The organism is Shimia abyssi, from assembly GCF_003014475.1.
In the GTDB taxonomy this organism is placed as follows: Bacteria; Pseudomonadota; Alphaproteobacteria; order Rhodobacterales; family Rhodobacteraceae; genus Shimia; species Shimia abyssi.
The window spans coordinates 113118-170788 of the sequence record NZ_PYGJ01000004.1; the positions used below are offsets into that span (position 1 = coordinate 113118).

At 57.4% G+C, this 57671-nt stretch carries 52 protein-coding genes, 1 tRNA gene and 1 pseudogene (2 of these 54 cut by a window edge); 28 read left to right on the top strand and 26 right to left on the bottom strand.

Features of this window, described 5'->3' with window-relative positions; translation table 11 throughout:
* On the bottom strand, positions 1–611 hold the 5' portion of the coding sequence (locus tag CLV88_RS09085) for an inositol monophosphatase family protein (protein ID WP_106608077.1). Its footprint begins 181 nt before the window's first position; the window shows 611 of its 792 coding nt (coding positions 1–611); its start codon is at positions 609–611; its stop codon lies beyond the left edge, outside the window.
* Between the two features lie 195 nt (positions 612–806).
* Between CLV88_RS09085 and CLV88_RS23765 the strand changes: the two are divergent.
* The 6 genes and pseudogenes from CLV88_RS23765 (at position 807) to CLV88_RS23150 (ending at position 7909) form a co-directional block, all read left to right on the top strand.
* Positions 807–1854 (top strand): annotated as a pseudogene (locus CLV88_RS23765) (NADP-dependent oxidoreductase).
* Positions 1855–2063: 209 nt separating this feature from the next.
* Positions 2064–2453, top strand: a complete 390-nt coding sequence (gloA2, locus tag CLV88_RS09095; protein WP_106608078.1) for an SMU1112c/YaeR family gloxylase I-like metalloprotein — start codon at positions 2064–2066, stop codon at positions 2451–2453.
* A 499-nt stretch (positions 2454–2952) separates the two neighbouring features.
* Positions 2953–3978: a helix-turn-helix transcriptional regulator gene (locus CLV88_RS09100; protein ID WP_106608079.1), complete on the top strand. Its 1026-nt coding sequence runs from the start codon at positions 2953–2955 to the stop codon at positions 3976–3978.
* Positions 3979–4579: 601 nt separating this feature from the next.
* A complete protein-coding gene (locus CLV88_RS09105; RefSeq protein ID WP_106608080.1) occupies positions 4580–6046 on the top strand; it encodes an arylsulfatase in 1467 nt (488 codons plus the stop codon).
* Between the two features lie 337 nt (positions 6047–6383).
* Positions 6384–7538: a DUF1254 domain-containing protein gene (locus CLV88_RS09110; protein WP_207797038.1), complete on the top strand. Its 1155-nt coding sequence runs from the start codon at positions 6384–6386 to the stop codon at positions 7536–7538.
* Positions 7499–7909 carry a DUF1214 domain-containing protein gene (locus tag CLV88_RS23150; protein ID WP_279338345.1) on the top strand — a complete coding sequence of 137 codons (411 nt, stop codon included), beginning with the start codon at positions 7499–7501 and terminating at the stop codon, positions 7907–7909. The genes CLV88_RS09110 and CLV88_RS23150 overlap by 40 nt, the downstream gene beginning before the upstream one ends.
* 55 nt (positions 7910–7964) lie before the next feature.
* On the opposite strand, the gene CLV88_RS23325 is transcribed toward CLV88_RS23150, so the two are convergent.
* From CLV88_RS23325 to CLV88_RS09130, 4 genes are read right to left on the bottom strand one after another with little or no spacing between them, the layout of a single operon-like run.
* Complete coding sequence (locus tag CLV88_RS23325) at positions 7965–8612, bottom strand: potassium channel family protein (protein ID WP_106608081.1); 648 nt, start codon at positions 8610–8612, stop codon at positions 7965–7967.
* A 41-nt stretch (positions 8613–8653) separates the two neighbouring features.
* Entirely contained in the window at positions 8654–9859 is a 1206-nt protein-coding gene (locus tag CLV88_RS09120; RefSeq protein WP_165798846.1) for a cation:proton antiporter, read from the bottom strand.
* Between the two features lie 46 nt (positions 9860–9905).
* Complete coding sequence (locus CLV88_RS09125) at positions 9906–10991, bottom strand: hypothetical protein (RefSeq protein WP_106608083.1); 1086 nt, start codon at positions 10989–10991, stop codon at positions 9906–9908.
* The gene (locus CLV88_RS09130; protein ID WP_106608084.1) at positions 10981–12045 is read right to left on the bottom strand and encodes an HlyD family secretion protein; all 1065 of its coding nucleotides are present in this window, start codon (positions 12043–12045) and stop codon (positions 10981–10983) included. Before CLV88_RS09130 ends, CLV88_RS09125 begins: the two co-directional genes overlap by 11 nt.
* Positions 12046–12609: 564 nt before the next feature.
* On the opposite strand from CLV88_RS09130, the gene CLV88_RS09135 reads away from it, so the two are divergent.
* Positions 12610–14010 carry a selenium-binding protein SBP56-related protein gene (locus CLV88_RS09135; RefSeq protein ID WP_106608085.1) on the top strand — a complete coding sequence of 467 codons (1401 nt, stop codon included), beginning with the start codon at positions 12610–12612 and terminating at the stop codon, positions 14008–14010.
* Positions 14011–14091: 81 nt separating this feature from the next.
* Positions 14092–14673 carry a hypothetical protein gene (locus CLV88_RS09140; RefSeq protein WP_423827730.1) on the top strand — a complete coding sequence of 194 codons (582 nt, stop codon included), beginning with the start codon at positions 14092–14094 and terminating at the stop codon, positions 14671–14673.
* Between the two features lie 2 nt (positions 14674–14675).
* Here CLV88_RS09140 and CLV88_RS09145 read toward each other — a convergent pair whose 3' ends face one another.
* Together CLV88_RS09145 and CLV88_RS09150 are read right to left on the bottom strand one after the other, a co-directional pair.
* A complete protein-coding gene (locus CLV88_RS09145) occupies positions 14676–15893 on the bottom strand; it encodes an MFS transporter (protein WP_106608087.1) in 1218 nt (405 codons plus the stop codon).
* 64 nt (positions 15894–15957) lie between these two features.
* Positions 15958–16863 carry a LysR family transcriptional regulator gene (locus CLV88_RS09150; protein ID WP_106608243.1) on the bottom strand — a complete coding sequence of 302 codons (906 nt, stop codon included), beginning with the start codon at positions 16861–16863 and terminating at the stop codon, positions 15958–15960.
* A gap of 97 nt (positions 16864–16960) precedes the next feature.
* On the opposite strand from CLV88_RS09150, the gene metF reads away from it, so the two are divergent.
* The 4 genes from metF (at position 16961) to CLV88_RS09170 (ending at position 20144) form a co-directional block, all read left to right on the top strand.
* On the top strand, positions 16961–17827 hold the full coding sequence (gene metF / locus CLV88_RS09155) for a methylenetetrahydrofolate reductase [NAD(P)H] (protein ID WP_106608244.1): 867 nt from the start codon (positions 16961–16963) through the stop codon (positions 17825–17827).
* An 81-nt stretch (positions 17828–17908) separates the two neighbouring features.
* A complete protein-coding gene (locus tag CLV88_RS09160) occupies positions 17909–18382 on the top strand; it encodes a PaaI family thioesterase (RefSeq protein WP_106608088.1) in 474 nt (157 codons plus the stop codon).
* A 140-nt stretch (positions 18383–18522) separates the two neighbouring features.
* A complete protein-coding gene (locus CLV88_RS09165) occupies positions 18523–19233 on the top strand; it encodes a DUF484 family protein (RefSeq protein WP_106608089.1) in 711 nt (236 codons plus the stop codon).
* Positions 19230–20144: a tyrosine recombinase XerC gene (locus tag CLV88_RS09170; RefSeq protein ID WP_106608090.1), complete on the top strand. Its 915-nt coding sequence runs from the start codon at positions 19230–19232 to the stop codon at positions 20142–20144. The genes CLV88_RS09165 and CLV88_RS09170 overlap by 4 nt, the downstream gene beginning before the upstream one ends.
* A gap of 207 nt (positions 20145–20351) precedes the next feature.
* Here CLV88_RS09170 and CLV88_RS09175 read toward each other — a convergent pair whose 3' ends face one another.
* The 4 genes from CLV88_RS09175 to CLV88_RS09190 all read right to left on the bottom strand — a co-directional run bounded on the left by CLV88_RS09175 (position 20352) and on the right by CLV88_RS09190 (position 24382).
* On the bottom strand, positions 20352–21314 hold the full coding sequence (locus CLV88_RS09175; RefSeq protein ID WP_106608091.1) for an NAD(P)-dependent oxidoreductase: 963 nt from the start codon (positions 21312–21314) through the stop codon (positions 20352–20354).
* Positions 21315–21410: 96 nt separating this feature from the next.
* On the bottom strand, positions 21411–22157 hold the full coding sequence (locus CLV88_RS09180; RefSeq protein ID WP_106608092.1) for a maleate cis-trans isomerase family protein: 747 nt from the start codon (positions 22155–22157) through the stop codon (positions 21411–21413).
* Between the two features lie 4 nt (positions 22158–22161).
* Positions 22162–23325 (bottom strand): M24 family metallopeptidase, encoded by a 1164-nt coding sequence (locus tag CLV88_RS09185; protein WP_106608093.1) that lies wholly within the window; start codon positions 23323–23325, stop codon positions 22162–22164.
* On the bottom strand, positions 23318–24382 hold the full coding sequence (locus tag CLV88_RS09190) for a pyridoxal-phosphate dependent enzyme (protein ID WP_106608245.1): 1065 nt from the start codon (positions 24380–24382) through the stop codon (positions 23318–23320). Before CLV88_RS09190 ends, CLV88_RS09185 begins: the two co-directional genes overlap by 8 nt.
* Before the next feature lie 124 nt (positions 24383–24506).
* Here CLV88_RS09190 and CLV88_RS09195 point away from each other — a divergent pair, with 124 nt between their 5' ends.
* The 3 genes from CLV88_RS09195 (at position 24507) to CLV88_RS09205 (ending at position 26426) form a co-directional block, all read left to right on the top strand.
* Entirely contained in the window at positions 24507–24971 is a 465-nt protein-coding gene (locus tag CLV88_RS09195; RefSeq protein ID WP_106608094.1) for an Lrp/AsnC family transcriptional regulator, read from the top strand.
* A gap of 59 nt (positions 24972–25030) precedes the next feature.
* A complete protein-coding gene (locus CLV88_RS09200; protein WP_106608095.1) occupies positions 25031–25420 on the top strand; it encodes a VOC family protein in 390 nt (129 codons plus the stop codon).
* Positions 25421–25637: 217 nt separating this feature from the next.
* Entirely contained in the window at positions 25638–26426 is a 789-nt protein-coding gene (locus tag CLV88_RS09205; RefSeq protein ID WP_106608096.1) for a class I SAM-dependent methyltransferase, read from the top strand.
* 164 nt (positions 26427–26590) lie between these two features.
* On the opposite strand, the gene CLV88_RS09210 is transcribed toward CLV88_RS09205, so the two are convergent.
* Positions 26591–28807: an NADP-dependent isocitrate dehydrogenase gene (locus CLV88_RS09210; RefSeq protein ID WP_106608097.1), complete on the bottom strand. Its 2217-nt coding sequence runs from the start codon at positions 28805–28807 to the stop codon at positions 26591–26593.
* Positions 28808–29127: 320 nt separating this feature from the next.
* On the opposite strand from CLV88_RS09210, the gene CLV88_RS23330 reads away from it, so the two are divergent.
* Together CLV88_RS23330 and CLV88_RS23335 are read left to right on the top strand one after the other, a co-directional pair.
* Positions 29128–29481, top strand: coding sequence for an EamA family transporter (locus CLV88_RS23330; RefSeq protein ID WP_243403617.1), 354 nt, complete (start codon positions 29128–29130; stop codon positions 29479–29481).
* Complete coding sequence (locus CLV88_RS23335; RefSeq protein ID WP_243403618.1) at positions 29439–29939, top strand: DMT family transporter; 501 nt, start codon at positions 29439–29441, stop codon at positions 29937–29939. Before CLV88_RS23330 ends, CLV88_RS23335 begins: the two co-directional genes overlap by 43 nt.
* Before the next feature lie 5 nt (positions 29940–29944).
* Here CLV88_RS23335 and CLV88_RS09220 read toward each other — a convergent pair whose 3' ends face one another.
* Genes CLV88_RS09220 through CLV88_RS09230 form a run of 3 tightly spaced genes read right to left on the bottom strand, consistent with a single transcriptional unit; the run spans position 29945 to position 34316 of the window.
* On the bottom strand, positions 29945–30808 hold the full coding sequence (locus CLV88_RS09220) for a DMT family transporter (RefSeq protein WP_243403619.1): 864 nt from the start codon (positions 30806–30808) through the stop codon (positions 29945–29947).
* Positions 30792–33131 (bottom strand): PIG-L family deacetylase, encoded by a 2340-nt coding sequence (locus tag CLV88_RS09225; RefSeq protein ID WP_106608098.1) that lies wholly within the window; start codon positions 33129–33131, stop codon positions 30792–30794. The genes CLV88_RS09220 and CLV88_RS09225 overlap by 17 nt, the downstream gene beginning before the upstream one ends.
* Positions 33132–33149: 18 nt before the next feature.
* The gene (locus CLV88_RS09230; protein ID WP_106608099.1) at positions 33150–34316 is read right to left on the bottom strand and encodes an ROK family transcriptional regulator; all 1167 of its coding nucleotides are present in this window, start codon (positions 34314–34316) and stop codon (positions 33150–33152) included.
* A gap of 102 nt (positions 34317–34418) precedes the next feature.
* Here CLV88_RS09230 and CLV88_RS09235 point away from each other — a divergent pair, with 102 nt between their 5' ends.
* The 9 genes from CLV88_RS09235 (at position 34419) to CLV88_RS23565 (ending at position 42658) form a co-directional block, all read left to right on the top strand.
* Positions 34419–35675 (top strand): extracellular solute-binding protein, encoded by a 1257-nt coding sequence (locus CLV88_RS09235; RefSeq protein ID WP_106608100.1) that lies wholly within the window; start codon positions 34419–34421, stop codon positions 35673–35675.
* Entirely contained in the window at positions 35656–36630 is a 975-nt protein-coding gene (locus CLV88_RS09240) for a carbohydrate ABC transporter permease (RefSeq protein WP_243403620.1), read from the top strand. Before CLV88_RS09235 ends, CLV88_RS09240 begins: the two co-directional genes overlap by 20 nt.
* Entirely contained in the window at positions 36631–37512 is an 882-nt protein-coding gene (locus CLV88_RS09245) for a carbohydrate ABC transporter permease (protein ID WP_106608102.1), read from the top strand. It begins immediately after the preceding gene.
* Positions 37513–37551: 39 nt separating this feature from the next.
* A complete protein-coding gene (argH, locus tag CLV88_RS09250; protein ID WP_106608103.1) occupies positions 37552–39030 on the top strand; it encodes an argininosuccinate lyase in 1479 nt (492 codons plus the stop codon).
* A gap of 2 nt (positions 39031–39032) precedes the next feature.
* On the top strand, positions 39033–40091 hold the full coding sequence (locus tag CLV88_RS09255) for an ABC transporter ATP-binding protein (protein WP_106608104.1): 1059 nt from the start codon (positions 39033–39035) through the stop codon (positions 40089–40091).
* Positions 40088–40951, top strand: coding sequence for a carbohydrate kinase family protein (locus CLV88_RS09260; protein ID WP_106608105.1), 864 nt, complete (start codon positions 40088–40090; stop codon positions 40949–40951). The genes CLV88_RS09255 and CLV88_RS09260 overlap by 4 nt, the downstream gene beginning before the upstream one ends.
* Before the next feature lie 294 nt (positions 40952–41245).
* Positions 41246–41323: transfer RNA gene (locus tag CLV88_RS09265), tRNA-Arg, on the top strand.
* A 425-nt stretch (positions 41324–41748) separates the two neighbouring features.
* Entirely contained in the window at positions 41749–42237 is a 489-nt protein-coding gene (locus CLV88_RS23560) for a LysR family transcriptional regulator (RefSeq protein WP_106608106.1), read from the top strand.
* Between the two features lie 19 nt (positions 42238–42256).
* Complete coding sequence (locus CLV88_RS23565) at positions 42257–42658, top strand: LysR substrate-binding domain-containing protein (protein ID WP_165798847.1); 402 nt, start codon at positions 42257–42259, stop codon at positions 42656–42658.
* A gap of 736 nt (positions 42659–43394) precedes the next feature.
* Here the strand turns inward: CLV88_RS23565 and tmpB are convergent.
* Both tmpB and tmpA read right to left on the bottom strand, forming a co-directional pair.
* Entirely contained in the window at positions 43395–43988 is a 594-nt protein-coding gene (gene tmpB / locus CLV88_RS09280) for a (R)-1-hydroxy-2-trimethylaminoethylphosphonate oxygenase (protein WP_106608107.1), read from the bottom strand.
* Positions 43985–45133 (bottom strand): 2-trimethylaminoethylphosphonate dioxygenase, encoded by a 1149-nt coding sequence (gene tmpA / locus CLV88_RS09285; protein ID WP_106608108.1) that lies wholly within the window; start codon positions 45131–45133, stop codon positions 43985–43987. Before tmpA ends, tmpB begins: the two co-directional genes overlap by 4 nt.
* A 95-nt stretch (positions 45134–45228) precedes the next feature.
* On the opposite strand from tmpA, the gene CLV88_RS09290 reads away from it, so the two are divergent.
* Complete coding sequence (locus tag CLV88_RS09290) at positions 45229–46107, top strand: LysR family transcriptional regulator (protein WP_106608109.1); 879 nt, start codon at positions 45229–45231, stop codon at positions 46105–46107.
* On the opposite strand, the gene CLV88_RS09295 is transcribed toward CLV88_RS09290, so the two are convergent.
* The 8 genes from CLV88_RS09295 to CLV88_RS09330 form a co-directional block, all read right to left on the bottom strand.
* Positions 46097–46771 (bottom strand): ABC-type transport auxiliary lipoprotein family protein, encoded by a 675-nt coding sequence (locus CLV88_RS09295; RefSeq protein ID WP_106608110.1) that lies wholly within the window; start codon positions 46769–46771, stop codon positions 46097–46099. The genes CLV88_RS09290 and CLV88_RS09295 overlap by 11 nt on opposite strands.
* Positions 46768–48861, bottom strand: coding sequence for an MlaD family protein (locus tag CLV88_RS09300; RefSeq protein ID WP_106608111.1), 2094 nt, complete (start codon positions 48859–48861; stop codon positions 46768–46770). Before CLV88_RS09300 ends, CLV88_RS09295 begins: the two co-directional genes overlap by 4 nt.
* A gap of 4 nt (positions 48862–48865) precedes the next feature.
* Positions 48866–49699 (bottom strand): ABC transporter ATP-binding protein, encoded by an 834-nt coding sequence (locus tag CLV88_RS09305; RefSeq protein WP_106608112.1) that lies wholly within the window; start codon positions 49697–49699, stop codon positions 48866–48868.
* On the bottom strand, positions 49699–50802 hold the full coding sequence (locus tag CLV88_RS09310) for an ABC transporter permease (RefSeq protein WP_243403621.1): 1104 nt from the start codon (positions 50800–50802) through the stop codon (positions 49699–49701). The genes CLV88_RS09305 and CLV88_RS09310 overlap by 1 nt, the downstream gene beginning before the upstream one ends.
* 111 nt (positions 50803–50913) lie before the next feature.
* Entirely contained in the window at positions 50914–52254 is a 1341-nt protein-coding gene (locus CLV88_RS09315; protein ID WP_106608114.1) for an NAD(P)/FAD-dependent oxidoreductase, read from the bottom strand.
* A complete protein-coding gene (locus CLV88_RS09320) occupies positions 52251–53747 on the bottom strand; it encodes an aldehyde dehydrogenase (protein ID WP_106608115.1) in 1497 nt (498 codons plus the stop codon). Before CLV88_RS09320 ends, CLV88_RS09315 begins: the two co-directional genes overlap by 4 nt.
* Before the next feature lie 4 nt (positions 53748–53751).
* The gene (locus tag CLV88_RS09325) at positions 53752–54669 is read right to left on the bottom strand and encodes a dihydrodipicolinate synthase family protein (RefSeq protein ID WP_106608116.1); all 918 of its coding nucleotides are present in this window, start codon (positions 54667–54669) and stop codon (positions 53752–53754) included.
* Between the two features lie 286 nt (positions 54670–54955).
* On the bottom strand, positions 54956–56737 hold the full coding sequence (locus CLV88_RS09330; protein WP_106608117.1) for an IlvD/Edd family dehydratase: 1782 nt from the start codon (positions 56735–56737) through the stop codon (positions 54956–54958).
* A 359-nt stretch (positions 56738–57096) separates the two neighbouring features.
* Between CLV88_RS09330 and CLV88_RS09335 the strand changes: the two genes are divergently transcribed.
* Positions 57097–57312 (top strand): hypothetical protein, encoded by a 216-nt coding sequence (locus CLV88_RS09335; protein WP_106608118.1) that lies wholly within the window; start codon positions 57097–57099, stop codon positions 57310–57312.
* A gap of 13 nt (positions 57313–57325) precedes the next feature.
* Here CLV88_RS09335 and CLV88_RS09340 read toward each other — a convergent pair whose 3' ends face one another.
* A protein-coding gene (locus CLV88_RS09340; RefSeq protein WP_106608119.1) for a BrnA antitoxin family protein crosses the window boundary here: on the bottom strand, positions 57326–57671 show its 3' portion. 80 nt of this gene lie beyond the right edge of the window; 346 of the gene's 426 nt are visible here — the last part of the coding sequence; the start codon falls outside the window, past its right edge; it ends in the stop codon at positions 57326–57328.

A 57671-nucleotide genomic window follows, 5' to 3' on the forward strand; every position in this document is an offset into this window, starting at 1 on the left:
TCGTAGCGGCCAGCGGCGACATAAGCCATGTCGAGTGCAGCAGCGCCCCAACGACGCACACCTGCGGTCGCAGGTGACAGGCGCGCGAGGTCTTGAAGGATGGCTGGCAGGTCTGGGCGAGTGCCAAATGGCAGGCCGGTTGCAAAGATCGACTCGATCATGCGCGAACGTCCCGAAACCCGAAGGCGCTGACTGTCATTGAGCCACGCGCCTTCGCCTTTTTCGGCATAGAACATCTCGTCCTTGGCGGCGTCAAAGATCACACCAGCCACAATCTGGCCCTTGTGTTCCAGCGCGATGGAAATCGCCCAATGTGGCAGGCCATGCAGGAAGTTGGTGGTGCCATCCAGCGGATCGACAATCCAGCGGCGGGTGGGGTCTTTGCCGTCCTGACCTCCGCCCTCTTCTCCCAGCCAACCATAGGTTGGGCGTGCGCCAAGTAGTTCTGCTTTAAGGATTTCTTCAGCGGCGATGTCAGCACGACTGACGAAATCTCCTGCCCCCTTCATCGATACCTGAAGGTTTTCCACTTCGCGGAAATCCTTGACCAGCGACCGCCCTGCCTTGCGGGCAGCTTTCATCATGATGTTCAGGTTCGCGCTGGTCGGCATGGGAGGGCTCCTTTTAGCTCAAGGCGCGCGTATACGCCGAGTGGCCCTGTTTGCCAAGGGGTATCGTGGGCACCCGGTGCAGGTGTCGAGCGTAGCGTCACAGAGCGTGGCGCTCCGTGCCTGACCCTTGTCAGGCCCTTGCCAAAACGGCGCGCACGGCGCAGGCTGAATCCAACGCCAACGAGGAGTGATTTTATGAGCGAAAAGATGCAGCGGATCGTGTTGGCAAGCCGCCCGGACGGCGCACCGAACGATGAGAACTTTCGACTGGAAACCGTAGACGTGCCCACGCCAAAGGACGGTGAGGTGCTTGTAAAGACACATTATTTCTCGCTCGATCCATAAATGCGGGGCCGGATGGATGATGCAAAATCCTATGCCGCCGCCATCGAAATCGGTGGGTTGATGACAGGTGGTGCCGTGGGTGAAGTGATCGCCTCAAACGCCGATGGTTTTGCTGTCGGAGACTTCGTTTTGAGCATGACAGGTTGGGCGACACACGGGATCGCCACAGCTGGCGAACTGCGCAAGCTGAACCCGTCGCTGGCGCCGATCTCGACTGCGCTAGGCGTATTGGGCATGCCGGGGTTTACTGGGTGGTATGGCTTGGCTGAGTTGGGACGCCCTCAGGAGGGGGAGACGCTGGTGGTTGGGGCGGCCACTGGGGCGGTTGGTTCGATGGTTGGACAGGTCACCAAAATGCGCGGATTGCGGGTTGTCGGCATTGCCGGAGGAGAGGCAAAATGTGAAATGGCAACAGATACTTACGGTTTTGACGCCTGCGTTGATCACAAGGCCTTTAAAGATGCGCGCGACCTGCGCAAAGCGCTGAGCGCTGAGCGCACAATGTCCGGACGGGGTGGATATCTACTTTGAGAACGTTGGTGGCAAAGTGCTGGAAGCGGTGCTGCCTTTGATGAACACAAACGGGCGGATTCCACTGTGCGGCATGATCGCGTGGTACAACGCGGGCGGCCTTGGATCGGGGGCGGAAATGCAAAGCCTGACCACACCGCGTCTGTGGCAGTCAATTCTAGTTAAGCACCTGTCAGTGAACGGTTTTATCATCTCAAACCATTTTGACCGTTACCCCGATTCCCTACGCGAAGTTGGCCCCGCTTTGGCCACCGGCCAGGTGCGTCATACCGAAGATATTGTCGAAGGGCTGGAGAATGCCCCAGCGGCGTTCAAGGGGCTGTTGCAGGGCGGAAATACGGGCAAATTGCTGGTGAAAATCACCTGATTTGGCGCGTGGGCCGTTAGGCGGGTCGAATCGCCGTAATTTGGGGTAGGTTAACGTCCAGAACCCACGTCGGCATAACGTCGGTATTGTGTCGGTATGGCGTCGGTGTGAATTGCCAAAAACCCGAGTGTTTCACCACCGCGCGGCCCCTGCCCCGAACTCGCAACAGAGCATTTGAACATCAACGCATTTTTCGTAAGAGAGTCATAATGTTACAGGCCATACATCATGCAGCGGTGATTTGCTCGGATTACGAGCAATCCAAAAATTTTTATACAGAGATCCTGGGCCTTAAGGTGGTTGCCGAAAACTACCGCGCAGAGCGGCGTTCATGGAAGCTCGACCTTGCCCTGCCCGACGGCGGCCAGATTGAGCTATTCTCTTTTCCGTACGCACTCGCTCGGGTGTCGCGCCCCGAAGCGCAGGGGCTGAGGCATCTGGCGTTTGTGGTGGCAGATGTTGACGCAAGCAAGATGGCGCTGGAGGCCAAGGGGGTCGCTGTCGAACCAGTGCGGGTGGATGAGTACACCGGACGCAAGTTCACATTCTTTGCCGACCCGGATGGATTGCCGCTTGAGCTCTATCAAGGCGGGAAATGATCTTTGAGGTCGGCGGGCGTTTCTCCGCTCGATTGGTGGGGCTAGCTTCACTAGGGCGGCTATTCGAGAGGTGGTTGGATCAGCTTTGCGGACAAAGCGCCATTTCGCTGCAAACGCACATTCCTTGCTGCATTTGCGAGGGGTCCAAAAGTCGAGAGAAATGCAGCAACCCGCAGCATTGCAAACGGTTGGCGGAAATGGGGGGCAAAGCGATTGTTCCCGAAACTTGTATACCTACGCTGCTTGGGTAGTTCCGGTCGTAAGAGGACAATGGCGCGCCTTTGCTTCGTCTTGCGACTATTCGGGTTCGCGCAGGTGCAAAAACTCGGCAGCCTGCCACAAAATTCAGAGCTGTGTAGATTCGAGATCGGCGTTGTCAAAGGGATATCGATTGGCGCTCTGCTGGAACGATTGATTTGTATCATAGTGAACGCATCTTGGTTGTGGGAGAAATTGCTCAGGATCCGGCAGCAAATTTATTCGACCACGGAATTGGGCTTTGACGAGAGAAAACATTCCTACGACAAGAGCGGCGCATCTTCTGCTTTATTGCGATATCCTTAGTGATATTGGAACGCCGGTTGAACGCGAAATCGAGCGGGCGGGCCTCCCGCCAAACCTGTCGGAAATGCCAGACGCCTTGGTCAACAACATCCTCGCAACCCAGTTTGTTGGTTTCTGTGAAAGGCTTGAAGGTGTAGAGGATCTGGGGTGGCTCGGCGCAAGCCATTTTGCGCTGCCCAGTTTTTCCAACGAAGTGACTGATGGTTTGAGGTCGCGTTCAAGCCTTTCTGGCAAAATGGAGTTGTTCAGGGCCTTGTCGGCGCTGGAAGACTCGCACCTTGATGTCAGGGTCGTTGAATATGGTAAACGCGCCGATTTGGTATGTGATATGCTGCTGCCAACCGAACTCGTTGGAATGAGTTGTAGCGAATGGGTGCAACTGGCAGTCCTGATTGAAATCGTGCGCTCGGTTATTGGTCCGACTTGGACACCACATGCTCTGAATTTCAGAACGGCGTTCAAACCAGCTCGGGAGGCGCAGGCTGCTTTCCCCGACTCTCGATTTCGATTTGGACAGGCCAGAACGTCGATTACCATAGATTCGGACCTATTGGAGTGTTGCAGCTTTGAGATCGCAGGCGACAAAAACGGGCTGAGTGCACCCGAGAATTTTTGCCAGATAGAAACCCTAAAGCAGCTTATCCGCCCTTACCTTTTGACGGCACCCCCTCCAATCGACTTATTGGCCGATATGGTCGACTCCAGTGCCCGGTCGTTTCAACGGTGGTTGTTAGCCAATGGCACGTCTTACCGGAAGCTGGTCAATGAAACGCGGGGAGAAATGGCGAAAGAGATGCTCGCTGATGAAGACATGAGTCTCATCCAGGTGGCGATGTATCTGGGCTATGAGAACCAATCGAATTTTGGGCGCAGTTTTAAAAAAACGACAGGCGTATCGCCAGCGATGTACCGAAAAGGAATAAATAAAACAAAAACTTATCAGGGCTTAATGCCAGCCTGACATATGGTGTTCCTGTGCTTTGCTATGCGCATATCTTCGTGATCCGCTATTGGTGCGGTGACATTCCGGCCCACTGTGTGAAAGCCCGGCAAAATTGCTGGGATCGTGATACCCAAGTTCCTTGGCAACGTCTGAGATCGACTGACCGAATACCCTCGAAAAACACTTCGCCCGCGTGCCCTTCAAAACCTCGATGAACTCTGAATAGCTGCCCCCCTATCGGGCAAGTTTGCATTGCAGGGAGCTTGGGCTTGTGCAGAGACGGTTTGCCACCATTTCCAAGTCTGCGCATGCCGCGGGGCCTATCTGGCGCGATGTGACCAAAACCCTTGGGTCGAAATTGCAAAATCGGATGCGGAAAGGGCAATTGTTTCCGACGCTCTAGCCACAACCCAAATGGGCAGTGGCAGTGGCGTTCGATGGCCGGTTTCTCATGCCTGTCCGGCGGTTGACCGAGAAGGCAACAGGACCGGTGCGGGCGAAGTCTGGAGCGAATTCAGAGGCATCAAAAGCCCGCGGAGCCGTTGTTTCGGAGGGCGTGGCGTCCGGATGAATTCAAATTGGTCGCGTTTTCGGAGGAACCCAAGGTGAGAAACCCAAAATGAAACAGAAACAATGTATCGTTACAGCCGCCGTCTTTGGATCGGCCCTTCTGGTTGGAGGAGCCGGTTTTGCAAACGACAAACCGAATGTCGTGATCATGCTGGCCGACAATGTTGGCTGGGGGGACATCAGCGCCTATAGCGGCGGGCCGAAGGTTCGCGGTATGCCAACAACCAACATTGATGCGTTGGCCGCAGAGGGCATGCAACTGACCCAGTTTTTTGTTGAACCCGGATGCACACCATCCCGTGCGGCCTTGATGACCGGGCGCTATTCGAACCGGTCTGGCCTGGGGACCATCATCATTGGCGGCACCCCGAACACCCTCAAAGACGAAGAGATCACGCTGGCCGAGGTCATGCAGGATGCGGGCTACAAGACCGCTATGTATGGCAAATGGCACCTTGGTTCAGAGGAGCAAAGCTGGCCGACGCGTCAGGGCTTTGATTACTACGGTGTTGGTGTGATCGAGACCTCTGACGGGACGCTGTATCGCCAGTCGATGGAGCGGCATGGGATTTCCGAAGACGTCATCGCCGCCCGCGCGCCTAAGATCATGGAGTCAGACTCGGACGGGACATTACACGTCGTCCGGGAATATGATCTGGCCTATCGAGCGCAGGTCGAAGGCGATATCGCCAAAGGTGCGGTTGAGTACATTCAGGAAAACGCAGACTCAGAAGACCCGTTCTTCCTCTATATCGGGTGGACAAATACTCACTATCCTAACTCGGTGGCGCCTGAGTTTTCAGGAATAACAGGATATCCCTATGGTGATGCGATCACCGAATTGGATGCGCGCACTGGCGAGGTTCTGGATGCCATTGATGACGCTGGTATCGCTGACAACACCATCGTGATGTGGCTGTCTGACAACGGCGCAACGCCTTCGGCGGCTCCGTATCAGCACAAGGGCGGCAGCAACGGCCCGTTCCGTGGCGAGCTGGGCGACGCGCTCGAGGGTAGTTTGCGGGTGCCAGCCATGGTGCGCTGGCCGGGGCATATCGCGCCATCTGTCAGCAACGAGATGGTCTCAGTCCACGATATCATGCCAACGATTGCCGCACTCACGGGTGCAGCGATGCCGACGGATCGGTATTACGATGGTTTTGATCAAAGCGCACTTCTGAAAGGGGATCAGCAAAACTCTAATCGGGAAGCGCTGATTACTTGGGTGAACAACGAAATCGGGTCCATTCGCTGGCGCAACTACCGCGTCTATCCCAAGGCCTTTGCGACATCGTTCTACAACAATCCCTCGCAAGGTGGTGGCAACGGAATCCAACTCAAGAAAAACGAGCTTCCGGATATCTACGACATCGAAATGGACCCGCGCGAAGAGATCAACATCACGGCGGATCATGCCTGGGTGCTGGGATACACCTCGCAAGTTCTGGCCGAGTATTACGCGACGCTGAAAGACGACCCCAATCCGCCGGGCGTTTCGCTGACGATACTGGACTAAGAGTGTCCCGGCTTTGACCTTATTCCCTGGCGTTAAGGCTAGCATACTCCACTTGCAGAACGGTTCCGCGGCGCTCTTTGATGTGTGCTGCGGGCGTCTTTCAAGCTGGCCGCCGTCGCGGTCCTGTTTGCCGCAATCGCTTGCGCTGATGTTGGCGTGATCTAACCAAAAATACCGCGCCAAATTTCCTAATATTCATTCGCCCAAGGCGCTGAATGCAATGAGCACAGATTTGCAAAAACGGGGCCTCCGAACTTGCATCTCAAAAGGCGCAGATCGCCCGAAAAGCGGATGCTGCTCAGTAGCAGTCCGGTCCTAAACAAAAGGAACAATTCCAATGAAAAACCGTCTCTTTGCGACAACTTTTTCGACATTGATTTTGTCAGCCATCTCGGCGACGGCTGGAGGGCTTTCTACCTCGTTGTTCAACAATCCAAACGGCGCACAGACAAGTTCGGATTTTGCTTCCGCCCCTGAGCAACTGGATACGCGGTTTGGTAGGCTTGAGTTTTCTGGAGGAGGCTTTCCAACACCAGAAACAACCGAGAAGCTCTATTACGAGATGGATCTGCAACGCGCCACGCAGGCTTTCATGGATTTCTTCCCGCATCTGTCGCTCTACACTATCGTGCGTTCTCAGGCGCGAGACCTTGGGTTCTCTTCTGCGTCTGATATTGGTGTCACTGCCGATTTCATGAATGCCAACCAGCCATATCTGACCGGAAACAATTCAACCATTTATGCCTTCGCCTCAATTGATCTTAAGGAAGACGGTCCTACCGTGGTGGACATTCCACCCGGAATGTATGGCACAGCCAATGACGCCGCCTTCAGATACCTGACTGATTTTGGGACCACGGGTCCGGACAAGGGTGAAGGCGGCAAGTTCCTGTTCACGCCGCCTGGATATGAAGGAGAGATACCCGAGGGGTACTATGTGCAGCCTTCAAACGGGTATTGGATCTGGGCAATGATGCGCGGTTTTGGCGAGGTTGGCACAGTCGATCAGGCACTGGATTGGTTTAAGGAACGGCTCAAAGTTTATCCGTTGAACAATCCGGACAGGATTGGAAAATTCGTGAATGCTAGCGCGATGGGGATGAACCCGCTGCCACCTGAAGACGCGTCCGCCTTTGCGATGATAGATCAGATTGTCCAACACGAGCCAGCGTCGCTGTTTGATGCCGAGCAACTCGGAAAACTGGCGACACTTGGAATCGAAAAAGGTAAGCCGTTTTCCCCTGACGCGCATGCAGGCAGGAAATCTTTGAAAAAGCGGCCGCGCAAGGCACTGCTATGTCGCGAGCTATCTTATATGCCTCGCGCGAGGACGATATCGCCTATTGGCGCGACCGCCAATGGGAAAAGATGTTCATCCGCAACACCGAATTCATCCGTAACAGTGGGGCAAATGACGTCGACGCACGTACACTTTGGCACTATCAGGCCATCGTGGTCTCACCCAAACCTCTCAGCACGACGCCGGGTGTAAGAACATCTTATTTAACCGCGTTCCGCGATGCAGATGGGAACGTGCTAAATGGTACAAACTCCTACAGACTGAACGTTCCGGCCAACCCTCCTGTAAAACGCTTCTGGGCTGTCACAGCTTATGATCCGGCGACGCGTGGCTTGCTCGCATCGAAGGGCGCTATCACCGTGGGTAGTGACACAGACCCGGTCAAAAACGCCGATGGCTCAGTTGATTTGTATTTTGGGGCCAGCGCGCCGGATGGCTTTGAGGCCAACCACATCACTACCGACCGGGACAAAGGGTTTTTTGTGGTGTTCCGCTTCTATGGGCCGACTGAGGGCTATATTGAAAAGACCTGGGTTCTGAACGACTTCGAAATGCTCGATTGATCCGACCTTACGCGGTTCCGGTGAGTGCTTTGGCCGGAACCGGCTGTCTTAAGTTTTACTCGATTTTTTTCGTAGGTTTCTGGCGATAGGTGCCGACGATGCTTCCGATCATGATTGCCATATAGAGCACACCACCCACTGCTTCTAACCCAGCCGTAATGCGTGCAAGAGGTGACAGCGGAAGAATATCTCCATAGCCTAGGGACGTCAGTGTCACGAGGCTGAAATAGATGGATGAGGTCCACAGATCCGCACTATCACCAAACCCAATCGATCCGGGATGCCACCGTTCGATCTGGACATAGAACATGGCCCATACAGTGGCCAACAGCACATACCCGAAAATAGCCCCGACCAGCGCATCGTAATCGCCAGCTTCGCGCTCTAGCAGATTGCGAAAGGTCACAAATAGCGCCCCGATCAGCATCACACCGGATACGGCAGCAACCACCCCATGCGCATCGTCGGTCAACAGGGCCAGAATGGTGGTGCCAAACCATGCCACCACAACAAACAGGCCCACCCCCCTGTCCCGCGTCTTGTTCAGGCTCTTGATAATCGCGGCAACAACCACAATTTCGACCAGCGCCAAACCAAGCAGGTTCACCCATGTCGCATTGCCAAATATCGGCTCGATGATGAACGCAGCCAGCAACAGGATCAACAGAGTTTCCCACCGAAGCGGCCAAGATTTTTCGGTCATCTTCCAAATCCTTTCTTGTCAAGAAGCGGCCGTTTCTTGTGCTAATCGTCAGATGCACCTTTGTTGAAACGGAAGATTTCCGGCGCGTACTTGGCAGTGAGCCCGTGTACAAAGGCCGAAATCAGAACCGCCGTAATGGCGATTACCAAAATGCCGTCGATATTCTCGACCCCCTCGAACTCCATCACCACCAACACTGCAAACAGAGCGGTCGCCAACCCACGCGGTCCAAACCAGCCGTAGAACAGTCGTTCATTAGTCGATGTGTCGGTTCCGATCAGCGACAAGCAGATGGCAATCGGGCGCACGACAACCAGCGAAATTGCAACCACCAAGAGCACGGTTGGCGTCACATAAAACAAGGCCTCTGGCACGAACAGCGCGCCGATGAAGAAGAAGCTGAGCATCGCCAGAAACTGACCATCGCCCTCAAGGAAATGCCGCGCGTGGTGCACAGAACCTTTGGAAGCGTTGGCAAAGGCGATGCCAGCCACGAATACCGCGACAAAAGAATTGCCCCCTGCATGTTCGGCAGCGAAGAAGATGAACCCAACCAGGATCAGGGTCGCAACTTGTCCCAGACCTTTGTCCATCAGTTCATTCTCAAGGACAAAATTGCGCAATTTTCCGATCGCGAAACCGCCGACTATGCCAACAATCGCACCAATGCCGATCTGTGACGCAATGAGCGACATCAGGCCGTCGCCGCCATGTTCACCCCCTAATCCGCCAATGGCGAGGCCCGCAAAAAAGATCACGAATGGCAGCGCCAGCCCGTCATTCAGGCCGCTCTCTGCATTCATGGCATCCCTGAAAGTCTGGGGAATTCGGTCATTGGACTGGATTGATTGACCAAGTGCGGCGTCGGTTGGCGCCAACAGCGCGGCCAGCAGGCACACTTCCCACAATGGCCAGTCAGGCAGCAATACCATATTAACCACTGCCCCAAGCGCAATTGCGAGCGGCAGGCCAAGCGCTAGCATTCGGAATGTACGCTGCCCAATTTTCTCAAGCGCCTGTTTGCGCAGGGTGGTCGCATCCGCGAATAACAGCAACGCTAACGTGACTTCGGCAAGGTCATGAAACACCCCTGCCGTTTCCAACGTCAGCGCCGGTCCGCCAAATCCAATAACCACCCCGAGCGCCAGAAAGACCATGGGCATCGTAACACCCCAAGACCCGATCTTTGCCGAGAACAAGCAGTACAGCAGCATCAGCAAGGCAATGTAGACGAGATAATGTTCCATCGGGTATCTCCGGTTCTTTCCAGTTTGTGGCGCAGTATCACACCTATCAGGCGGCCTGCCGTGTTTCATCATCAGGTGACGGAGTCGATTCCGGCGGGCGTTTTCTTTCAGGCAGCAAGTGGTCAACGGTTACAAAAGACAACAGCACCCATGCCAAGGCGCCACCCAATTGGAGCAAGCGATCCAGCATCTTAATGTCTACATCGTCTCCAAACGGCGCCATCGTCCCGCCAAGCAGGATGAGGCTCGCACTGAGGACCGTCGCGGCAAGCGGTGCGGATGGCTTGCCTGAAATGAACCAGTTGGACAGAATAAAACACAGCAAAAGAACGATGGTTGCCATGAACACAAACTGCGTGTTGATCACAATCAACTGATACGCCACCCAAGCAACCAACCCGCCAATCAGATTGGCCAATAAAAGGGCCTTGGCCACTTTGGGTCCCTCGGAAGTGCTCGCGGCAAGTTGAAACGACAAGATGCCGACAAACACCAAGGTAATTACAGCGCCGCCATCCAACATGAAGAACAAAATTACAAATGGCGCTGTCACAAACGTCATCCGCAGCAGGCGACGCGTCGGATCAAAATTTGCGGCTGGCTTGGTCAGGACTGCGCTCTGCGGCGCGGCACCACGCGGCGGAAACAGCCCAAAGGCGGCCCATGTGGCCAACAGCGCTGTTGCCATGTTGAACGGCAGCGCAAAGGCAAAAATCAGTCCTATATCAAGCGAGAGATGCACAAGGAATGGCATCATTACCGCTTCCATCAGGGCCAGAATGACCAATAACGGCGATTTCCCGGAAACCGACAGCGAAAAGGCCCACATCACCATCAAAACTTGCGCAATCATGAATGTGGGCCGATACGGCAGCAGCACTGAAAACAGCCCATATCCAAACAACAGCATAAAAAACGCAGTAAGTACCAGCTTCAGACCTGCACCGAGGCTCGGCGCAGTGGGGCCTTGCAAAAACATCGAGGCGAACACAGCCCCGAGAAAGGCAAATGGCCACTGAAACAGCATGCCCAGAATGAACACTCCCGCCACTCCAATGGCCAGACGCGCGCCTTTGCGTTCGTCTCTTACAAAGGCGGACGTGTCTTTGTCTTTGGCCGCGTCAGTAGGCATATGACAGAAACGCCATCAGGCGAATATACCAAGACCCCAACGCGTTCAGAACGCTGTTTTCCCCGGTATAGACGATCACATCAGCCTGACCGTTGAACTGGAAATAGACATCATCAGCAGCATTCCGCCCGCTCTCATAACCTGGCAAAATGATGCGCACCGGAAACCGCTGTGGATCGCGCATCCAACCTACGGTTCTGGGTGGTATCGCCAGCCCATCCGGTGATCCGCGTCCAAGCGACGCGGCCGCCGAAAAGCTGTCGACTCTGCCCTCCAAAATGCGTCCTGGGTGAATGTCCAGAACCACTTCTACCGGGGCGCCGATGGCGACCTTGCTCAGATTGTTTTCGGTCATATAGGCTTCGATCCACACATTCTCTGCATCAAGAAAGGTCATCAATGGCCTGCCTGCCGCTGCAAACGCCCCGGGGGCAATATCAAGATTGCTGACCCCGCCACTGGCGGGCGCTGTGATCTCGGTCCACGAAAGCTTCAGCTCTGCATCTGCCAGCGCCGCAAGGGCCTTTTTTACCGCCGGGTTATCCTCGCCTTGTGGTCCAAGCTGTTGCTTGGCCCTTTCAAGACCTGCCTTGGCGCTGGCCAATGCACTCTCAGCGGCGGCCAGTTGCGCGCGCGCATCGTCACCGCGCGCTGCGGCTACGAGCCCCTTTTTTTCCATTTCAAACACACGGGCCGTTTGAAGTTGAATATTCTTCAAAGTCGAGGTTGCCCGCGCCAATGAAGCCTGCGCGGCTTCTACCTGCGCCGAACCGGCTCCAACATTCAACAAGGCCGCCTGCAAGTTCGCCTGCGCCGTATCCCGTGCGATTTCGTAAGACCTGGAATCGATCCGCGCAAGAACGGTTCCGGCGTCAACACGCTCGCCGTTAGACACGTTCAGCTCGACAACGTCCCCTGCAACTTTTGGCACTATCGGGGTCAATACGGCCTTGACCCGGGCATTGCTTGTAAAGGGTGTGTTGCGATCCGCAGCAAGGTACCAAGCCATCAGCGCCAATGCGATAAGTGCCAGAATTCGAATTGTCGTTTTCATTCATTCCTCTAATGGCAGATAGCTTTATCTGCACATTCTACGGGCGGGGAAACTCCATTTTGGTCATTTCACGCCAAACCGAGGGTGTGGATTTTTGCCATTGTCAAAGTTGGTATCAGCTTTGAATTGTTCACTGCTCTAACAGAGCAAGCACACTGGAGCGCCGGGCGAGAGCCCATGCAGCTTAGTTCTTTTGTCTGGCAAGAGCATAGGAACAGTCCGCAATGCCCAGTTGACAGAGCGCCGCGATTTTATCGTGTGCCTTCGAACTTCGGTCTTGGGCCACTTTACTTGCGTGATTTCGCTTTGACCGCAAACTGCTGTGGCCGCTCGCTCTGCAATTTGGGCACCTAGCGGACATTATCTGTTTTGCGAACAATTAGACCCGAACGTACAACGAGTCAGATCAAACACGGCAGCTTGGCCGATTTTCGCGCGTTGGCGAGCACCATTAGCCCGGTTACGTCCACGTCATTTGCGCGAAATGCGGCAATATGGCACGGTATTTTGGACGCAAGCAGAACAATATTTTAATGCGTCAGTATTTTTTGGGAGGAAATACCGATGAACCTCAGACCTGATCCGACTTTTCATGCGACACCGAAACTGGCGATGGAAGCGCCGGCGGAAACGCTTGCCTTTACTTTGATGCTTAGTCCGGACGGGTCACAACCTGATGGCTTGGCCGTGGTGGATGTGGATCCCAAATCAGACAGTTACGGCGAGATTGTTCATCAGCTGATCATGCCCAACAAGGGCGACGAGTTTCATCATTTTGGCTGGAACGCCTGTTCCTCTTCCTTGTCGCCCCTGTCGGGACACGCGTTTCTGGAACGGCGCTATCTGATCATTCCGGGCATCCGGTCGTCGCGGATTTACGTGATCGACGTCAAGGAGCCGCTGAAGGCGAAAATTCACAAGATTATTGAGCCCGAAGAAGTGTTTGCCAAGACCGGCTATTCGCGCCCTCACACCATTCATTGCGGCCCTGAGGGGATATATGTGTCGACCCTGGGTGGCGGTGGCGAGGATGGCACAGATGGGCCTCCGGGTATTTTCATCATGGATTGCGAGACGTTCGAGATTTTGGGCCGCTACGAGATGGACCGGGGCGAGCAGGACAAGCATTACGATTTCTGGTGGAACCTGCCCCGCGACTACATGGTGAGTTCGGAATGGGGTCTGCCGCCGCAGTTTGAAAATGGCATCGTGGCAGAGGATCTGCTGAGCAACAAATACGGCCACAAGATCCATTTTTGGAATCTGCGCGAACGCAAGAATGTGCAGACCATCGATCTGGGCGCAAACCATCAGATGGCGCTGGAAATCCGCCCGGCGCATGATCCGTCCAAGGATTATGGATTCTGCGGTGTGGTGGTGGATACGACCAACCTTCAGGGGGCGATATTTACGTGGTGGCAAAAGGAAGACGGCACGTTTGAGGCCAAGAAAACCATCACCATCGATCCACGCCCGGAAAAGGCCGAGAACCTACCGCCATTGCTGCAAGGGTTTGAGGCGGTGCCGCCGCTGGTGACGGATATCGATCTGTCACTGGACGACAAGTATCTTTACGTGGCCTGCTGGGGTCAGGGGGAGATGCATCAGTATGATGTGTCCGATCCGATGAACCCCAAGCTGGTCGGCAAGGTCGAGGTGGGCGGCATTGCGCGCGCGGCCAAGCACCCCAACGGCAAGGAATTTGTCTATGGGCCGCAGATGGTCGAGATCAGCCGGGATGGGAAACGGGTCTATTGGACAAATTCGCTGTATTCCACGTGGGATGACCAGTTCTATCCGGATGACGAAGGCGGACAGATGGTGATGGCCAATGTGGGTGAAAACGGTGGGCTGGAGCTCGACAAGGATTTCTATGTCGATTTTCCAAAGGGCTATCGCAGCCACCAGATCCGCCTTGAGGGTGGCGATTGTTCCACGGACAGTTTCTGTTACCCATCCGTTTGACGCGTGGGCGACGTAGCTTCGGCAACGGCCCTTTGGTGGGCCGTTGTTGTGTCGGGCATTTATCATGGTGTGAACCCCGGAATGGGGTGGCCGCTAGCCGTGTCGGCTGCGCTTATGGAACGGCGGCGGGGCAGCTTTTTCCGCGCGCTGGCGGCGCTGGCGGGGGGGCATTTGCTGTCGGTGATGTCGGTGCTGCTGCCGTTTACGGTGCTGTTGGTGCTGGTCGAATGGCAGCGGGAGATACAGATCGGAGCGGCCTGTCTGGTGATTGCCCTGGGTCTGTATCTGTTGGTGAACCGACGCCATCCGAGATTTCTGGCGCGCATACCCCCGTCACGGCTGGCGCTGTGGTCGTTTCTGGCGGCGATTGCGCATGGGGCCGGCTTGATGCTGGTGCCGATTTACCTTGGGATTTGCCAGACGATTGCAACGGATGCGGGCCATGCGGCGGCGGATAGCCTGATCGGTGGCAACATTACTATCGCGGTGACGGTGGCGGTGGTGCACACGGCATCGATGACCGTTTCAGGAGGTGCCTTGGGGCTGGCGGTCTATCACTGGATGGGGCTTAAGTTTCTCTCCAAGGGTTGGTTCAATCTGGATCTGGTCTGGGCGCTGAGCCTTGTGTTGGTGGGGGGCGTGGCGCTGTTGACTGTGCACTAAGATCAGTCGAGTCGCAGGCGGAAGATTGCATAGATCAGCAGGAGCACACAGGCCACAGAGGCCAGCAGGAACGGGGCGCGCAGGGCGAGGTCGCGGGCGATGCCGGGTTCCAGCAGGGACACAACCGCCCCCCCCGCCAAGGCGCCCAGCGGCATGGAGCCCCAACCGAAGAAGCGATAGATGCTGTTGACGCGGCCCAGCAGCTCGGACGGGATGCGGCGCTGACGCCATGAAACGGTGATCACATTCCAAAGCATGGCCGCAAAGAGCACCATGAATAGCGCACCGCCCATAACCCAGCCGGAATTAGAGAGCCCGACGACGCCATAGCCCACCGCCCAGCCGCCAACCGAGAGGTAAAGGCAGGGATGCACGCCAAGGCGGCGCACAAGCACGGGTGCAAAAAGGCTGCCTGCGATCGCGCCAAGGGCCTGGATCGAGAGGACAAGCCCGTATTGAGCAGAGGTCAGGCCAAGAACCTCTTGAGCCAAAAGCACTTGCATGGTGATGGTCGCCATGGCGATGAAATTGGCGATCCCAAGCACGATGGCGAGGCGGAGCAAAAGGCGGTCTGAACGCATGAAGGCGATGCCTTCGCGCAGGGCTTTGACAAAGTTCTGATCCTTGGGGGGCACCGGGCGCAGGGTGATCAGCCAGACCATTCCGGCGGCGAGCGATAGCGACACGATATTGAGACCAAAAGGCAGCGCGATGCCAAGTGCGATCAGGATACCGGCCAGCGGCGGGCCAAGGAACTGGCCGGTGAGTTGCTCGGCGCTCCAGAGCTGGCCATTGGCGGCCTCAAGATCGTCCTTGTCGACAATCAGCGGCAGGATGGTTTGCGCGGCGTTGTCGCGCAGCACCTCGGCTGAGCCAAGCAGAAAGGCCAGCCCGGCCAGCAGCCAGACCGCGCCTGGCGGGTGCGGAGAGAGTGCGAGCAACAGGATTGCGGCGGTCATGGCGGCGCGCATGAGATCCGCCCGCGCCATCAGCTTGCGCCGGTCCGCACGGTCGACAACAACCCCGGCCGGCACCGAGAACAGGAGCCAAGGCAGTCGCGTAGCAGCAGCCACGGCAGCAATGGCCACCGGATCGCGGGTCATCAGCGAGGCGAGCCAAGGCAAGGCCAGCACAATCATGCCATCGCCCAGATTGGTTAACGCCCCGGCGGAAAAAAGCAGCCGGTAGTTGCGGTTACGGATCAGCAGAGCGTTTGACATAAGCGCGGTCCTCAACGGTGTGACCCATTGAGAGTGTCAGGTTTTGGGCGACTTGCAAGGGCGATCAGAGATCCTGTAGGCGGCGCGCTTCTTCTCCGGCGAGGCGGATCAGATCAGTCATATAAGGTTTGGCAAGGTCATCATTGCGTGTTGCGGCGCATAGCTGACGGGTCATGCCCTGTTCAGTCAGCGGACGGGTGACATAGTCGGAGCTGTATTTCACCTCGCGCACCACCCAGTCGGGCAGCACCGATACGCCGCGATTGGAAGCGACCAACAGCAGGATCACGGCGGTGAGTTCAGCCTGACGAATTGAGGCAGGTTCGACCTTGGCCGGGGTCAGCAGCTGAGAAAACACATCCAAACGCGAGCGCTCAACCGGATAGGTGATCAGGGTCTCGCCGCGAAAATCCTCGGCGTCGATCCACTTTTTCTGGGCTAGCGGGTGCTGGGCGGAGGCGACAAAAACCGGTGCGTAATCAAAGAGATGCGAGAAGGAAACGCCGGGCAGGTTTTCCGGGTCAGAGGAGACAACGAGGTCGACCTCTTCTTTTTGTAAAGCCGGGAGCGCATCAAACGCAAGACCGGGACGAATATCGACATCAACATCGGGCCAGCTTTTGCGGAACTTTTCCAGCACGGGAAACAGCCATTCGAAGCAAGCGTGGCATTCGATGGCGACATGCAGGCGGCCCGAGCTGCCATCACGTAAGCCGTTGAACTCTTCTTCGAGGGCTTCGACCTCGGGTAGGATCTGATTGGCAAGGCGCAACAGGCGCAGGCCGGCCGCCGAAAGCTTCATCGGCTTGGAACGGCGCACAAAGAGCTCGACGCCAGTCTGTTCTTCTAACCCTTTGATCTGGTGAGACAAAGCAGACTGCGTGATGTTGAGTTGATCCGCAGCACGGGCCAGACCACCACATTCGTGGATCGCGCGGACAGTTCGCAAGTGGCGGAATTCGATGTGCATCTTCATATGAGACTCATGACGTTCTTGAATATTATGAATTTGCGTAATGATGACAGCTATGGGACATGAGGGCAACCGCAAGTTAGGAACCAAAACAATGACCGCGCCTCATATTTCGTTTGAATTCTTCCCACCCCAGAATTTGGAGGCGTCGTTCCGGCTGTGGGACACTGTACAGGCGCTGGCCCCATTGGAGCCGCGATTTGTGTCAGTCACATATGGCGCGGGCGGCACGACAAGGGATCTGACCCGCGATGTGGTGGCAACATTGCACAAGTCCAGCGGGCTGAACGTGGCGGCGCATTTGACATGTGTGAACGCAAGCCGCGCTGAAACGCTGGGTATTGCGCGCGAGTTTGCCAAGGCGAGTGTCTCGGAGATTGTGGCGCTGCGGGGCGATCCGCCCAAGGGCAGCACCGGGTTTGAGGCGCATCCCGAAGGGTTTGCCAACTCCATCGAGCTGATCGAGGCGCTGGCTGAAACAGGCGATTTCACCATCCGTGTCGGCGCCTATCCCGAGAAACACCCGGAAGCGGCGGACATGGCGGCCAATGTCGACTGGTTGAAGCGCAAGATTGATGCCGGTGCGACAGAGGCGATCACACAGTTCTTTTTTGAGGGCGAAACGTTTCTGCGGTTCCGCGATGCCTGTGTGAAAGCCGGGATTGATGCGCCGATCATTCCGGGCATTCTGCCGATCGAGAACTGGAAAGGTGTGCGAAATTTTGCCAAACGCTGTGGCACAGAGGTTCCGGCATGGCTGGAAGATGCGTTTGCCAAGGCGATCCGCGATGGGCGCGAGGATTTGCTGGCCACCGCGATTTGCACCGAGATGTGTTCGGAGCTGTTGGACGAGGGTGTCGACAGCCTGCATTTCTATACAATGAACCGGCCCGAACTGACCCGCGATGTGTGTCACGCGCTGGGTGTTGTGCCACAGGTTCGACTGGAAAACGTGGCGTAATTCCGGCACTTTGACAAACCGGCCTTGCCTGTCGGTTCAGATTGCGGCCTCTTGAACGGGACGTTTTCCGGAGGCTGCGCCATGAGAGATCAAACATCCCTGCCCACGCAAAGTATGACTGCTGGCGGATCTGGGTTGGCCTATTTGCAGGGGATCATTTCCGGCGTATATCCAATTCCGCCAATGGGTCAGACGCTGGGATTTCGCATTGTATCAGCCGAAGACGGACGGGTGGAGTTTCAGGGTGCGCCCAGTTCCAGCGTTATGAACCCGGCAGGCACAGTTCATGGTGGTTGGTATGGTGCGATTTTGGACAGTTGTATGGGCTGTGCCGTGCATTCCAAATTGCGCGAGGGCCAGATTTACACAACCCTGGAATACAAGATCAACCTGATCCGCGCTGTCCCGCTGGGCACCACAGTGCGGGCCGTGGGCACGGTGCATCATGCAGGGCGTTCCACCGGGATCGCGGATGGTGAAGTGCGTGGGATCGAGGATGACCGGCTTTATGCGATTGGGTCGACCACCTGTATTATCATGGACGCGCCGGGCTAGTGGATGAAACTCAGGCCAGCTCCTCCGCCCGTGCGGGCGTCCTCGCGATGTCGATCCCACAAAAATCTGGTGCAAAAAAGTTGCGGCATTCATTTGCAGGCTCTGCTATGGTTGCGACAACGACCTAAAATGGCACCAAGATGAGCAGTAATCCCAATATTGAAGACACTGTGCGCGACAAGATCATTTCGCAGCCGGATGTGATTCTCGAAGACCGCGATTTGATGCGCGCTCTGATCGCCGCCAATGAAAAAACGATGGGCGGCAATATTGTTGATTTGCGCGGCATCGCCATGGAACGGCTGGAGGCACGGCTGGATCGGCTGGAAGATACGCATCGCTCGGTGATTGCGGCGGCTTATGAAAACCTTGCCGGTACCAATCAGGTACACCGCGCCATTCTGCGGATGCTGGACCCTGTTGAGTTCGAATCGTTCCTGCATGATCTGGGGGGCGAGGTGGCTACAATCCTGCGGGTGGACGCGATCCGGCTGGTACTGGAAACGCAGGAAGACGCAACGGATGACAGCGCGATCCAGAGTTTGGGTGACGTGTTGTGTGTGGCAGACCCCGGTTTTGTTGACGATTATCTGACCGGCGGGCGCAATGTGCCACTGCGTCAGGTCACGCTGCGCCAATTGCAGACCGGGAATGAGAGTATTTACGGCGAAGAGGCGGATTGGATCCGCTCAGAGGCCTGTCTGAAGTTGGATTTTGGCAAGGGCCGCCTGCCCGGTCTGCTGGTGATGGGGGCGGAGGACCCGCACCATTTCACACCTCAGCAGGGAACGGATTTGCTGGCTTTCTTTGCCGGCGTGTTTGAACGCGCCATGCGGCGCTGGCTATCGTGATCAGCCCGGCTGCGCGGGATGCTTTGGAACAGTATCTGGCGCATCGCGCGGCCCTGTCGGCGGTGTCCGAAAACACGGTGAAGGCCTATCATGGCGATTTGGTCGACTATCTGAATTTCATGTCTTTGTATAAGGGCGGGCCGCAGGGATTGGCGCCGCTGACCGAGATTTCCGTGTCCGACATGCGCGCCTGGATGGCAGCGACGCGCAACCAAGGCGTGAGCGCACGGTCATTGGCGCGCAAGCTTTCTTCGGTAAAAAGTTTTTATCGCTGGCTGGCCGAGCGACATGGCTTCGAGCCAACAGCCGTCTTATCGGTACGGGCGCCGAAATTTCAGAACAAATTGCCCCGCCCCTTGCCCGAGGGTGCCGCGCGCGATGTTCTGGGCACGGTCGAAATGCAGTCTGACACGCCATGGATCGGCGCGCGGGATACGGCGGTGGTGACGTTGCTTTATGGCTGTGGATTGCGCATTTCCGAAGCGTTGGGACTGCAAGGCAAGGACGCGCCGTTGCCTGCGACGCTTAGAATATTGGGCAAAGGAGGCAAAGAGCGCATTGTCCCGGTGATCCCAGCCGCGCGCGATGCGGTTGAGACCTATCGCGCACAATGCCCCTACCCTTGCGAAACAGATGAGCCGCTTTTTCGGGGCGCGCGCGGGGGCGCGCTGAATGCTCGGCAGGTGCAAAAAGTGATGCAGCGCACCCGTATGCAACTGGGTCTGCCAGCAAGCGCGACGCCACATGCGATGCGCCATAGCTTTGCCACCCATCTATTGAGCGCCGGTGGCGACCTGCGTGCCATTCAGGAGCTATTGGGTCATGCGTCGCTGTCGACGACACAAGCCTATACGGCCGTGGATACGAACCGATTGATGGAAGTATACAACCGCACCCATCCCAAAGCCTGAATGCTCCCACCACCTTATAGACGCAGCAAGCTGCGCCGAAAGGTGGTGGGGGTGGCTCAGCACGCTGAGCCTGTGAGGGGCTTTGCCCCTCTGTCTGCAAGCAGACATTCACCCTAAAGTATTTCGGGCGAGATGAAAAAGGCGGGCCTTACATCTTCTCAATGTTTCTAAATACCCAAATTCTGACAGCCCAGCAGGTGCTATGGGTCAGGCTCTATCTCTTACACTGCCTTGTGGGATCACTTCATAGCCCGGTTCTTCGGGTTCATCGTCGCTCATTTCTGGTGGGAAGCCGGGGGCTGTGATGTCGAGGCCTGTCGCTTCTTCCAGTCGTTTGATGATATTGGGGCTGAGTTCGCGTTCGCCAAAACGAGCGATGGCGTCGTCGAAGATTTTTATCATCAGCGGGTTCATTTCAAGCGGTACACCGGCGCGGTCGGCCACTTCTTGGAAGAGGCCGATATCCTTTTTCACCAGATCCATGGTGAAGGAAATATCGCGCGAACCATTGAGAATGACCTGACTTTCAGTTTCATGCACGAAGGAGGTGCCTGAGCTGATCTTGATCGCCTCGTACGCTGTGTTGAGGTCCATGCCCGCGGCCTTGGCAGTGACCAGTGCCTCGGAGCATGTGATCAGATTGGCGGTCGCGAGGTAATTGGTGATCACTTTGAGCACCGAGGCAGAGCCGATGTCACCAGTATGCAGGATACGTCGGCCCATGGTGGTCAGCAGCGGCAGGATGCGATCAAACGTGGCGCGGTCGCAGCCTGCAAAGATCGAGATATTGCCCGTATCTGCGCGGTGGCATCCACCCGAGACCGGGCAGTCAACCGCTGCGCCACCTCGCGCGATAACCATGGCACCCAGCCGTTTGACCTCGGCTTCGTCGGTGGTGGACATTTCCATCCAGATTTTGCCGGGGGTGATCTCGGGCAGCATCTCATGCAGCACTGCGTCCGAGGCGGCGGGGGATGGCAGGCAAGTGATCACAGCATCGCAATCGCGCATCAGCTGGGCGGGGTTCTCGGCGGCGTCCGCACCCTCGGCCACTTTGCCAGCAATCAGCGTTTCATTGAGGTCGTAAACCATCAGGTCCACGCCATTGCGCAGCAGGCTACCGCTGAGTTTGCCACCGACATTTCCGAGGCCAATAAATCCGATTTTCATGTAAAAACTCCCCTGTTTCTGTTTCAGGGGAGCGGAGCGGTGTGGGCTTGTCATGTCTGTCTGCGACATGTGGCCGGGCAAAGAACCGTGGTGACGTTAGGTCGCGAAAAGCCGTCCGGGCGCAGAGGCTGCAAGGGGCGCTCCGGAGAGGCGGGCCATGTGCCACGCAAGGCATTGGTTGGAGCTGAGCGCGGGTTTGTTGAGGGCGGCCTCGATCTTTGGGATAACGTCAAGGGTGCGCAGGTTGGTGCAGGAGAGGAAGACCCCTTCGATTGCGTCGTCTTGGCCCACCTGAAGGGCTGCGTTTGTGATTGAGGCACAATCGATGCGGGCGACGCGTTCTTCTCCGGCTTCGCCGAAAGAGACCATGGCGGGCACGGAAACACCCACAGCTTCAAAGGCTTGCACCACAGGGGTGGAAACCTTTTCAATGTAAGGCGTGACCATGCCGATACGCGTGAGGCCGAGTGCCCTGCACGCCGCGAGAGCGGCGGTGAGCGGGTCGGAGACGGCTGTATCACCGGCACCTGAGCGGACCAATTCAGCCACACGTGGCGCGCCGATCAGGGTGGTGGCCGAGGTGCAGCCATAGCCGACGGCGCCAAAGGGGGCGGCGGGGGGAAAGAGGCTGGCGGCGGCGGGGATGGCTGCCTCCATCGCGGTCAGGCTGTCGGGTGTGACCTCGGCCCCGGATGGTACGCGGCTGGTATAGAGGGCGACATCCGATGTCGGAAACAGGCAGCGCATGTCCTGTTCCAGAGTTTCGTCAAATTGCAGCACAATCAGGCCGAGCGTGGCGGTTGTACCGATGGGACCAGTGAGGGTGAAGGGGGCGATGTCCATTTGATTACCTCAGGATTGGCAGATCGGCGGGCGCGCGGGTCGAGAGCAACTCGGGGCCGTTGTCGCGCAGGACGATGTTTTCCTCGTGTACGAGGATTTTGCTGGGCGCGATTTCAACGCCGGGCTCCAGCGTCAGCACCATACCAGCGCGCAGCGTGGTCTGGTCATTTGGCGTAAAGGACGGCCATTCGGTGAGGGTGATACCGAGCCCATGGCCAAGGCGACCACCGCCGGGTTTGGCACCAAGGCGGGTCAGTTCACGATCAAAAAGTGCGTGCACATCACAGGCGCGCATACCCGGGCGCAGTTCAGAGAGAGCGGTATCAGTAGCGGCAAAGAGTGCCGCGTGGGCGCGTTTGACTGCATCAGATGGCGCGCCGATGGCATAGTTTCGGTCAAAGTCGCAGAAATACCCATCAAGCACCGCGCCGGTATCAAGCATCAGAACGTCGCCGTTTTGCAAGGGTTTCGGTCCGGCGGGAGAGATCACATCCCCATAGCCTCCCTGCCCTGCGCCGCCAGCCGTGTAGCTGACCCAATCCGCACCCGAGTGCAGGAGTGCTATCTGGAAATCCCGGAACACATGGTCAAGCCGCGCGCCGGGACCCGCAAATTCGGGCACCTTGGCAAAGGCCGCATCGGCCACGGCGCATGCGGCACGAATTTTTGCAATTTCGGCTTCGGATTTGATTTCGCGGGTGCGCTGGACCGTGTCAGTGGCGTCGACAAAGCTGCGCGGAGCAAGGGTTTGGGTGGCGCGCAAATAGTCACCAAGCGGCATACGCAAATGGGTTTCGAGACCCATGGGGATGCCGATGGTGCCGGTTGCCGGGACACTGCCAGAGAGCGTGTCACAGAGCAGGCTGACGCCATCGTCGCCCGGAAATGGCGCGTCCCATGTGCGAATGTCGGTAAGCCAGCTTTGCCCCATCAGGTCTGCGCCGATGGCGGGGATCACGGCGATGGGGGTGCCGCTGGCCGGGACCACCACAAACCACGGGCGTGCGGGGCTTTCCCAAAAGCGGGTCAGGAAGCCGGTGACATAAAATATGTCGGCTGCCGAGGTGAGCAAAAGCGCGTCCTGTCCGGCGGCGGACATGGCCGATTGCAGGCGCGCCACGCGCGTTTCAAATTCGCTGTGGGGAAAGCCGCGCGCGGGGTCAGCCATCTTCGGGGCCTTCGCTGAGGAAGGTGAGCACATTGGCGTCCGGGCCGATCCCGTCAAGGTCGGTGAGCAACGCAGCGATGGCGGCAACGCCGGAAGGGGTGCTGTCAAATCCGGCAGCGGCGAGGGTTTGGGTCGCTGTTGCCGCGTCCTCTTCGGTGATCGTCACAAATCGGTCGGCATCGCGGGCGAGGCCGTTGAGCGCCACCAGTGAAGCGGTTTTGCAATCCAGCCGTCCCATGTCCGAGACCGGGCCGGTGGTATCGACCAGTTTTCCGGCACGGATGCTTTCGATCAACGCCGGGGCCGCGACGGGTTCGACTACGATAATCTCGGGCGTGTCCCCCCATTGAGCCCGGGCAAAGGCGGCGACGGCGGCGGCAAGCCCCCCGACCCCGGCTTGCAGCAGGATATGGGTGGGGGGCGACGGAATTTGTGCGGCGGCTTCGGCGGCCATTTGCAGATACCCCTCCATCACGCGCATTCCGGGGGCGGTGGTGCCGTCCCATGTGCTGTCAGACAGCAAGGACCAACCGTTGGCGGCGGCATCATTGGCGGCGGCGACCATGCTGGCCTCGTAATCGTCGCCAGCGCGCACGACCTCGGCGTTTTGGGCGCGCAGGCGGTCGGCAAAGGGTTCGGGCACAGTGTTGGCGAGATAGATCACCGCGCGTGCGCCAAAGATGCGCGCGCCTGCTGCAACAGACATGCCGTGATTGCCTGCGGACGCGGTTGCATAGGTGCGGCCCGTCAGCGCCGTGGACCAGTCCGAAGGCTGAGTTGCGGCGGCGTCATGGGCGATACAATAGGCCGCGCCAAGGGCTTTGAAACTGCCAAGGCCCATGCGGGTGCGTTCATCCTTGATCCAGAGGCTGGCGACACCTGCCCGAGCAGCGATTGCGGGCGCTGGCGTTAGCGGTGTTTCCCCATGTGCCGGGCATAGGGCGAGCAATTTGGCGACGGCGGTGGCGTCATGGCTTGGAAACAGGCCGCCCTGCGGCAGTCCAGTGCCGCGAAACGGATTGGTAAGGACATTGCGCGGGCTGTGGTCGTCTGGCATGGGGCGCTTTCTGTTGACTTGGACAAGTTGCGTGACCAAGGCTAGCGCAACGTGATGGGCGTTTTGCCCCAAGATTGGGAATTTCTGGGTCGTTTGCCCCCAATCTTTTCCAGAGGAGACCGAAATGGTCGCAGAATTAGATGACATTGACCGGCGGCTTTTGACAGCGGTGCAAAAGAACACTCGGCTGACGGCGGATGAACTGGGCGAGATCGCAGGTGTGTCACGCTCTGCCGTGCAGCGACGACTTAAACGGTTTCGCGAGGAGGGCGTCATAGAGGCGGACATTGCCGTTGTTTCGCCCAAGGCGGTAGGGCGGCCTATGACCTTTGTTGTAGAGGTTGAGATGGAGCGGGAACGGACGGACCTGCTGGACGAATTCCGCCGTTCGATGTTGGCACTGGATGATGTGCAACAGTGTTATTACGTAACTGGACAGGCGGATTTTATCCTCGTCGTGACAGCGCCGGATATGGGGGCATATGAAGAATTCAGCCGCAGGGTGTTTAACGACAACCCCAATATCCGCCGGTTTCACAGCAATGTTGTGATTGACCGGGTCAAGGTGGGGTTGCAGGTGCCGGTTTGACCACATTTCAGGCGACGAATTTGCCTGTCAGCATGAAGTGAGTTGCGAAGGAGATCAACGTGGACGACATTGACTTCATTCCCGAAGGGTATCGGTCGATTACACCGTACTTCACTGTTGTTGATGCCGATGAGTTGATCTCTTTTCTGATCGCTGCATTCGATGCATCCGTGGTGAAAGAAAACAGGTACGACGATGGCCGCATCCAACACGCACGTCTGCGCATTGGCAACTCTATCATCATGCTGAACCAAAGCACGGCAGACTATCCGGCCAACACGTCTCAGATGCACCTGTATGTGGACGATACTGATGCAGCCTATCATAAGGCGGTGAAATTGGGGGCCGAACCGCTAATGAAACCGAATGACCGGCCGCACGGGGACCGAATGGCGGGACTCAAAGACCCGTGTGGTAATATCTGGTGGATCGCATCACCCGGTGTATGAGCGTTTATGAGGAGGTCAGTCAGCGGGAGTTCATAGATACACCCAGTAGCCGGTGGTTCGTCGCAATATGGTGATTGATCGGGTGAAGGTGGAGTTGCGGGCACAGGTTTTCTGACAAAGCAAAGGCATAAATCGCTATTTTTGGAGTGTGCGCGTTGTTCATGATACATCACCCTAATGCAAGAGCCTTGCGGTATTTAGGTTAAGGGAGATCAAATTGGACAAATTTCGTTTGACGCACGCAGCGGCGCAAAAATACGACAATCACAGCGTACCAGCAATGTTTGGCCCCCTGGCGCGCGCCACTTTGGACAGGACATCTTTGCCAGCGGGTGCCCATATAATAGATATTGCATGTGGTACCGGCGCCCTAACACGCGAGGTGGCCGCTCGGTTACAAGGAAGTGGCCGCATTGTGGGTGCGGACTTGAACGAGACGATGACTGAGTTAGCGGCTCAACGTCATCCAACTGATGCCCACGACGCTACTTATGTCGCTTCTGACGTGTGCGATCTCCCGTTTGAGGCGGGTGCTTTCGACCTAGCCTTTTGCCAACAAGGCTTACAGTTTTTTCCCGACAAGGCGGCGGCGCTAACTGAAATCCGGCGTATTCTCAAAACAGAGGGAGAGCTGAAGCTTACCTGCTGGAGTGCGATTTCTCCGTTCAATGGAGCATTGTCTGAAGCTTTGAACGATCAAGTTGGAGAAGCGGCATCAAATAAGGCAAAAGCACCGTTTTCTTTTCGAGACGAGAAGGTCATCCGTGACCTTTTGGAGGGCGCTGGTTTTACAATAGAAGCCCGCCAAAACATCGTTCTCGAGCGGCGGTTTGACAACTTGTTCGAACAGATAATGGCGTTGCCAATCGAGAAAGATTTGAGAGAAGCCGGAGATGATGTGGCAAATGCAGTTGTCAAAGACGTGGCCGCAAAGCTCAAAAAATATGCGGTAAACGACACCTTTGTCGTACCGCAAGAAGCCTATTTGTTTGAAGCGCGTGCCTAGTTTGCCCTGATGGCACTGGATAACTGGGTCAAATACGATCCGGAAACTGGCTGCATATTGCTTACTGTGGACACGCACCGGACATTGACATACCAATACCACCAGCAGAAAAAGCCGCTCATTTCTGAGCGGCCTTTCTAAATTTGTCTCAATTTTTTAGTTACTTAGCCGATGATCGCGTTGAGCGTCGTGGATGGGCGCATGATCTTGGCTTTGAGTTCAGCCGATGGGCGATAGTAGCCGCCGATCTCTGCCGCAGGCCCTTGGGCGGCGGCCAGCTCGGACGTGATCGCGGCTTCGCCGTCTGCCAAAGCCTTTGCAACTGGTGCGAACTCGGCGGCGAGGCCCGCGTCGTCGCTTTGCGCGGCCAGAGCTTCGGCCCAGTAACGAGCGAACCAGTAGTGGCTGTCACGGTTGTCTGGCTCGCCAACTTTGCGCGAAGGAGAACGGTTGTCGTCCAGAATGCCTTGGGTGGCTGCTTCGGCGGCGACGCCAAGAACGCCGGCTTTGGCGTTACCCTGAGTGTCTGCAAGGAAGTTCAGCGATTCACCAAGGGCGCAGAATTCACCCATGGAGTCCCAGCGCAGGTGGTTTTGTTCGACCAGCTGCTGCACGTGTTTGGGGGCCGAGCCGCCTGCCCCTGTTTCAAACAGTCCGCCGCCTTGCATCAGCTTGACGATGGAGAGCATCTTGGCCGAGGTGCCCAGTTCGAGGATCGGGAACAGATCGGTCAGGTAGTCGCGCAGCACGTTGCCGGTGATGGCGATGCTGTCGGCACCCGAGGTGATGGTTTTGAGCGACTGCGCGGTGGCTTCGCGTGGGGCCATGATCTGGAACAGGTCGGCTTTGCCAGCGGCCTCGAGCGCGGGCTGAACGTATTTGATCAGTTCGGCGTCGTGGGCACGGTTGGCGTCGAGCCAGAAGATCGCCTCGGAGCCGGTCAGACGCTGACGATCAAGCGCCAGTTCGATCCAGTTCTCGATCGGAGCCTGTTTCACAGTACACGCGCGCCAAATGTCACCAGACTCAACAGTGTGCGAATGCAGCGTTTCGCCATTGGCGAGAACGATGCGGATGGTGCCGTCTGCGGGGGCTTCAAACGTGGTCGGGTGCGAGCCGTATTCCTCGGCCTTTTGCGCCATCAGACCAACATTGGCGACGGAACCGGCGGTGGTGACATCCAGTGCGCCGTTGGCTTTGAAGAAGTTGATGCTCTCGTCATAGATGGTCGAATAGCAGCGGTCAGGGATGATACAGTTGGTGTCACCCTTGGCGCCGGTTTCGTCCCAGCCTTTGCCGCCTGCGCGGATCACGGCAGGCATGGAGGCGTCGATGATCACGTCAGATGGCACGTGCAGGTTGGTGATCCCCTTGTCGCTGTCGACCATATACATTGCGGGGCGATCCAGAGCGGCGATTTCCGCCTTGATCGCGTCAGCGTTATCGAGCGTGTCGATGGCAGCCAGAACGTCACCAAGACCAGAGTTGGGCGAGCCACCGGCGGCGGCGATGGCATCGCCATGCGCGTCCCAGACGGGGCCAAGCCATGCCACAACCGCGTGGCCAAAGATGATCGGGTCAGAGACCTTCATCATGGTCGCCTTCATGTGGAAGGAGAACATGGTACCGTCATTCTTGGTGTCTTCAATCGCTTCGGCGAGGAAGGACGAAAGCACTTTGGCGGACATGAATGTAGCGTCAGCCACAGTGCCAGCGGCCAGCGGCCAGCTGTCTTTGAGCGTGGTGACGGCGCCGTCTTTTGCGACAAATTCGATTTTCGCATCACCCGCCTGAGCGTCGGTGATGGTGGCCGACACCTCGTTTGCGTAGAAATCGCTGCCGGACATGGAAGACACTTTGGTCTTGCTGTCGCTGGCCCATGCGCCCATCGAATGTGGGTTGTTCTGGGCGTAGTTTTTCACTGCGCGAGCCGCGCGGCGGTCAGAGTTACCTTCGCGCAGGACCGGGTTCACGGCGGAGCCTTTGATCGCGTCATAACGCGCGCGGACTGCTTTTTCCGCGTCGGTCTGGGGATCTTCGGGGTAGTTGGGCAAGTCATAGCCGTTTGCCTGAAGTTCGGCGATTGCGGCAGTCAGCTGTGGGACCGACGCCGAGATGTTTGGCAACTTGATCACGTTAGCCGAGGGCGTTTTGACCAGCTCGCCCAGCATGGCCAGGTCGTCGTTCTGGCGCTGTTCGGCCGTCAGGTTTTCGGGGAAAGTCGCAATAATGCGGCCAGCGAGCGAAATATCAGGCGTGCCAACGGTGATTCCAGCCGTTGAAACGAACTTGCGGATGATCGGCAGGAACGAGGCCGAGGCCAGTTCAGGCGCTTCGTCTACAATGGTATACAATATGTCTGCGGTCTTGTTATCTGCCATCTTTTTCACCCTATTTTAAAAGCGTCAGGAGTGTCTGTGACGGTAAGTCAGGGGCGGCATTGCCCGGGTTTCGCCACACAAAGTCTGCCAAACCCGGCTGGTCTCGGGTGTGGCGTTCAGGCTTCCTATAGAGGGGTCCGGCAAAAATATCAATTGCGCCCAGCGCTGAGAGCATGTGCAATTTGACGCGGTGTGCCGCGACGCAGAAAAATACGGCCAATCTACTTGCAATTCAGAAAGCATTCTAACTTTTGGTACGGATGAACGAACGGGCTAGGTTTTTGCAAGGTGTCGGGCTGCGATTACTTGCTGCGTTTTTGATGACAGCGATGTCCGCAGCAGTGCGCGTCGCTGCAGAAACTGTGCCTGTCGGACAGATTATGTTCTGGCGCTCTTGGGTGGCGGTGATTCCCATCTGCATGTTTCTGGTATGCACGCGTGATTTTCCAAACGGATTGAGAACCCGCCGCCCCGCATTGCATGTTACCCGCAGCGTGTTTGGTGCATTCACAATGGCAATGTCCTTTGTTTCGTTGGCCTACCTGCCAATCGCGAATGCCATGGCGCTGGCCTATCTCGCTCCGGTTCTGGTGCTGCCTTTGGCGGCGTTCCTGCTAAAGGAGCCGTTGGTTTGGGGTTTCTGGGCGTCATGTTCATGCTGTGGGAGGCGCTAGAGCAGCCGGGCCAAGGTGCCCTGATCGGCGTTGCAGCAGGGGTGGCCTATGCGTGTGCGATGGCCTTTGTCCGGGTGCATACCAAGGCGATGACGAAAACAGAGACGTCTTGCGCCATCGCTTTTTATTTTGCAATCGTGGCAACGGCGGTCGGGCTGGCGTCTTGGCCTTTTGGATGGGTGCCTGTGGGTGGAACGGTATTGGTTGCGTTGATTGGCGCGGGGCTGATCGGTGGGATTGCGCATATTGTATCAAACGAAGCTGTGGCCCGCGCGCCCGTAAGCGCGCTCGCACCGTTTGATTTCACCGGAATGGTGTGGGCGCTGGGGTTTGATCTGATGTTGTTTTCGATCTTGCCGGGGTATCTGGGTTTATTGGGCGTCTTCTCGATCACGGCCGCGGCGATGATCGTGACCTTTGCGAAACGTCCTCCCTTGCGCGCTGGAACCCAGAGTTAGGCCCATTACTGAGGTCTTCGTCGCAGTGTGATCCACAGGGTTGCGGAAATGATCAGAGCAGCGCCGAACCAAAAGCCGGTTTTGGGCAGTTCATCAAAGACCAGATAGCCGACCGTGGTGGAGAACACCAAGCTGGCATAGGACAACACCGACAAGAACCCCGCCTGCCCGTTGTAATGCGCGCGTAGAAAGCAGAACTGGGCAGATTGCGCAAAAACACCAATTGCCAAGAGAACAGGCCATTGGTGGGGCGGCACGGGTTGCCAATGGATCAGCGCAAGCGGCAGCGTGATCACGGTCAGTCCGGCGGTGTAAAACGTCATCATCACGACAGTGGGCGCGGCGGCCAAACGGCGTGTGGTGATGACTGCGCCAGTTGCCGCAAACACAACCAACACCTGAGCTGCAAGCCCCCATCCCCCGGTCAGACCCGAGGGATCAACGGCGATTATCACACCGACTAGCCCAACCACCGCCGCGATCCATCGGTCGCGGTGGATGACTTCGTGCAGGAGCCACGCAGCCGCGATCATAGTCAGGATCGGGCGAGTAAAGCTGATGGCAGTAAAGAGCGCGAGAGGCAGGCGCGAGATGGCAAAGAAACTTGCGGTTAGCGCCACGGCGGAAAAGCCGACGCGCAGGGCGTGAAAGCGCAGATCCTGAATACCGATAAAGGCGCGACGGTGGCGTACGATCCAAGGCAGCATCAAGAGAAAGCCGACACTGGCGCGCAGAAACACCAGTTGGAATGCAGGATAGCCCAGACCCAGCGCTTTGACGATCGACAGCGCCCAGATATTGAGCGCCATGTCGGTTAGCAGCCAGCCGGCGGCAACGCCATTTCGGTGCTGATCAGCTGCGCTTTGCAATCAGGTTTGCCATTAGTCTAAAGGCACCGGGGGTAAGTTTCTCCATCTGGTGGTGCAGGATCAGGGAGGTGTGCACGTGGCGGCCATGCCCGACGTCTGCGGCCAGTAGTGCGCCGTGCAAAGGGGCCTCGCCCGGATCATTCATCGCAAGGAGCGGCACACAGGCCGCGTCCCAGTCCTTGGCAAAATAGAGCCCCCGTTCCTTTTTCCAATCGGCCCAATCGGTCGCGTCGATGCGATTAGGTGTGGTCATCAGCGGATGATCCGGCGCGAGCAATGTAACCTCGGCGGTTTCATCCGTGACGCGCCAGCGCAGCGAGGGCTGACCGATTTCCAGCCGATAGGGAGCTGTTGTGTCGGCATCCCAGTTGTCCCATGGTCGATGGTAGAGCGTAAGCAAAGTGCCCCCTGCTTCGACCCAAGTTTTGATGCGCGGCATCGCTTCGGCAAGGCCGGCGCGGAATTTCATCGCAAAAATGCCGATCACGATCGAGTCGCAGGCGTTCAGTACAGCGTCGGTCAGGTCTGTGTCAGACAAATCGGTGACGTCGACACCCAGACGGCTGAGCCAGTGGTCGACGCGGTCGTTGCCACCGCCAATATAGCCAACCTTGACATCGGGCAGCGCCACATCGACAACCCGAACACGGGCTACGGCGGGCTGCGCCAAGGCGCGTTGAGCAATATGCGGGCAGCGGATGAGCTGCACGTTATGAGCGCAATGCTCGTCCAGAGTTAAGGAGATGTCATATAGGCCCGGCGTAGGAGTGGTCGGCGCAGTGGCGATCAGTTGCGTTGCATATCGAGCGGACGCCCAACCATCGGGCAATTCCAAGTCGGGCACGGCGTTATGCGGGGACATTTCGCTGATCTGGAGTTCAACAGAACGGCGCGATTGCGACAGGTTGATGATATCGGCAGAGGGTGACAGGTTAGCCGAGCGTTGGGGCAACACAAGCGGCGGCACCTCGAACGGTACGGCGGCCCTGACGGCGAGTGCGTGCACGGTCAACGCGGCCTCGACACACGGACCTTTAGGCAAATGTGGCAGATAGACAGGTGGGTACGGGTCACTGATGGCGACATCTGGGGACAGTTCGACCTGTGATCCGCTGGACGTCCACCCCTGAGGCAACAGCGGTTTGAGCGTGAGTTTGCCGCGACGTGTCATGCTTTCGATTTCCAGCGCGGTCTGGTCGCCGGGATGCAGCACATCCTTTTGCAAGGCAACGCGCACCGATACCCCCGCGGCCAGATGAATGACACGAGAGAGTTGCTGATCTTTGCGGGTCAGCTTGTGACCAAATTCGACGCGCTGGGCGGGCGACAACCCCTCAGAAGCATGGCGGAGCACCTTGAGGGCGGCGCAAGCGTGGTGAAGCACTGCGTCGGCATCGGGAAAAGCCTCTAGCGCTGCATCACATGCGTCCTGCGCCTCGCTCAATATGGGAATTCCGAAATCTCGCAGCGTCGCGGCCAGACCCGAGGTCAGGCCGTCATCTGCCTTGGCCCCGAAAGATTGAGCCAGATGGAGCGGGTATTCGGCCGTGGCACCCAGCGGCACCCAACGCCCCATGGTCTGGGTTGCATGCATAGCGCGGCTTTGTTCGCCGATATGTGCATAGCCCCACCCGGTGACAGGATCCTGACCAGAGGCGTCAAACAGTGATGTTGCCTCGGGCGGTGGCAAATCATCATCATAGGCCTGCCCTGCCCCGGACCATGCGGGCAGGTATGTTTTTTTGATCTGCCAGACCGGTAGGGAGCTGGACGTGAAGGCCGGATCCGCAGCAAGGGCCATCATTTCAAGTGCCGCCTGTGTCATGGCGCGGTGGTGGCCGTGTTGACCGGGCACGTCTAGGAAAGTGGGGCAGATAATATCGGGGCGTTCGGTGCGGATCACGTCGACAAACCGCGCAATCAGCTGACTGCGCCCCCATTTGCGCAGCGTTTCCGCACCTGATTTGGAAAATCCGAAATCAGAGATCGGATCGTCCGGTGCAAAGCCGAGCCAGTACATCCTGAGGTCAAGGCGGTCACAGGCGGCCTCCATCTCGGCGGTGCGCAGCGTGCCGAGGGCGGCCTCGGATTCAGTGCCGATATCATTTTGCCCGCCCTCGCCGCGCGTCGAACAGGTATAAGAGATATCAACCCCATCACGGAACCGCATGGCCGCAAGCATTGTGGAGGTTTCATCATCCGGATGCGCGCCAGTGTTCATGAATGACACCGTGCTGCGCAACGCGGTCAGGGCCTGCCAAAGATCGACAATGCGCGGACGGTCCCGTTCAAGAGCAATTCTGGATTGATCGGTCAGCGGCATCGAGGCGTCCTTTGGGCGTTAGAGAGAGTGAGAAATCGATGAGTTGAGCGCGCGGTTCAGGATCAACGCAGCAGCCCCCATGGTCGCAGTCATGCGCCCGGATGTCCCCTGCATCAGGCGTGGGTGGTGCGAACCGGGGCGATTTGAAACCGAAATATCAGGCATCGGCGTGTGCGCCACGAGGTGATCCAGAATGGCGGCGGGCATCGCCCCGCCGAGTAAAATGGTTTGCGGGTCAAAAATGTTTTCAATGATTGTCATAGCGTGACCAAGGGCTGTTCCCGCAGCATCCAGCCACCGGAACAGATCCGGGTCACCCTGATGATAAAGCAGCTCAAGCGCATCGATATCGCGCGCCTCCTTGCCGACTGAGTGCAAATGGCGCTGAACGGATAGGCGGCTGAGCGCGTCTTCCAGCTTGTGGTCTTTGCCTGGTATCGGGATGTGCCCAATTTCACCAGCATTGCCAAATGCACCGCGCACAAGGTGGCCCTCGTGTACCAGACCAAGGCCTAACCCTGCCCCGAAATAGAGATAAGCAAATGACATTACGTCCTGAGCGGCGCCTGTAATTCGTTCGGCCATGGCGGCGGCGTTGGCATCGTTGGAGAGCATAACAGGCAGGTTGATGGTTTCGGAAAACAACTGTTCGGCGTCGACCTCTTGCCAACCGGTCAGGTCAGAGCCAGCCACCGCGATGCCGGTTTTGCCAAAGGGTCCGGGCATAACGACGCCAGCACCCAGCATACGGTTCTGTGCCGTCGGAACCTGTTTCAAATGGCGCGCATAGACAACGGCAACATGCGCCAGAACGTGATCCGGTTCGTTTGTGTTCAACGGCACCCGTTCGGTGGCAACGGCCTGACCCTGAAGGTTCAGAAGTGCCGAAAAAATCGCATCCGGGCGCACCTCGATCCCAAGCGCATAGCCGCCTTCGGGGTTCAGCGCATATTGCATGGCCGGAAGGCCGCGCCCGACGCTGCGCCGCCCCTTTTCCAGTAACATGCCATCCTGTGACAGCTCTGCGATGATGTTGCTGACGGTTTGCGTTGTCAAAGACAGGGCGCGGGCAATCTCGGCCCGCCCAATGGCACCGGCGGCATGGACCTGTCCCAAGACCGCCTGACGGTTTCGGTGTCGGGAACGCTCAGCATTTGAGCCTTTGTGCAGAGGTTGAACGCGCATAAATCCGGATTAGCTCAATTCATTTGAATTATCAATCCAATTGAGTTAATCGTCGATAATGAGTTCATGAATGGACCGCCAGAGCCACCAAGGGAGACAAAAATGACGACACGTATAAAAGGACTGGTCTTAGCCGGACTGACATCCACTGCTGCGCTTTTTTCGAGTGCTGCAAATGCTGTTGAAATCGAATATTGGCAGTATTTCTTTGATGCCCGCGTGACGGCGATGGAGCAGCTGATTGAAAACTTCGAAGCCGCCAATCCGGATATCACGGTCACGATGACCCATTTCCCATATGCAGACTATCGCACAAAGGTGGCCGCTGCGATCCCGGCGGGTGAAGGCCCAGATGTGGTGCAGCTGTTTTATGGCTGGCTGAACGACTATGTCGCCGCCAATCTGATCCAACCCCTGCCCGCCGATACGTTCCCGGCGTCGAAAATCGATTCTGAGTTCTTTCCGATGGTTCAGGCCATGAAGGATGGCGATGCGTATTGGGCACTGCCGACGGCTGTGCGTTCGCTTGCGCTGTTCTATAACACCCGCCTGCTGGAAGAGGCCGGTGTAGAGCCGCCCACCAACATGGAAGAATTTCTGGCCGCCGCAGCGGCGATGACCAAAAGGGACGGCGCGGGCAATATCACGCAGGTTGGAATTACCGCCGGTATGACCGCGCAGGATCACCATTGGTTCCGCGAAGGGCTGGTGCGCCAGATGGGCGGAGAGCCCTATGCCAACGACTATAAAACCGTGAATTACAATTCGGAGGCGGGCGTTCAAGCGCTGGAGTTTTATACCGACCTCTTTATGAGCGACGAGCCAGTGTCTGCGATTGGGTTCATGGATGAACCGCAGGCCGCGTTCAAAGCCGGGCGTGCGGGGATGCATATTGACGGGTCATTCCGTATTGGGTCGCTGAACAAGACACGCGGGCTGAAATGGGGTGTGACCGAGCTGCCTGCGACGGGCGATGGCGTGCGGTCGAACTATTCGTCTTATTGGGTGAATGCGATCACCACAAAAGCCGAAGGCGAGAAATATGACGCGTCGGTCAAATTCATGGAATATATCACCTCGGATGAGGCGATGCAGATCTGGCTGGATGTTGTGGGCGAATTGCCTGCGAAACCATCGGTTGGTCTGACTGAAGAAAACGCCAATAACGAAGTGTTCGGGCCATTTATCAAAGGTCTGGCCTATGCCAACACCACCAAATTCGCGAATGAAAGCGCCCAGCGCCAGCTGATGGTGGAAATGGTCGAGCGCATTCAGCTTCAGGGCATGAGCCCGGCGGAAAGCATCGCGATTGCCGCCGAGGCCGAGCAGAAACTGCTGGATGAGTATTACAGCAAGTAATGCTGAGCAGGCCGACCCGGTTTTCGCAATCGGGTCGGCCGTATGCGGCCCTTTTGAGACGGTATCAATGTATCGCAACCTGACCATCCGACAAAAACAGATCGTCTGGGCGTGGGCGTTCTTGGCGCTGCCTGTTTTGTTTTATACTGTCATTCGCTTTTACCCGACCGGCAACGCCATTTTGATCAGTTTCCAGAACTGGAACCTGCTGGGCGCGCGCACATGGGCCGGGTTAGAGAATTACGAAAAGCTATGGAATGACCCGGTGTTCTGGAAGGTGTTTCAGAACACATTCCTGTACCTGTTGATTGGCACACCGCTGAGCCTCGTGTTGTCGTTTGTGATTGCCTATCATCTGGACAAGCTGCGGTTTATGCACGGGTTTCTGCGGATGCTCTACTTTCTGCCTTTCATGACCAGCGCGGTGGCGATGGCGTGGGTGTGGCGGTGGTTTTATCAGGATGTGCCGATTGGTTTGTTCAACAATATCCTGTCGGGATTTGGCATTCCCCAGATCAGCTTTTTGAACTCGACCACCAATGCGCTACCTGCGGTTCTGGCGCCCGCGGTCTGGGCGGGCCTGGGGTTTCAGGTGATCATCTTTATGGCCGGGCTGCGCGCCATTCCAACCAGCTATTACGAAGCGGCCAAGATTGATGGCGTGGGCTGGTGGACGGTGCTGACGCAGATCACCCTGCCGCTGTTGCGCCCAACCATTGTGTTTATCGTCGTCTTTTCGTCGATCGGGTTTTTGCGGATTTTCGACCATGTGTTCAACATGACCACCAACAATCCCGGCGGGCCGCTGAATGCGACAAAGCCGCTGGTATTGATGATTTATGACACAGCATTCAACGGGTTCAACATGGGATATGCGGCGGCGCAGACCGTGGTTTTGTTCACCATTTTGCTGATCGTTTCGCTGATCCAGCTTCGCCTATTGAGGAGCGAATAGATGGTGGCGGCTCCGGGCACTCCGCGCGCGTCATCAGATGCGTTGCTGAACACGCAGCGGTCGCGACGGCCCCGCAATATGGGGCAGATCATCCGCTGGCTGTTGTTATTCATCGGCGGCATTCTGATGATCATGCCAATTGCTTATATGATCTCGACCTCGCTGAAATGGCCGCATGAGGTGTATAACGTCAAGCTCATCCCCGATGAGCCAACAATTGAGAATTACACCTATGTGCTTGAGGATGGGCGGTTTTATTGGTGGTTCGTGAATTCGATCATCATCGCGACCATCACGACGATCTGTAACCTGCTGTTTGACTCGCTGGTGGGGTACACGCTGTGCAAATTCCGGTTTCCGGGGCGGCAGATCGTGTTTATTGCAATCCTGTCAACGCTGATGATCCCAACCGAAATGCTGGTGATCCCGTGGTATCTGATGAGCCAGAGCTTTGGCTGGCTGGACAGTTATTGGGGGATCATGTTCCCCGGATTGATGACCGCCTTTGGCACGTTCCTTATGAAGCAATTCTTTGAGAGCGTACCGGATGATTTCATCGAGGCGGCACGGATTGACGGGCTGAACGAGCTGCAAATCTGGTGGACGGTGGCAATGCCATTGGTGAAACCTGCGCTGGCGGCATTGGCGATTTTTGTATTCCTTGGCAACTGGACCGCATTTTTGTGGCCACTGATCGTGACCAATTCGGTTGATATGTACACGATCCCTGTGGGGCTTTCGGGCTTTGGCGACGAGGCAGATGTGGCTTGGGAACTGATCATGACCGGGGCGGCGATTTCCACGATCCCGACGTTGGTTGTGTTCCTGATATTCCAGCGATTTATCATTCGCGGCGTCGTGATGGCGGGGCTTAAGGGATGAGTTTTGCTATGTTTTCACAGAGTGATTGGGCGGCTTGCTATGACTGACACCAGCATCTTTCCTGATCCCGCCTATAAGGACACGGTGCTTGCGCCGCTGTTTGAGGGCGTGAAAGCGCATTATGCACAGCACATGGATGCCATCAATCGCGCGCATTTGGTGATGCTGGTCGAGACAGGCATATTGTCGGCAGCCGAGGGGCGCAAGATCGCGCAAGCGCTGCGCGAAATTGATGCCGAAACCGATGTTGGCGCGCTGGTTTATACCGGCGAGCATGAGGATTACTTCTTCTTTGTTGAGGCGCAATTGCGCGCAAAGCTGGGGGATCTGGGCGGGGCCTTGCACACGGCGCGGTCGCGCAATGACATGGACCACACCTTGTTCAAAATGGCGCTGCGGGTGCGGGCAGAGGCGATGCTGGAACAGGTCACCGCGCTGTCTGAGGCTTTGGTGGCAAAGGCCCGTCAGGAGAGTGATACGTTGATCGTGGCCTATACCCACGGTCAACCGGCACAGCCCACGACGTTTGGGCACTATCTGGGCGCGATGATCGAGGTGTTGAACCGCGATGCACACCGGTTGTCAGCGGCGATTGATGGGCTTGGTCACAGCCCGATGGGCGCCGCTGCCATTACCACATCCGGCTTTCCCATTGACCGCCACCGCATGGCGGCGCTGTTGGGGTTTGAGGGGCCGTTAGTGAATTCATATGGCTGCATTGCGTCGGTGGATTACGTCACGGGCCTGTATTCGGCAGTCAAGCTTGTGTTTCTGCATTTGGGGCGGGTTATTCAGGATCTGGCGTTCTGGTCCAGTTTTGAGGTGGGTCAGCTTTACGTGCCCAATGCGCTGGTCCAGATCAGCTCGATCATGCCGCAAAAGCGTAACCCGGTGCCGATCGAACATATGCGCCATCTGTCATCGGTGACATGTGGGCGCTGCGATATGGTGGTGAACACCATGCACAACACGCCCTTTACCGACATGAATGACAGCGAAGGCGAGGTTCAGCAGGCCGGATATGCGGCGTTTGAAAGCGGCGCACGGGTGCTAAAACTATTAACGGCATTTTTGCCCGCATGTTCGATCAACGAGGATCGCGTGCGCCAAAATACAGACGCGGCGTCGATCACCATCACGGAGCTGGCCGATACGTTGGTGCGCGCCGAGGGGCTGTCGTTTCGTCAGGCACATGAGATCGCGGCAGAGGTTGCGCGCGGGCTGGATCGTCAGCCGCTTTCGGCTGGATTTGAGGCGTTTCAGGCCGCGTTTGAGGCTGCGACAGACCGAGCGCCACAGATGGACAAACCCACGTTTCAGGCAGCGGTCAGCCCAGAGACGTTTGTGTCGGTGCGCGACCGGGTTGGTGGCCCTGCTCCGGCGGCATTAGAGGCCGCGCTTGCCTCCTATTCCGCTGATCTGGCCGCGTTGCGCGTGGACGCAACGACGCGCCGGGCGCGCATTTCACAAGCTGACACAGACCGCGCCACCGCCTTTGCCCTTTTGTTGGAGACCTGACTTTGGCTACACTTTCTCTGAACAATCTCAAAAAATCCTATGGGTCCACCGAAGTGCTGCACGGTATCTCGCTGGACGTGGCGGACGGGGAATTTGTTGTCTTTGTCGGCCCGTCGGGTTGCGGCAAATCCACCACCCTGCGGATGATTGCAGGGCTTGAGGAAACCACCAGCGGTATTATCGAAATCGGCGGGCGCGAGGTGAATAATCTGGAGCCCAAAGAGCGCGATATTGCGATGGTTTTTCAGAATTATGCGATCTATCCGCATATGTCGGTGAAAAAGAACATCGCTTTTGGGCTACGATCCTCGAAAATGCCAAAACCCGACAAAGAGAAGCGCATTCAAGAGGTTGCGGGCATTCTCGATATGGTGGATCTATTAGAGCGCAAGCCCAATCAGCTGTCTGGCGGACAGCGTCAACGGGTTGCGATTGGGCGGGCCATGGTGCGCGATCCGGCGGTGTTTCTGTTTGACGAACCACTGTCCAATCTGGACGCGCAATTGCGCACGCAGATGCGGCTTGAGATCAAGAAACTGCACCAACGCGTTGGCAACACCATCATCTTTGTGACCCACGATCAAGTCGAAGCGATGACGATGGCGGACCGGATCGTGATTATGAAAGACGGCCATATTCAACAGGTCGGCACCCCGGCAGAAGTGTTTCACAAGCCCGCCAACACGTTTGTGGCACGCTTTATCGGCGCGCCGTCCATGAACCTGTTGGCGGGGCAGATTGAGGGGGCCACCGCGCGGCTGAAAGGCGATGTGCAGGTGGCTGTACCGACGTTGGAGAATGCGGGGCGCCGGGACATTCTTTTGGGTGTGAGACCGGATGACCTGCACCCAAACAGCGGCAATCCGATCATTGGTGGCAAGGTGATCTTGCGCGAACCGCTTGGCTCGGAGACGTTGATTTACGTCGACACGCCATCGGGCGAGATAATAGCCAAGGCTGATGGCCGCACCCCGCCCAATGTCGGGGATATTGTTGAGCTGGGCGCGTTGCCGGAGAACCTGCACATTTTTGATACGGAAAGCGGCGAGGCCCTCACATGAAGGCGCCGATCCTGAGTGCGGGACGGCTTTATTGCGATCTGGTGTTCGCCAACACGCCGCGATTGCCCACCTTTGGCACCGAAGTCTTTGCACCGGGCCTGTCGCTTCATGCCGGAGGGGGAGCATTCATCACCGGGGCGACATTGTCCGCGCTGGGACATTCGGTCTGGCAGTTTTCCACCCTGCCCGCGCGACCGTTTGACAGCGTTGCACTGGCCGACCTGGCCGCGCACGGTGTGGTCGCAACAGCCACCGCAGCAGCAGGTGAAAACGTCGATCCGCAAGTGACTGTTGCCATCGCCCATGCAGGCGACCGCGCATTTTTAACAAGGGCCGATGGCCCTGCCATTCCCGACCCTGCATCATTGGATTTCGCAAAATTCGCTCATTTGCATATCGGCGAATTGAGCACACTTGAGGAAATGCCCGAATTACTGGAGCGCGCGCGCGCAGCAAATATGACTGTCTCGCTGGATTGCGGCTGGCAAGATAGCTATGCGCCGAATGTTGGCCAACTGATTGCAGCGATTGATGTTTTCCTGCCCAACGAAAGTGAGGTCGCCGCGCTGTCCGCCATTGGCATTCCGGAAAATTGCGCGCCCCTGACTGTAATCAAGGGCGGTAAAACCGGCGCGCGCGCCAGAACCCGCACCAGCGACACCTGGACGTACAAAAGCACGACTCAGGTCGAGGTGTTGGACGCGACCGGCGCAGGAGACGCGTTCAACGCCGGTTTCCTGTCCTGTTGGCTCAATAAAATCCCACTGGAGCAGTGCCTAACCAAAGGCAACGAGCACGGGACCGCCGCCGTTCAGGCGTTTGGTGGTGCGAGCTATCTGACTCAAATGGAAACGGCGTAAGAGAGGCCTCAATTCGCAGACGAATTTGGGGAGGATGGTTCCAAATCAAGAGTGCGTTCTAACCGCTATCGATCTAAGCCTGCCGCTTGCAATGTATAGAAGTCTTGGAACTAGCAACTTGGGTCAGCCCGAGTGCGGTCCCTTGGCTCAGATAGATTGAACAAAATTGGCGACTTAATTCATGGTTGATTCATACGCACGTACAGAAAACCAGACCTTGCAGTCGATTGATATCACACCTCTCTATCAGGTTGACAGTGTAGGAGATTTGACTGATACAGCCGAAAGAAAAGCGGGCCGTTAGCTCAGCTGGATTAGAGCAGGGAACTTCTAATTCTCAGGTCGGGGGTTCGAGTCCTCCACGGCTCGCCAAATCTTGCCCAACTGCCGACGAGGCAAAAGCGTTTAGAATTGGCCGCTTTCTTAAAATTCATCTGTGAATGAGTTGGTCGCTGCACCGCCCGCTATTCCGCGCCGCGACTTGGTGCAAATGCGTCTTTCAGGGCGACTTTGCAGACCTTCCTGCTAAAATCAGACCATCCTAATTTCGCTCGCCCAAACCAGCCTGGCTGGTAATGTGTCTTCGTCACGAGATGCCTGCACTTTGACTAAGGAGGGTGTCACAGGTGAGCAAACGGACACACAAACTTCCCGGCATTCGAAAAAATTCTGCTCACTTACTTCAAAGCCGAAACTGATAAAAGTCTTTGCCCAAAGCAGGCCGGACTCAAGCCCCTAGGGGCAAGGCAGATTGGCTTGATTTCAAAGAATACCACTAACGATGCAGGCTGAGTCGAATGGACATCCGCCAGATCAAATGTTTCGTAGCTGTGGCGGAGGAATTGCATTTCAGACGAGCGGCCGAGCGCATTGGAGTTGCTCAGGCTGTCTTGTCTGCACATGTAAAGCGCCTTGAGGAGGAGCTTGGTTTTCCGCTGCTTTTTCGCACCACACGACATGTGAGTTTGACACAGGTTGGCTATGTTTACCTTGAGGAGGTGCAGGCCGTTCTGGCGCAGTTGGAGCGGGCCGTGGAAAAGGCCACAATTGCAGCGCACAGTCGTTTCGACAATCTTCGCATAGGTGGATTTGATGCGGCATTGATTTGGTTTTTGCCGCCAATTTTACACCAGTTCCAAGCGCTTCACCCCGGCATACAGCTGCGTTTGACCGAAGGTGCGGCATCCGGCATTCAAATTGACGAGTTGTCACGGCATCACATCGACCTTGCCTTCTTTCGGCCGCCAACGGCACGTGAAGGGATCGAATGGGAAACGCTTATTTAAAGAGGACGTCTATGTTGCATTGCCAAATGACGATCTCCTTGCGCATCGCGACGAAATCGATGTGCAAGAGCTTTCTGGTAGACGCTTGATCACCTACCCGCGTCACTCTCGCCCATATCTGTCTTCAATGGTGGCTCAATGCACCGCTCAGGTCGAAGATCTTGTTGTTGCAGACATCGAAGTTTTGGATAAATCTACCTTACTTCCACTTGTTGCACAGGGAAGCGGTATCGGGCTGGTTCCGCAATGGGTTACTGAGATGCCTGTCAATGGCGTTGCCTTCGTCAAACTAAGTCATGCGCCAGTCTTGCAGTTTGGGGTCGCATGGCGGGAAAGGGATGCATCCCGCGATAGCCTGCTCGACTTTGTCCAGCTTGCGCGCGAGGAAGCCAAGCGAATTGATTTAAGGTTCAGGCGATAGTTTTCAGGCCGCGAGTATTTTACGCCAACAATCAGGAACGCTTGTTGGTCTCTCTTCTGCGCGAAAATGACCGCCGGGGAGAGATTTTCCGGAACCATGTATCACCCAGCTTGAGGCAATCAAAGTGCTTCCGCATAGCGCCACTTGATCCCCACACCGCATACACCGGAACTGTCATCGGGCCATTTTCAGCGCTGTCATGCTCAATGTCTATCGCACAGGCGGCGCGATAAACCTCGCAATCGGAGGCGACGGTGTCTGGATTTCGCCAACACTCCAGATATTCTTCTAAGGCAGGTCGAACAAAGATGCCTGCCCCGGCAGACCCTGTGCAGCACTTCTTGCGCCAGTAGCAATCGGGATCTGCGCCGATCGTTCGTTCTGGAATTGGAAATGGCTGAATGACCCAAAACCACCAACAGTGATCTGCCGCAAATTAGGCGGTCGTGGCACCACGCATTTCGCGTGTTGGAGCAATATCGAGAGTAAGAAGCGCCTTTACCCTTCCGCAGATAAAGTGGCGAACTGCTATGCTAAGGGAATGGCGGACTGGCTTACTCCGCTCGTTCGCTCCCGGCTGAATTTACAACGGGGGTTTGGGCCAGTGTGCTGGCCGCAATTCTGAACCGTTCATCCGCGTGATCAGAGGCTATTCCGCGTTTGCAGCTGTGGGCGAAACGCGCTGTAGGCCCATCGCACACCGATCTCGACACGTTCTTGACTATGTTCGTTTTCCTCAGCACCGCCCGGTGTGTTGATCGACCATTCGCTGAACCCGGTGAGCGAAATGCGCAAAGCCGGGCGTGTCCATGTCATCGCGCTTGCCCGCGTCATCAAGGTAGCGCACCTGAATGATCTCGCGCAGATGCGGGTTCTGTTCAAATGCGGTCACTTCGTCGGGGCTCATCGGACCACCCTGAAGGTTCAAGGAATGGATCGACGCATCTGAAAGACGGTCAAAGTAGTCAGGTTTGGTCGCACAGAGATAGCGTTTGGCGGCCACATGGTAGCGCACGCAATCGGTGATCACAGGCGGCAGAAAGCGCTCCAGCACTTGGGCGCCTGCGTCCTCATGATAGCGATCCTCTGTGTCGGACATGGAAAAGGTTCCAAACTCGCTGGTGAAATGCCCGATGTCATGCAACAGAGCGGCGACAATGATTTCGTCTGTCTGGTTATTCTGTTCGGCCATTGTCGCGCCTTGCAGCATGTGCTCGGCCATAGTGACGGGTTCGCCCAGATATTCTTCGCCGCCACGCCGTTCAAAGATGTCAGCAAGGAAGGCGACGATATTGTCGGCATTCAGATTGTTTGGTTCAGGAGTGGTCATTCCGCAGCCTCCGCCTTGGGCGCGCGCAAGGCGGCAAGCGTTGACAGCAGGCCGTCTCGATCGCTGTAGCAGCCCTGAAGCCAGCGAGATCCGGCACCAGAATAACCAGTGCGGGCGTGCAGCAGGCGCATATTGTCAAACACGACACATTCGCCGGGGGCCATTTTGTAGGACACAGCATTGGCCGGATCATCGACCAGTTCACCAAAGCGGCGATAGGCAGCATAGTAGGCCTGCATGTGGTCAAATGGAACGTCGGTGATGGCGGCGGCGGAGCGGTTGTTGAACCGGATGGCGCGCAATTCTCCGTCGGGGCTGAGTTCGATCATCGGTACGCGCGACCGCAGGCAGACACCGTCGCTGCCCACATATTCGAAACGGGCGCAATAGTGGGACAGAAGGTCGAACCCGTGCGGGTCTTCTTCATGCAATTTCTGGGCAACCCGAAAGCCATCAATCAAGATTGACTCGCCACCTGTGGCAGAGTTTTCGAGGCAATAAAGCAGTTGCAGGCTGGGGACGGGATCGCGGTAGGGGTTGTCGGTATGGCCCTGTAAGCCAAGGCCGGTAAAGGCGAGGTTCGTGGGGTTCACCTCGGTTCGTACTTCGAACAGCGGACCGTAATTGGTTTCGCGGATATAGCCAAACAGCGCCACCACATCACGCAGCGCGCCGCTGGTGGTTGGGCCGTCGGTTGAAAGTGCAAAGCCGTGGTTTTCGACCGCGCCGAGCCATGTACAAAGCGCCTCTGCATCCGATTGTAGCGTGGCCAGCGGCGCACGGGTCACAGTGCCATTGCTACTATCCCATGGGGTGATTGCCGGGCCGGTCCAGCCGGGCGCAAGTCTGGCATCGGGACTGTCATAGGCATGGGCCGCAAGCCAATTGGCCGGGAAGGTCACAGACTTGCCTTCGGGAGCGAAAGTGACTTTGAGCTGATCTCCGGCCCAGCTCGCAGCGGTGATATGGATGTCGGCAGGGATGTCGGCCAGTGTGATCAGCCGCTGACCATTGCCGGGGCTGCGTGTTTCAGCATCCAGCGCATTGTCGCGCAGCCAGATGGCGTGGAAGCGGTAGGACTGGGTGTCAGAGAGTTGTGCCGTGAGGCTAAGGCCATCGTCGCTAAGGTGAACGTTGCGTGGCATAAAAAGGCTCCGTCAATGCAATCTAACTGTCAAATATCGCGTGCCGGGATATAACGGAAGGCATGACAATTTCGCCCTGAGAGTTAGATTTTTTAATGAGTGAGACACGAGGTTTGCCGCCCCTTGACTGGCTGCGCATATTTGAAGCTGCGGCCCGGCTGCAGGGGTTTAGCGCAGCAGCCCGCGAATTTGGACTGACACAGGCGGCGGTCAGTCAGCGTATTCGCAATCTGGAGAGCTGGTTGGGGCGCGACCTGTTTGTCCGTTCCGCGCGCGGTGTGACGCTAACCTACGCGGGCGAAGGATACCTTCCGTTGGTACAAGACGCATTAAGTCGGCTGGAGCGGGGCACTGAGGCTATGTTCGGCACTGCGCCGAGAGACATGCATATCTCGGCGTTATCTTCACATCTGGATGCGCTGGTGCTGCCAGCCTTGCCCGAATTTACGTACGCCCACCCAAATGTGCAGGTGGTGGTGGATACGGTGCCGCAGCGGTCAAACTTTGAGCAGGACCGAACGGCTCTGCAACTGCGGTTTGGCCGTGGCGATTGGGCACGACGAAAGGCGGCATTAATTTGCAAGGAAGAGTTGGCGCCGATGGCGGCAGGACAGGACAACAGGGAATGGCCAGAGATCGCGGGTATCAAGCTGCGCGGCGAGCGGCCCGGCTGGCGCGATTGGGCAGCTGTAACCGGGTACCCTGCCCCGGCGCAGGATCGGTTAAGCGTCGATTCCATGCAGCACGCGCTAAGCGCAGCGGCGGCAGGGGGTGGGGTCGCCCTTGGCTCGGTGGCGCTGGCACGACCACATTTAGAGGCTGGCAGGCTGCGAAAACTGGCGCTGCCTTCGCTGGCAACCGAGGACGGCTATTGGCTGACATGGCCAGAGGATGAGTTCCGTGCGCCCAAAGCGCAGCAGATGTTAGCTGATTTTACGACAGCCCTGCGCGGTTCGGTTGGGACTATTGAATAGACGGCCGTGGATTGCGGCTGGCGTGGGTGTGAATTTTGCGGATGCTCCATTCCACAGCATCGCGCATGGCGCTGCCCAAGGCCCCGTCAAACGCATTGGCGATGTCCATCATTTCATCACTGGAGGCGACGCGCAGTTTTTCGAAGCTGGAAGAGGCAACGATGTGGTCGCTGAAGTCGTCAATGATCTTGATATTCAGACGCACATGAACCTCTAGAGCACTTTGGGCTGCGTCACCATCGGGCAGGTTGTTGGGCAAGCGGGCCTGAAATTCGCGGATGTCAGTGACCACCGTGTAATCAGAGCGCAGGCCCACGGTTGAGCGGCCCACAGCGCCAACCCGACCGCTGTTTTCAAAGCTCTCGATCATCAGAGATTGAATGATCAGCGGCGCGCGATCGACCCAGCGCACGCCCGGAAGGTATTGCACCTGAAGCGGGTTTGGCATGACTGCAATCTGGTCTGTATCCACGGCGGCGGTCGCGGTAGGCACCTCAACCACAATCTGCTGTGACACGCGGGGGAGCGACGAGCTGAACGTGCTTTTGGGGGTCAGTGAGTAGAGGTCAGACGGCGTGGCCGCTTTGTTCAGTGTACCTAGACCAGCACAGCCAGACAGCACGAAACCCGCAAGCAGCGGCAAGAGAGAAAAGGCACGTGTCATCTGCGGAACTCCGAATTCTGTGTACCGAGCAGGAAGCGCGCGGGATCGCGTTCCACTCGATTGGCGAGCCGGTCGAGGTTGTTGACCAGCACCCGTGATTCTTCAAAAAATCTTATGAGTTGGGGTATTCCAACCCGCAACAAATCTGAGACCTGACGGCGGTTGTCCTGAACAATGCCGTCGAGTGTCCCCGCTAGGGACGATGCTGACTGGCTGGCGGCCAGCACCTCGTCCGCGACCTGATCAAAGTCTGACGACACGCCCGTGACCGTCGTGGTAAAGGCGCCAACTGCGGTACGAATGTCAGCGACGATAACGTCGATATCTTCGTCGATAACCTGGTTGACCGAGGTAAAGGTCTGTTCAGCGGCCACCAATGTGCCATCTGCGGTGTCCATCGCCCTTGTGATCGAGGTAAGCGTGTCATTGGCCAGCGTAAACGCCTCGGTCGCAGAGGCGAGCGCGACTGAGCTTTCGGCGGACAAAGTTTCGAAATTTCCACCTGCGCGGGCAATTTCAGTGCCAACCGAATCGATCACGTCCGAGGCGGTGGCGGCAGCTGCGCGCACATCTTCCATCAGTCCGGGCACGTCGCGCTGGACGGTGAGGTTGATGGTTTCCATGGCATCACGCGCTGCTTCTGCGGCGACGCGGGCGTCCGCCACCAGTGCCGCGCCGTCCCCCTGAACAAGCGTTCCGATGGTGTTGGAGGTAGCCGTCATCGATTCCATCATGCCGTCGGTTTCGCGCAGGGCTTCGTCAAATGCGGCCAGAGTCGTCTTGGCCTCGGTCAAACGTTCGGTTGCCTCTGCCAGCATCTGTTGTCCGCCCGAGGACAGGGCCTTGGCCTCATTCTCGACGGTGGCGAGGGTGGATTGGGTCTGGTCGATGACGGCGGGTAATCGATCCTGCGCCAGTGATTTGGCAGCTGCGAGCGTTTGCGTGGCCTCGTCAGCAAGCGGTTTGATGTCTTCGGTGATGACGGTGCCCGCCGCATCCGATGTCTGGCGTACCGAGTCGAGCATGGCCGTGGCCTCGACCGTGGCGGTTTCAAAGGCCGCGATGGCGGTTTCGGTCTGGGCGACACGCGCCTGCACCTGTGCGCCAACTTCCTCGTAGCGAGTCATCAGAGACGAGGCGTCGATTCCCACGGCGGAAACCTGATCCTCAAGCGTTTTGGCGGTGTCTTGCACCTGCGCGACCAACGCTGGCAGGCGCTCTTCGATCAGGGCTTGGGCAGATTGCATGGCCGAGATCACCGACGGTTCCAGTGTGGAGACCACGGTATCCAGCGTGCGAGCCGCATCTGCGCCACGTTCTATGAACTCCTTGAGTTCGCCCTGCATCAGCGTGTCGGCAGTTGCAAATGCCTCGCCTGCTGTATCCACGCTGCCACGCACGGATTTGAGGGTCTCGGTTGCCTCGCTCAAGGTGATTTCGGCTGTGTCAGAGAGGCTACCAAGACGGTCGGTGAACCCGGCAATTTCACGGGCGGCACTGCCCAGATCGCTAGACAGGCTTTCGAAATCTGAAAGGGTTTTGTCGAGCCGGGCCGAGGCGGAGGCGATGTTCTGCAATGTGTCAGAAACTGCGCTGCGGTTCTCTTCGTTCACCACCTCGCGAACCTCGTCCAAAAGGTCGATGGCCTTTTCCAACAACTCGGGCGCGCCTTCGATCAGAGAGGCCAGACCGCTGCGCTCACTTGGGATGGTTCCACCGCGTGGCAAAGGCGTTGCGTCCGGGCCACCGCCCGCAAGCGCGACATAGCCAACGCCGGTAATGCCTTGCGATTGCAGGGTTGCGACAGTTTCATTTGTCACCGGTGTACGCGCATCAACTTCGAGGCGGACACGCACCTTGGAGGGGTCTTCCTCGTCCAGTTTCAGATCGACCACCTGCCCCACCGGCAGGCCGTTATAGCGCACACCACCCGCAAGGCTGAGCCCGGAGACGTCCTCAAAAAGGACATCGAAATAAGAATATTGACGCTCAACATCAAGCTTGGTCAGCCAGAGCATGAAGCCAAAAGCGGCGATCAGACCAATCAGCGTGAACGCCCCGATCAGGGCATAGTTCGCACGTGTTTCCATGAGCCTATTCGCCCCCCGTTTCTGGACCTTTGCCGGTTTTCAACTGCGCGGCGCGGGCGCGTGGACCGGTAAAGTATTCTTTCACCCACGGGTGATCGACTTCTGTCATGCCCTCGATCGGGCCATCCACCAATACCTTCTTTTCCGCCAGCACGGCAATGCGATCGCAGATCGCATACAGGCTGTCGAGATCATGTGTAACCATGAACACCGTCAGGCCCAGCGCACGTTGCAGTTCGCGGATCAGTTCGTCATAGGCCGCAGCCCCTATCGGATCGAGCCCAGCGGTGGGTTCGTCGAGAAAGACAATCTCAGGGTCGAGGGCCAGCGCGCGCGCAAGGGCGGCGCGTTTGCGCATCCCGCCTGAAAGCTCCGACGGGAGCTTGTCGCAGGCCAGAGGTGGCAAACCGACAAGGCTGATTTTCAGCTCAGCCAGCTCTTTCATCAGACGCGTGCTCATGTTCAGGTGCTCGCGCATGGGGGCCATGACGTTTTGCAAGACGGTAAGTGAGGAAAACAGAGCGCCGTCCTGAAAAGCCACCCCCCAGCGTTGTTCGACGGGGCCGCGTTCGGCCTGAGACGCGTTTACGACGTCGACGCCCAGCACCTCGATACTGCCCGCAGCGGGACGGTTGAGGCCAACAATTGTGCGCAAGAGAACCGATTTCCCGGTGCCCGAGCCGCCAACGATGCCCAGCACTTCGCCGCGCCAGACATCGAGATCGAGCTGGTCATGTACCACTTGCGGACCAAACTGGTTACGCAAGCCGCGCACCTTGATAATGGCCTCGCGCTGCGTGGTGGTGCCGGTTTCAGAGGTATGTGCCGCGCCGTCCATCAGATCCCCATTTGTGCGAAAAAGATGGAAAACAACGCATCCAATGCAATAACCATAAAGATGGCCTGGACCACGGATGTGGTGGTGCGCTGACCGACGCTGGTGGCGGAGCCTTTGACCTGAAATGCCTGCCAACAGGCGATCACGCCGATCATGACTGCAAAGAATGGCGCTTTGACGAGGCCGACAATCAGGTGTTTCACATCGGTGGTGTCCTGAAGGCGGGTCATGAACATGCCGGGTGTGATATCGAGGTTAATCCAGCTCATCAGCGCGCCGCCAAAGAGGCCGGTGATCACGCAGATAAAGACAAGGATTGGCAAAGTGATCAACAGCGCGAGGACGCGCGGCAGCACGAGCACGTCAATGGGATTAAGACCCAGCGTGCGCATCGCATCGACCTCTTCCTGCACCTTCATCGAGCCGACCGAAGCAGTAAAGGCTGAACCAGATCGGCCCGCGACAATAATCGCGGTGAGCAGCACGCCCAGTTCGCGCATGATTGAAATGGCGATCAGTTCGACAACAAAAACCTCGGCGCCAAATTGCTGGAGCTGGGTTGCCCCCTGAAACGCAAGTACGACCCCAATAAGAAAGCCCATGAGGCCGACAATCGGGATGGCGTTAAACCCCGCGTCCTGCATATGACTAAAGAGCGACGCGGCGCGCAGGTTCCACGGGCGCACAAGCGTGCCAAACAGCGCCGCCAGCGTTTCGCCAAAGAACGAGAACAGCGACACGGTGTCGTGCCAGCCGTTCACCACGCCCTTGCCGGTCATTTCCAGAAAACCACGGAAGGAGCGCGGTGGGGCCTCATCAAAATGTTCGTGCGGGTCTGCGGCGCGGACGGTTTCGATCAGCGCCTCAAAGGCCGGTGCGACACTTTCCAGCGCCACCTGTCCGCCAGTCGCCTCTTGGCGGCGCATAAGGTCAGAGATCAGCCATGCCCCGCCGGTATCCATGCCATCAACGCGCGACATATCAATGCGCAGCGCGCCGGTTCCGACAGACACATCGGCAAAGGCCTTTTCCACGCTTCCCAACGATTGCGTCAGGAAACGTCCGGCCAAATGAAGAACTGCCCCGTTATCGGAGCCTTCCATTGTGAGAGTCGGAGCAGACATGGCCCAATGAAAGGTGCAAGTGCACCCAAACTGCAACCATAAAATCGCCGGAAACGGACCGCTTAACGTGAAATCTGGTTATTAAATCAATTACTCGTGCCGCGCCTTCCATTCGCGCCAACGCAACAGAGTGTTTGCGCCCATCTCGCGGAACGGCTGTGGCGGCAGTTTTTGCGGGCGATCCTGTCGCGTGAAAAAGTTGGTAACGTCGCTGGTTTCGCCCACGGCGAGTTCGGCCGCACCAATCCCGGTCAATGTACCGCGCGCGGTGCCCAGACCGTTTTGCACGCAGCCAGAGAACAGCCCCGTGTCGACCTCGCCCATGACGGACACGCCATTGAGCGACAGGCAGAGATGCCCGGCCCATGCGTGCTCCATATTCAGGCCGGCAAGCTGGGGGAACCGCGCGTCGAACTTGCGCTGCATCACACGTGCCGCGCGTTTGACGTCGCCCGCGCCGACTTTGGTGTTGGGGCGCAGCACAGCACAAGTGCGGGTGACGATGCGATTGCCCCCCTGCCCCGTATCAATCCGTCGCATCGTGGTGCCCATCGGGTCCGATGGCGTAATACCCCAACGGGGGGCGCCGCCAAGCCGTGTTAGCTGATCCGCGTCCAACTCCGGCGTCATTACCGCAAAAAGAAAGAGCTGCATCAGGCGGTTCTCTTCAAAGCCAAAGCTTTCGAGGTGTCCATTGACCGTCAGGATCACTCGCGATGTTTCGACACTGCCCTTGGGGGTTTTTAGCCGCCAGGTCCAGCCTTTGCGGGTCATGCTGAGCACAGGCGAGTTTTCATAGATATCAACGCCATCCCGGGCCAACCCTGCCCCCAGCCCGCGGATATACCCCGCGGGCTGCAACATAACGGTGCCGGGGGTGTAGAGCCCGGATTGATAATACGCGCTGCCAGTGAGTGCCTGCATCTGGGCGCTGTCCAGCATCTCGTGCGGTTCGCCCAATGTGTCGAGATGGTGCGCATAGCTGGCATTATGGGCATGTGCGGCATCGCTGACCGCGCCGTTAACCTTGCCCACTGAATCAAAATAGTCGCGCGCAATACCGTACTCGTTGACAGCAGCGCGGCCAAAACCCTGTGCATGACGGTTGAGCGCGATCATCGCGCCATCATCCCCTGCCCCGGCATAATCCTCAGAGGTCAGCTCATGCGGCAGATCGATCATAAAGCCGGAATTACGCCCCGCGGCCCCTTCGGCAAGGCGGGTGGCGTCGAGCACGACGATGTCCGCATCCGGTTGCAGCTGACGCAATCGACGCGCGGCAGACAGGCCCGCAAAGCCCGCCCCCACCACGACAAAATCCGCTGTGATCGCCTCCTCCAGCCGTCGAAAGGCCTCAGCGGGCGGCAGGATCGCATTCCATGCCGCCGGTCCCCGTTGACGCGGCAACCACCTGACAACTGTGTGCGTCAATCGACGGCCTCGTCCGCATCATCGGCCAGATCAATCCACATCGTTTTGAGCTGTGTGTATTGGTCATGGGCGTGTACCGAATTGTCACGTCCACCAAAGCCGGACTGTTTATAGCCTCCAAAAGGCGTGGTGATGTCGCCTTCACCAAAGCTGTTGACGGTCACAGTTCCAGCACGCAGCGCGCGTGCGCCACGAATGGCGCGTTTGACATTGGCGGTAAAGATCGACGCGCACAGCCCGTATTCCGTGTCATTCGCCATCAAGATCGCCTCGTCAAAGCCGGAGACTTCAATCACCGAGAGCACCGGGCCAAAGATCTCTTCGCGTGCAAGTGTATCAGTGTTGTCAGACACTTCGACCACGGTCGCCTCGACAAACCCATTGTCGGCCTTGCCACCCAGAACGATATTGTCGGCTTGCTCCAGATAACTGCACACCTTGTTGTAATGCGCCTTGGACACCAGCGCGCCGAGCCGGGTTTCCGGGTCGAGTGGATCACCCACGTTCCATTGTTTGGCATGGTGCGCGATGCGCATGAGCAGCTCGTCCTTGACGTCCTTGTGCACGATCAAACGCGAGGCGGCCGAACAGTTTTCGCCCATGTTCCAGAATGCGCCATTCACAATGTGATCGGCCACCCGGTCGAGGTTTTCAGCGTCATCCATGACGACGGCGGGATTCTTGCCACCCATTTCCAGCACCACTTCCTTGGCATTGGACTCGCCCGAGTAGGTCAGGAATTTTTTGCCAGTCACGGTGGAGCCGGTAAATGACACCATGTCGATGTCCATGTGACGACCAATCGGTTCGCCCACCTCGGCGCCGCCACCGGGCACAATGTTGAGTACACCGCGCGGCAACCCCGCCTCACTTGCCAATTCAGCCAAACGCAGCGTGGTCAGGGTGGTTTCCTCGGCCGGCTTCACAACAACCGAACAGCCTGCTGCCAAAGCAGGGCCAATTTTCCAAGCCAGCATCAACAGCGGGAAATTCCAAGGCATTACTAACCCAACCACGCCAATCGGCTCTCGCAGCACCATCGCGATGTGATCGTCGCTGGGCGGGCTGACCTGATCGTAGATCTTGTCAATCGCCTCGGCATGCCATTTCAGGCAATGAATGGTTTCGGGGATGTCGACAGTTTCACAGTCATAAATGGTTTTCCCGCTGTCCAAACTCTCCATCACCGCCAAATCGCGCGCGTTGCGGGTGATCAGCTTGCACAGGCGGATCAGGACGTCCTTGCGCTCGGACGGGTGCATACGTGACCAGCGCCCGTCATCAAATGCCTCACGCGCCTTTTCGACCGCGAGATCGACATCAGCGGCATCGCAGGATGCGATCCGGGCCAACTCCTCGCCCGTGGCCGGGTTCGTCGTGGCAAAGGTGGCCCCCGATGCGGCCGGGCGGAATTTGCCGTCGATGAAGGCGCCGGTGGGCATGTCCAGATCGGCGGCGATGGCCTTGTATTCGTTTTGTGTGAGCAAAGTCATAGGTTCAGCCCTCCGCCTGGATGTCGGCAATGGTTTTCTTGAGCACGCGCACCACCTGTTCCAGCGCGCGCTTGTCGTCTTTGTTCAGGCCTTTGAGCGGGGCGCGCATCGCGCCCGCCTCAAAGCCATTCATGGTCACACCATATTTGATGGTCTGGATGAATTTGCCCCCCTGCTCAAGCACGCGCATTAGCGGCATCATTGCCGACATGATCCGGCGGCCCTTGGTATAGTTGCCCTCGATCACGCAGGCATTATAGAGCGCGACATGTTCAACCGGCAGGAAATTAGACCCACCACAGACCCAGAATGGCGCACCCCATGCGAAAAATTCCAGCGCTTGATCATCCATGCCGCAACCCAGTTGAATATGTGGATAATCCCGCGCCAACAGGTGCACCCTGTTGATATCGCCTGAGCTTTCCTTGATCCCACAGAAATTGCGGCTGCGGCCAACGCGGTCCAGAAACTCTTCGCCCATCATCGTGCCAGTGCGGTGCGGATAGTTATAAAGCATGACTGGCAGGTCGGCGGCCTTGTCAATCGTCAGCGCGTTCAGCGCGTTTTCCCGGTCGGTCGGCACCGAATAAGGTGGGCTGGCCAACAAGATCGCATCCGCGCCGATCTCGCGCGCGCCTGTTGCCAGCGCTATAGAGTCGCTGGTCAACATTGCCCCGGTGCCCACCACTAAAGGTAATCGACCCCTAAGGTGTTCATGCGTGAAATGGGCCAACGCGTGGCGCTCCTCGACCGTCTGCGCATAGTTTTCACCAGTTGAGCCGCCCGAAATCAGGCCATGCACACCGCTGGCGATCAGGTATTCGATTACCTCCGCCAACGCGTCCCAGTTAACACTGCCATCCTCAAAATAGGGCGTCACCACGGGCGTATATATCCCGTCAAACCGAAAGAGTGGGGTCATTCGCATCCTCATTCAAAAACCCGCCTGCAAAACCAAACGGATTGTCGTGCCATGATGACGCCAATGTGCCGGGCCAAGGCAAGGCTTCACTGACCCAACTCTGCCCCCTATTGCGCAAAAAACGACACGTTGCGAATTGTCTACCCGATCCAAACCAGTATTGTGCAAAAACCAAGAGCGGCGCCCGCCAAGCGGGCCCCTGTATTCATCTTGCCGGAAATACTTCGGGGGTGTGGGGGCTGGCCCCCAACAATAGGCCTGAGCGCAAAGACAGCCCCCGCGCGCTTTAGTGATTGTCGCGCGGTATGCCTTTGGTTTGCGCAATGCGCTGGTACTTCACAGCTGGTTTCAGAACCATACCCTTGTCAAACTGATCAACCAGTCCGCGCTGGATTTCCTGCCACGGGGTCTGGTGGTCGGGATACTGATATCCACCTGCCTCTTCCAAGGCTACGCGCCGGGCCTCCAGAATGTCATCGGCCACCAGAATATCCGCCGTGCCTGTGTTCAGATCAATCCGCAGCTTGTCGTTTGTTTCCAGCAATGCCAGCCCCCCCATCGCCGCCGCCTCCGGGCTGGCGTTTAGGATCGACGGGCTACCGGATGTACCCGACTGGCGGCCATCACCGATGCAGGGCAGTTCAGTAATGCCACGTTTCAAAAGGCTCGCCGGGGGCTGCATGTTCACCACTTCGGCCCCTCCCGGATGACCAATCGGGCCCGCGCCCCGAATGACCAGAATGCAGGTTTCATCAATCCCAAGCGCGTCATCTTCGATCCGATCGTGATAATCTTCGGGACCGTCAAATACGATGGCCCGCCCCTCAAATGCCTCTGGGTCATCCGGGTTCGACAGATAGCGTGCGCGAAACTCCTCGGATATCACAGAGGTTTTCATGATCGCGCTGTTAAACAAATTGCCACGCAGGTTTATGAACCCGGCCGCCGCCTTCATCGGAGCGTTGAACGGCATGATCACGTCGGCATTGCTCACCTTGGCACTGGCATATACCTCTCCCATGCTCTTGCCGGTCACTGTGACCGCATCGGGATGGGGCAGTGCGTCATTCGCCAACAACTCGGACATGACACCGGGCACTCCCCCGGCCTGATGGAAATCTTCACCAAGGTATTCGCCCGCAGGCTGGACATTGCACAATAATGGGATCTTGTGGCCAACGCTCTGCCAATCATCGTTGGTCAGCTCAATGCCAAGATGCGCAGCAATGCCATTAAGGTGGATGGGCGCGTTTGTGCTACCGCCAATAGCCGAATTTGCCACGATGGCATTCTCAAACGCCTCACGGGTCATCACGTCGCTGGGTTTCAAGTCTTCCCGCACCATGTCGACGATGCGTTTACCGGTCTCATAAGATATCTGGCCGCGCTCGCGATAGGGCGCTGGGATTGCCGCCGCGCCGGGAAGCTGCATCCCCAGCGCTTCGGCCAGTGAATTCATCGTGGTCGCCGTGCCCATCGTATTGCAATAACCCACTGACGGGGCCGAGGCTGTGGCTACATCCATGAACTCATCATAGTTGATTTCCCCCGCCGCCAGTTCCTTGCGCGCCTGCCAGATTGCGGTGCCTGATCCGGCTCGTTTCCCCTTGTGCCAACCGTTCAGCATGGGCCCCACTGACAGGGCAATCGCCGGTATGTTCACGGTGGCTGCCGCCATCAAAAGCGCGGGTGTGGTCTTGTCACAGCCGATGGTCAGGACAACACCGTCGATGGGATAACCATGCAGGCTTTCCACCAGGCCGAGATAGGCAAGGTTGCGATCAAGCGCCGCCGTAGGGCGTTTGCCGGTTTCCTGAATCGGGTGCACGGGAAATTCGAAACAAATGCCGCCCGAGGCCACGATGCCATCGCGCACCCGCTTGGCCAGCTCGATATGGTGGCGGTTGCACGGGCTGAGATCAGAGCCGGTCTGCGCAATCCCGATAATCGGCTTGCCAGATTGCAGTTCCTCGCGCGTTATGCCGAAATTGAGATACCGTTCAATATAGAGCGCGGTCATGCTTGGGTTGTCAGGGTTGTCGAACCATTGTTGCGAGCGGAGTTTCATGGTGGCGTCCTTGGCTGTGGCTGCGATTTCGGGTGACGCTGCACTCTGGAATTCTAAGCCCAGACAGTCAATGCTGACTGCCCAGCAAGGGCAGTTTTCGTTCCTATTTTTTGCAGTTTTCTTTCCAGTTATTAGCCAGGCTCGCCAGGTGTCTCAGCATCTGGAACAGCTGGTTTCATCATGCGAAAACCCGCGCAGATTGACCGGCTCATCGGCGACTCACGGCCGATCCTCTCGCGCATTAAGAGAATATTAACATCTGAGGCACAGACCGGTATATGCACATGAATGCCCATTCTATGCCACATTCCCGCCTTTTTTGGGGAGTTGATTGGTTGGATATAAGTAGGAGACGCGTAATGGCCCTGGTCCTTATCTTTGTTGGCAGCTTTATCGGTATTGTCACCGCAGCCATTCAGATGCTTTTTTTCGGGGCAACCTTGTGGCAAGGGTTCGTTGTCTACTTTGCCTTTTCGCTGGGGCTCCCAACTGTTGTGGCTATGATCGGCTGGGCCGTGCACGTGCTGCGCCCCTCGGTGCCTGAGCGGGACGAGCTTGGTTGGTACAAGGCCTGATCTACGATCATCCTTAGGTTTCGCTGTCATCCGAACGCTCTTGCTGAGCGTTCAGTCCCTGTGCGGCCTGTTCCAGATGTGCCTTGCTGACCGCGCCAGCAATTCCGGGGCGCCCATCAAATCTTTCACGCACCAACTCGTCTACGCGCAACTCATCTGCGATTTTCATTTGCGCCCATGTGGCGAGCAAACGGTTGATCCGTTCCTGATATCCCCGCCCCATCGCGCGATAGAATTTCGCAACAGAGCGATCCAAATACAGCGTCACTTTTTCCTTGGGTTCGGACACGTCAAGATCCTGCTCCAGCGTGTGCCACGCATCAGGGACATCTTCGCGCATCGCGGCCGGTAGCCAGTAT

What these genes read in the sequence shown, in the direction of transcription:
- gloA2 (WP_106608078.1), top strand. Translation starts at nt 2,064, where the DNA reads ATGTTACAGGCCATACATCATGCAGCGGTGATTTGCTCGGATTACGAG.
- CLV88_RS09105 (WP_106608080.1), top strand. Translation starts at nt 4,580, where the DNA reads ATGAAACAGAAACAATGTATCGTTACAGCCGCCGTCTTTGGATCGGCC.
- CLV88_RS09110 (WP_207797038.1), top strand. Translation starts at nt 6,384, where the DNA reads ATGAAAAACCGTCTCTTTGCGACAACTTTTTCGACATTGATTTTGTCA.
- CLV88_RS23325 (WP_106608081.1), bottom strand. Translation starts at nt 8,612, where the DNA reads ATGACCGAAAAATCTTGGCCGCTTCGGTGGGAAACTCTGTTGATCCTG.
- CLV88_RS09120 (WP_165798846.1), bottom strand. Translation starts at nt 9,859, where the DNA reads ATGGAACATTATCTCGTCTACATTGCCTTGCTGATGCTGCTGTACTGC.
- CLV88_RS09125 (WP_106608083.1), bottom strand. Translation starts at nt 10,991, where the DNA reads ATGCCTACTGACGCGGCCAAAGACAAAGACACGTCCGCCTTTGTAAGA.
- CLV88_RS09130 (WP_106608084.1), bottom strand. Translation starts at nt 12,045, where the DNA reads ATGAAAACGACAATTCGAATTCTGGCACTTATCGCATTGGCGCTGATG.
- CLV88_RS09135 (WP_106608085.1), top strand. Translation starts at nt 12,610, where the DNA reads ATGAACCTCAGACCTGATCCGACTTTTCATGCGACACCGAAACTGGCG.
- CLV88_RS09140 (WP_423827730.1), top strand. Translation starts at nt 14,092, where the DNA reads ATGGGGTGGCCGCTAGCCGTGTCGGCTGCGCTTATGGAACGGCGGCGG.
- CLV88_RS09145 (WP_106608087.1), bottom strand. Translation starts at nt 15,893, where the DNA reads ATGTCAAACGCTCTGCTGATCCGTAACCGCAACTACCGGCTGCTTTTT.
- CLV88_RS09150 (WP_106608243.1), bottom strand. Translation starts at nt 16,863, where the DNA reads ATGCACATCGAATTCCGCCACTTGCGAACTGTCCGCGCGATCCACGAA.
- metF (WP_106608244.1), top strand. Translation starts at nt 16,961, where the DNA reads ATGACCGCGCCTCATATTTCGTTTGAATTCTTCCCACCCCAGAATTTG.
- CLV88_RS09160 (WP_106608088.1), top strand. Translation starts at nt 17,909, where the DNA reads ATGAGAGATCAAACATCCCTGCCCACGCAAAGTATGACTGCTGGCGGA.
- CLV88_RS09165 (WP_106608089.1), top strand. Translation starts at nt 18,523, where the DNA reads ATGAGCAGTAATCCCAATATTGAAGACACTGTGCGCGACAAGATCATT.
- CLV88_RS09175 (WP_106608091.1), bottom strand. Translation starts at nt 21,314, where the DNA reads ATGAAAATCGGATTTATTGGCCTCGGAAATGTCGGTGGCAAACTCAGC.
- CLV88_RS09180 (WP_106608092.1), bottom strand. Translation starts at nt 22,157, where the DNA reads ATGGACATCGCCCCCTTCACCCTCACTGGTCCCATCGGTACAACCGCC.
- CLV88_RS09185 (WP_106608093.1), bottom strand. Translation starts at nt 23,325, where the DNA reads ATGGCTGACCCCGCGCGCGGCTTTCCCCACAGCGAATTTGAAACGCGC.
- CLV88_RS09190 (WP_106608245.1), bottom strand. Translation starts at nt 24,382, where the DNA reads ATGCCAGACGACCACAGCCCGCGCAATGTCCTTACCAATCCGTTTCGC.
- CLV88_RS09195 (WP_106608094.1), top strand. Translation starts at nt 24,507, where the DNA reads ATGGTCGCAGAATTAGATGACATTGACCGGCGGCTTTTGACAGCGGTG.
- CLV88_RS09210 (WP_106608097.1), bottom strand. Translation starts at nt 28,807, where the DNA reads ATGGCAGATAACAAGACCGCAGACATATTGTATACCATTGTAGACGAA.
- CLV88_RS23330 (WP_243403617.1), top strand. Translation starts at nt 29,128, where the DNA reads ATGACAGCGATGTCCGCAGCAGTGCGCGTCGCTGCAGAAACTGTGCCT.
- CLV88_RS09225 (WP_106608098.1), bottom strand. Translation starts at nt 33,131, where the DNA reads ATGCCGCTGACCGATCAATCCAGAATTGCTCTTGAACGGGACCGTCCG.
- CLV88_RS09230 (WP_106608099.1), bottom strand. Translation starts at nt 34,316, where the DNA reads ATGCGCGTTCAACCTCTGCACAAAGGCTCAAATGCTGAGCGTTCCCGA.
- CLV88_RS09235 (WP_106608100.1), top strand. Translation starts at nt 34,419, where the DNA reads ATGACGACACGTATAAAAGGACTGGTCTTAGCCGGACTGACATCCACT.
- CLV88_RS09240 (WP_243403620.1), top strand. Translation starts at nt 35,656, where the DNA reads ATGAGTATTACAGCAAGTAATGCTGAGCAGGCCGACCCGGTTTTCGCA.
- CLV88_RS09245 (WP_106608102.1), top strand. Translation starts at nt 36,631, where the DNA reads ATGGTGGCGGCTCCGGGCACTCCGCGCGCGTCATCAGATGCGTTGCTG.
- argH (WP_106608103.1), top strand. Translation starts at nt 37,552, where the DNA reads ATGACTGACACCAGCATCTTTCCTGATCCCGCCTATAAGGACACGGTG.
- CLV88_RS09260 (WP_106608105.1), top strand. Translation starts at nt 40,088, where the DNA reads ATGAAGGCGCCGATCCTGAGTGCGGGACGGCTTTATTGCGATCTGGTG.
- CLV88_RS23560 (WP_106608106.1), top strand. Translation starts at nt 41,749, where the DNA reads ATGGACATCCGCCAGATCAAATGTTTCGTAGCTGTGGCGGAGGAATTG.
- tmpB (WP_106608107.1), bottom strand. Translation starts at nt 43,988, where the DNA reads ATGACCACTCCTGAACCAAACAATCTGAATGCCGACAATATCGTCGCC.
- tmpA (WP_106608108.1), bottom strand. Translation starts at nt 45,133, where the DNA reads ATGCCACGCAACGTTCACCTTAGCGACGATGGCCTTAGCCTCACGGCA.
- CLV88_RS09290 (WP_106608109.1), top strand. Translation starts at nt 45,229, where the DNA reads ATGAGTGAGACACGAGGTTTGCCGCCCCTTGACTGGCTGCGCATATTT.
- CLV88_RS09295 (WP_106608110.1), bottom strand. Translation starts at nt 46,771, where the DNA reads ATGACACGTGCCTTTTCTCTCTTGCCGCTGCTTGCGGGTTTCGTGCTG.
- CLV88_RS09300 (WP_106608111.1), bottom strand. Translation starts at nt 48,861, where the DNA reads ATGGAAACACGTGCGAACTATGCCCTGATCGGGGCGTTCACGCTGATT.
- CLV88_RS09305 (WP_106608112.1), bottom strand. Translation starts at nt 49,699, where the DNA reads ATGGACGGCGCGGCACATACCTCTGAAACCGGCACCACCACGCAGCGC.
- CLV88_RS09310 (WP_243403621.1), bottom strand. Translation starts at nt 50,802, where the DNA reads ATGGAAGGCTCCGATAACGGGGCAGTTCTTCATTTGGCCGGACGTTTC.
- CLV88_RS09320 (WP_106608115.1), bottom strand. Translation starts at nt 53,747, where the DNA reads ATGACTTTGCTCACACAAAACGAATACAAGGCCATCGCCGCCGATCTG.
- CLV88_RS09325 (WP_106608116.1), bottom strand. Translation starts at nt 54,669, where the DNA reads ATGACCCCACTCTTTCGGTTTGACGGGATATATACGCCCGTGGTGACG.
- CLV88_RS09330 (WP_106608117.1), bottom strand. Translation starts at nt 56,737, where the DNA reads ATGAAACTCCGCTCGCAACAATGGTTCGACAACCCTGACAACCCAAGC.
- CLV88_RS09335 (WP_106608118.1), top strand. Translation starts at nt 57,097, where the DNA reads ATGGCCCTGGTCCTTATCTTTGTTGGCAGCTTTATCGGTATTGTCACC.